Below are 57,671 nucleotides of genomic sequence, written 5' to 3' on the forward strand. Positions count from 1 at the left end.
AGAACAGCTATCTTCTCACCGGACTGGTGTACGGCTCGGTGCAGTTCGGCGGCGACCAGGCCTTGCCGCCGCCAGCGCCTTCGCCGCGACCGCTCTATCGGGTGCCCGCGCCGGCCGCGGCGGACGGTAGCGTCACCGTGGATGTCCGCCTTTCGATTCCCAGCCTGTACATCTCCGGCAACATGCGCGACGGCGATTACATTCCAGTCGGTCGCGCATTCCAGGATTACTTCCGAGGCAGCATCCCGCCGATCTTGCCGGCGAACATGAACATCGTCGGATTGTCGTTCTTCGCCGATCCGATCGGTCAGGCTTACCGCGGCGAAGCGAAGATCCTGTTCGGCACGCCCGGCGATCCGCTGCCCGAACAGGCCTGGACGCTCATGCAGGTCGGCACAGTAGGCATCTCACTCCAGCGCCTGGAAATGTGGGTCGAGGCGAATGCTGGCAATATCAGCGGCGGCATCTCGGGCGTGTTTTTTCTTAAGGGTGCCGGCGCGGAAGCCTACGACGACCCGCAGCTTCTGCTGAGCGCGCAATACCCTGTGGCGAACAAAGACGCCACGAAAGGTTGGGAGTTCGCCGCTCATTTGTATCCCGGCACCTCCATCGATCTGACCCAGATGGTCGCGCGCTTCATCAAAGGTGATCCCGGCTATACCGTGCCCGGTTACGTGCCGCACTTGTTGATCGATCGCCTCGACGCGACCTTCAAGACTGCAGACGGCGCTTACACTTTCGGCGGTACCGCCTCGATGCGCTGGACCCCGACGCTGTTCGGCACCGAACTGTCGGTCAACGCCTCCGCCAGCACCGATATCGCACGCGCGAAGACTGGCGCGCCGATCACCGGCACGCTGAGCGGCAGCTTCGCGGTGAACAAGATCGCGATCATGGCATCGATGGACATCGGCGTCGCCGAGCCGACTTACCTGTTCAAGGTGATGTTCGGCGAGCTGTGGGTGCAGGCGGTGACCTCCTGGCGCGGCGAGGAGCAGAAGCGTCATCAGGTGGTATCGGTGCAGCTGGGCGGCATCACGCTGGGCGATATTCTCGAATACCTGGTCAACCTGGCCGCGCCGACGCTGGGCTTCTCGCTCGATCCGCCGTGGGATCTGCTCAAGCGCGTGGACCTGTCGCGCTTCGTGCTTACCCTGGATCCGCAGGAGAACGTAGTCGAGTTCGTGTTCAACGCCGAGGTGGATCTTGGCGTGATGCGCGTGGACACGATCGGCGCGCGCTATCGGCGCGGCACGGGGCAGGGCAAGGTCGAGCTGATCCTCACCGGCAATTTCTTCGGCGAGGCTTACGGCAGCGACAAGCCGCTGAGCTGGGATGTGGTCAACGGCTCGCCGCCGGCGGTGCCGGGGCAGGGGCCGTCCACGGTGGATCTGCGCTTCCTGGGCTTCGGTCAGCGCGTCACCTTCGCCGGCGCCACGCCCGACACCGTCGCCGCCAGCGTGGCCAAGCTGCGCAATGCGATGAAGAAGCCGGAGCCGGGCAAGGACCCGGTCGGCACGGGCCTGGTCTATGCCGACGATAGCCAGTGGCTGATGGGCCTGGATATCGGCCTGATCAAGATGATCGACCTGGGCATCATCTTCAACGATCCGAAACTGTATGGCCTGTCCATCGCGCTCGGCGGCGAGCGTGCCGGCTCGCTCGCCGGCCTGCGCTTCGAGATCCTGTACAAGAAGATCACCAACGACATCGGCATGTACCGCATCGAGCTGCGCGTACCCGATGCGTTCCGCACCATCCAGCTCGGCGCGGTGTCGCTGACGCTGGGTATCGTGGTGATCGAGATCTACACCAACGGCAATTTCAAGATCGACCTGGGCTTTCCATACAACCGCGACTACAGCCGCTCGTTCTCGCTGCAGGCAAGCATCTTCATCGGCCGCGGCGGCTTCTACTTCGGCATCCTCAACGGCGACACCTCCAGCAACGTGCCGAAGATCACCAACGGCAACTTCTCGCCGGTGATCGAGCTGGGCGTGGGCATTGCCGCGGGCGTGGGCCGCGAGATCAGCGTGGGTGTGCTGTCCGGCGGCGCGTATGTGCAGATCGAGGTGATCTTCCAGGGCGTGCTGGCCTGGTTCAATCCCACCGCTAGCGGCGGCAGCTCGGCGAAATATTTTCGTGCGCAGGGCGTGGTGGCGATCCACGGCAAGGTCTACGGCAAGGTGGACTTCGTGGTGGTCAGCGCCAGCGTGACGCTGGAGGCGTTCGCGCAGGCCATGGTGGTGTTCGAGAGCTATCGCCCGTTGCTGCTGGACTTCTCCGTCGGCGTGCGCGCGGAGGCCTCGGTAAAGATCCTGTTCATCCGCATCCACTTCAGTTTCTCGGTGACACTGGAGCTGAGCTTCACCATCGGCTCGGCCTCGCCCACGCCGTGGATCCTGGCCAACGGCAGTGGCGGCGGTGCGCGATCTTCCATCGCGCTGACGTTGCCGCGCCACGCGCAGCGCAAGGCGCTGCTGCGGCACGGCTACCTGCTGCGCATGCGCCAGCGGCGGCTGGCACTCGGCCTTGCCGCCCGGCAGGGCGATTACGTGCTGGAGTGGAAGCCGACCCAGCTGGTGTTCGACAGCAGGCAGACCGTGCCGCTCACCATGCTGCCGTACGTCACGGTGGGGAACGTGCCGGTCGACTGGGCCGGCCAGGTGCCGGGCAATGCGGACCCGCAGTATCGCGTGGCGTTTCTGCTCTACGCCGATACCGGCATGGCGGCGGATGCGCGCACGGCCGAAGCGATGGTCGAACGCAGCGCGCACCTCAGCAGCAGCGGCACGCTGGCGGCGGATCTGCTCGTGACGGGTCTGTTGCGTTATGCGCTGTATGCGCTACCCGACGGGCCGAGCTCGCCGCAGGACAGCGTCAATGCCGCACAATTGGCCCTGCTCGCCGAGCAGGTCGCCATGCCGCAGACCGCGACCGAGGGCTTCGGCAAGACCAGCATCGCGAGCTTCTTCAGCACCAACCTGGCGCTGCTGGTCGGTGGCATGCCCTCGGGGGACGCCACAACCGAGAAGGGCGCGATGATCTTCCCGATGCCGCCGGGCCTGGCCTGGAGCTCGCCGCAGGCCGGGCCTTGCGATTTCTCGCAGTTCAACAAGATCGGCTCCAAGTACCAGAACGGTATCAGCGCGATCCTCGGCGACTATTTCCCCGTGAACGGCGGCAATGGCACGGACGCGGTGGACGATCCGGACAACTACGAGTCCTTCGCCACCTATCTGTTCGGCGACTATTGCCAGCTGCTGGTGAAGGCCGCGGTCAACGAAGCGCAGAAACAGTTGCAGAACGCCTCGGTGAAACTCACCGCCAGCATGAACCTGGCCGACGCGGCCCGCACGTTCGCCACGGCAGCCTTGCCGATCACCAAGGAAGCCGGCGACACGGTGCAGAGCGTGGCCGCGCGCATGGGGGCGACGACGGCCGAGCTGACGTTTCTCAATCCGACCATCCAGCAGACCATCGACCAGACCGCCGTCGGCGCGGCGCTGACACCGGCGCCGCTGATCGGCGTCAGTCCCGAGATGCTGGTGCAGGACAATGCCGGCACCGGCCTGGTGCAGCAGGCATGGCCGCTGGGCGATGTGTCGCGCGCCGTCGGTTCGCCCAGCGCGAGCCTGACCAGCCTGTGCTTGCTGTTCAACCTCACCGACGTCGCCACGCTGTTCGCCTATGTGCCACCGGCCGGGAGTGGCTACACGCTGGGCGCGAACCCGAACCTGCTGCAGGAAGGACGCCGCTTTTCCATGGTGGCGCAGAGCTTCACGCCGCCGGCCACCGGCGGTTTCGATGCGACGCAGACAGCGGCGCTGTTCTTCGTGCGCTATGCGGATCCGGACCTGTCGCAGTCGGACGTGCTGAACGCGCCGGACATGCCGGCGTGGTACGCGCAGGCCATCGCCATCCTCAATCCGGGCCTTTCGGCGGCCACGCCGAACAACGGCAAGACGGTGGAGATCGATCCGGGCACGACGCTCAACGTTCCCACGCAATACGGCAATCGCAGCGCCACGCGCATCTATGTCACGGTACCGGGCGACACGCTGTATCGCATCGGCTGCATGCTGGTGCTGTGCCAGGACGCGGGCACGCTGCACGCGCTGCCGCCGCTGTGGACGGCGTTCGAGCAGGCAGTGACCGTCATCGCGGGCGGCTTCGGCATACCGGCCTGGCCTTTGTCCGGCCAGACCGAAGGCATCGCGATCCAGGCGGGCGAGACGGCCGAAAGCCTGGTGCGCCGCATGGTCATCAGCGCGAGCCATAGTGCCGGCGGCTGGAGCTACGACTGGGCCGCGGCCTGCTCATGGCTGGCTCCGGCCCAGGTGCTGTCGCCGACAGCCGTCATCGTGCTGCCGGGCGCGAAGATTTCCGGCACGCAGGCCTTCACGTTCCAGAGCGTGGCCGACACCTATGGCTTGAGCCTTTCCGATGTCGCCGCGCGCCTGCAAGACCACGCGGGACTGTTGCCCGACCCGACCACGCTCATCGTCAAGCAATTGCCGGTGATGACCGTCGCGCAGATCGAAAGCGGCGTGCTCGGCAAGTCGTTCGCGGGCGTGGTCAACCAGGCCTCGCAGATGCTGATGGCCGGCCTGCGCCTGCCGGGGCTGACCACGGTCGACGGCCACGTCGTGCCCGATCCGGCCAACCCGCTGCCGCTGTACGACCTGAGCGGCCAGCAGTTCACCTTGCCGGTGAGCAGCGATCCGGGGCACCTGGGCGACGTCGCGCTGTCGTTGACGGTGACGTCCAACGTGCCGTGGGTGACCTTCGGCGATACCTTCACGGTGGAACCGGAACACGACCTGGCGTTGCTGAGTGCGCGCTACGCGAATCTGCTGGCGTACAACTCGCGTCTCGCCGCACCGGATGGCCTGCAGCCGGGCATGGTGCTGTTCGCCAACGACGACACGGGCGGCCTGGACTTCACGTTTACCAACGAGGAGATTCTCGAGCAGGCGCCGACCGCCAGCCTGAAGATCACCACCGTGCCGGCCACGCCGCCGGCACCGCAGGCCCTGCCGCTGCGCGGCACGGCGCCCAACACGTATACCTTCGAGTACGCACTGCCGTTGCAGTCGGCGCAGACCTTGCCGATCCCCACGGTCGGCGCGCCGCTGGCCGGTTACGCGACCTTGTGGCCATTCCCGCAGGGCTTGCTGCAACGCGCGGTCGCGCAGTCGACCACGCCGTACGACATCTTTGCCGGCAGCCAGCCCGGCGCGACCGCCGACCATGCGCGCGCGCTGCCGGGCACCACCTATGGCTGCCAGTTGAGCTTCCGCATCCGGCGCATGGATGACGGCTCCAGTCGCTTCCTGCTGCTGGGCGTGGATACCGATCAGCGTGCCGCGCTGCTCGCCTTGCGCGAGGAGATCCTGCACGGCTTGTCCGGCAGCGCCACCAAGGCCTGGCTCGCGGTGAGCCCGGCGCCGAACGCGTCCAACGCGCAGGGCCTCGACCTGCTCGACACGAGCACGCCGTGCTTCCTGGTCAAGACCAATCTGTCGACCGATTCGCAGCCGCAGCCCGACCTGCTGCGCAGGGCCGCGCAGGGCGATCCGGCGCCGGTCTACTACGCCGACTTCGTGACGCAGCTAGCCGACTTCCTGCTGTTGCTGTGGGAGGGCAGCGTGGTGGGTGGCACCGGTTATTACCTCGGCTTCGGCAAGGAGCTGCCGGGCAGCGCGTTCGACGGGCAGGGCGTGGCGACGCTGAGCTTGCTCGCGATCGCCGGTAGCCAGCAGGCGCTGGCGCCGTCCGGCCGCACGCTGGCGGTGTTCAACAACTGCCTGCTGGTGGCGCCGGGCCTGGATGGCTCCATCCATAGCCTGTACGCCGAATGCGCCGACAACTCGGATCTGGGCGACGTCGCACTGACGCCACCAGGCAATGCCGGCTACAAGCTCACCATCGACGTGCCGATCGGCGACGGTCCGGTCAGCGCCTTGCAGGATCGCTACAACACGCTGGCCTTCTGGTGCGCCGACACGACGTCGCCGTACACCATCCCCGCCGCGTGGACGCCGGCGCTGCCCAAGCCCAGCGACGGCATGCAGATGGAACCGTGGGAACGGCAGCGCCTGGCGCGCCGCCTGCGCGCGCAGGCCCGCACCGAGCAGAGCGCACCGCCACCGCCGGCGCCGTACTGGCACTACGAGCAAGTCGTGCCGTTCTATCGCTTCACCACGCAGAAACCGGTGCTGCCTACGCAGGGACTGCCGAACGAAGCGAACGACCCGTATCGCGGCTTCGGCGGCGCGGCCAGCTGCCCGACACCGGCGCTGACCTTCTGCATGTCGGATCTGCTGGGCAATCACAGCCAGGGTCCCACGGTCGCGGGACAGGGCGTGCTGAACCTCACCGTGGGCTATACCGATCCGCTGATCGCACTGTCGCAGTGGCCCGAGCTGGCGGCGTATTTCGAAGTGCTGGGCAGCCCCGGTGCCGCGTCGCTGGCCATGCAGCTCGGCCTGAAAGCGGCCGCTGCCTTGCCGGGCGCCTCGCAGCGTGGCGACGGCGTCGCCGCCTCGGCGTTGCAGCAGAGCGAGCAATACGCACGCATCTTTTATCAGCTCAGTCAGCCGAACATGCTGGCGTCGCTCGCTACGTCGTTGCGGCATGTCGCGGGCGAAACCGGGCAGGATATCGATGTCGGCCCGCTCTGGCGCTACGCCGGCGGCGCGCATGCCTACACGGCGACCGCCGCGCAATTGCAGGCGCTCACCGCGCCCGGCCAGACGCTGAGCCAGCTGCTGGCGGCGTATCCGGTGCGCTACGCCGAGATGGCGGTGGCCAACGAGGATGTCGCGCTGACCGATCTGTTCGCGACCGGCAGTCAGCCGGCCGTTCCGGCCCTGATGCCGTACATCGCGCAGCGCTCCCTCGCCGACCTCTATGCGCAGCGTCCGAAGGGCTGGCCCGATCCGGGTTCGGCCGCGGCACTGTTCGCGCTGCAGGCCAACGCCGGATTGCCGCTGGCGGTGGGCGTGCACTTGAAGCTGCCCGCCGTGACCAGTTTCCCGACCGGCACCGATGCGGCGACGCCGTCGCTGGCCGAGCTGGCCGCCGCGCACTTCACCGATGCGGGCCGTATCGGCGAGCTCAACAACATTGCGGCGATCCTGGCGCCGATGAATGGCAAGCAGACCGATCAGCCGAATGTGCTCAGCGCGCAGTTCGAGCAGGGTGACGGCAGCGTGCTGACCTTGCAGGTGACCGTCGTCGCGGGCGAGACCGATTCGTTCGATGGCGTGCAGAAAGCCTTCGCCAAACAGGGTGGCAACCTCAGCGTGGCGCAGATCGCGGCGGAGAACGCCGCCGTGGAAGGCTTGCTCCAGCCGAACCTGAGCTTGAACAACGACACCTATATCGCCCAGGCCGGGGATACGCCCGCCAGCAACCGCAGCGGTTTCGATGCGCTGGTGCTGGGCACCGCGAACGCGTCCACGCCCGGGATCTTCGACGACGGCGCGCTGGTGCAGTTCGGCAGCGAGACGCTGGCCTTGTCGGACGACACGCTGGGCATGATTGCGCAGCGCTACGGCTGTCCGGCCGATCACCTGCTGTCGAACAATGCGAGCCTCGCCGCGGGAACCAAGCTGGCCGTACCTGGCAGCTTCGCCTGGCCGGCGGGCAGTGCCGGCATGAGCCCCTTGCGCGTGCCGTACACGGTGCAGGCGCATGACCAGCTTGGCACGCTGTGCGCGCGCTTCGCCGCGTATGGCGGCGGCAGCGGCACCGCCACGGTGCGCGATTGCGTGAACGCCAACGCCAATGTGCCGGGCACGCTGGCGCAGAACGTCACCATCGATATCCAGGTGCCGGGCGGCAACGTCAGCATTACCACGCTGGCGGTGGAGTCCTTCATGCAGGCGCTCGCGCAGGCGGTGGCGATCAATCCCGGCACGACGCTGGATCTGCTCGCCGACGCGATTGCCAACCTGTCCGATGCGCTGCAGCCGGGCGCCTTGCTGCTGTGGCCGGTGGCGCGTCTGCCGGCGACCACGGCACCGAAGGACATCATCGGCCTGTACGGCGTGGATGGTGCGAGCTTCGCGCTGGCCAACACCGCTACGCCGGGTCTCGTCGCGCCGCAGGTCGAGCTGAGCCTGCGCAAGGCCGATGGCGGCACCGTCAAGGTGATGACCCAGCCCAACGACACGCTCAATACGGTTATCGTGCGTTTCGCGCTGCAAGACCTCGCCACCGATGCGGGCGCCATCGCGCAGGGCAATGCCGAGGCGGCGCTGTTCGCCGGGCAGGCGCTGGCGCTGCTGCCGCCCGCCGTGGTGCGTGAGCAGGTTTCGCTCGGCGCGGGCGGCCCGTATCCGGAGACGGTCTTCGCGCTCACCGCGTCGCTGAGGCTGGCGCGTCCGCAAGCGCTGATCCATCCGGACTTCGACAAGAACGGCCCGGTGGCGCAGGCCAGCTCGCCGCTCGCGCCGCTCGCACAGGCTGGCGCACAAGGTGGCGACAGCCTCAACTACGGCCCGTTCATCCGCCAACTCACCGACGCCATCCAGGATCTGCGCGTGGGCACGGCCAAGGCCGCGGGCGAGACCAGCGACCTGTGGTGCGTGAATTTCTCCGCCACCGGTATCGCCTCGGTCAGCCTGGTGCCTGGCGTGACGTTCCCGGACACGGCGGCCATGCCGCGCTTCTTCGCGCTGGCGCCGCTGTACGACCATCTCGTCACGCGGCAGGTGCAGATCAAGCAGCTCAAGGACGACGGCACGCTGGAGGCCGACGGCGTCGCGACCAACTTCATGGCCATCGACGCCGAACCGTGGGCTCAGCGTTTCCTGAGCGACATGGATCGCTTCCTCGGCGGCCCCATGGCGACCGAGCTGTATAGCGTGTCCGCCCTGCGGGACACGCTGACCGGCGCGATCGGCAACAAGGCGACGATCGCCGACGGCATCAGCCAGCAGCTGCAGCTGGTGTTCGACTATGCGGCCTACAAGACCAGCCCCGACCCGGGCTACGAGAAGGGACTGGCCGTCGCGCGCGATGCGCTGAAGCAGCAGTTGTACGTGAGCCTGCTCCATGCCTACGACACCTCCGTGGTGGCGCAATACGACACCACCTCCACCACGCCATGGTCGACGGACACCACGCCGCCCGTGTCCCTGTACGGCCAGGCCCGGCTCACCGGTACCGCCGCGCCGGTGACCTTCGCTGCCAGCAAGACCGGCTTCGATCCGGCCAAGGCCTTCGTCAGTTTCTTCGCCACGGTGGCCGATCCGGAGCGCCACAGCTGGGTGCGCGGCACGCTCGACTACGCCTATTCGCATACCGAGTTCGCCATTACATCGAGCGGCGTGCCGACGGGTTACCAGGCCTCCAACTGGCTGTCCTTCGTGCCGCTGCAGAATGCGCAGGCCAAGCCCGCGGCGTTGACGAAGACCAATCCCGGCAGCCTGCTGGCGCCGGTGCCGCTGCGCACCTATCCGCTGCTGCCGTCTATCCGCGAGCAGAGCGCCGGCGCGACCTACGATGCGCCGAGCGGCCTGAGCCAGCTGGCCCTGTGGACGTATCGCCTGACCTGCGCGCATGAGTTCGCCGCGCAGGACGGCGTCCGGATCGTCACCGAATTCAACCTGGCGCCCGCAGTGCAGCCGCGCGCCGCGCCGCCGCCGGCCGACCTGTTCAGCGCGCTGGCGCAATACATGGCCGTGGCGGACAAGTTGTGGACGCTGCTGGGGGCGCCCGCGCAACAGCCGCCATCGGCGACGTACGTCAGCGCGGCCAAGACTTTCGGCGATCTGGCGGCCACGATCGCGGGCCTGTGGAACATCCGCCTGGCGCAGAGCGAAAGCAGCCGCGCGCCGGAAGACAGCTACACGGTCGGCGCGAGCTACGCCTTCACGGCGCGCGTGACGTACTCGGAAGACGGGCGGTCCATCGAGAGCTTCTCGCTCACGCGCGAGCAGGACCTGCCAGGCCCGAGCGAAGCCTGGCCGTCGGTCGACGTGCTGCTTCCCGATGGCGCGCGCGTACCGCTGAAGATCCGGCCGCCGGTCACGCCCAGTGCGACCACGGTCTATGCGCCCGATGCCGGCATCACGATCCCAGCGCACGACCAGCAGACCTTCCGGCTCGGCTGGAACGACATCGGCATCGGCGCCTTCCAGAATGCGCGCGCCCGCATGCTGGCGGTGCGCAACGAGCACCTGCTGTACGACCCGGATCATCCGGACAACCCGAAACTGCCGACCAGCAGCGCCTTCCTGTTCAAGACGGCCGAAGTCACCGCCACCAGCATCGTCACGCCGTTGATCGAGCGCAGCCAACCGCAGCCGATCGCCGGTGCCGACCTGGCCAGCGCGCTGGGCGACGCCATCCAGACCCTGTTCCCATCGAACTGGCTGTTGCAGAACACCACCGCTTCGTGGGGCGTGTTCTATGCCTACGAGCTTGCCGGCGGCGCATCGGGCGAAAGCATGGTCAGCAAGCTGCCGGTCGCGCTCTATCCGAACCAGCCTCTGGCCGGCGCGGCCCAGGCCATGGCCGATGCGGTGCAGACCTGGACGCGCAACCATCATCCCGCCACGCGCGGCGGCGGCTGGCTGTTCGATGTGATCCTCTACTCGGGACTGGAGACGCATACGCGGCCGCTGTTCAGTGCCGAGTTGTCTTACAAGCTTGGAGGATGAGAACAGAGCGCCGGCGCGTCGTAGCCGACCATCCGGCGCAGCGCATGAAAGGCTGGTCAGCGATCCGGCCGCGTGCTGCATAATGCCGAGCGATCGATCACGGAGAGAGCGACGTCATGGCTATTCGATGGTTTTTTGCAGCGGTGCTTTTACTTGGCGCCCAGTCGGCATGGGCGGATCAGCAGGAATACGTATCGAAGGCCGATGCCGAACGGGCGCTGGCGATAGTGAAGAACGCCAAGGCCGTCCGCACCTTCTGCGCGCCTTGCAACGACAAGGTATCCGTCCTTTTGAATGCGGACGCCGCGCGGATCAGCGAAGTGCCGCCCGGCCCGGGCGGCGACAGTTCCGTGTATTGGCTGGTGTCGATCGACCACCAGTCCCTCGACCTGGCCTACACCTACGTGCCGGTCCGGAGCGGCTTCTGGTTCTGGCGCAAGGAGAAGTGGCAGAACCTCGCGCGCATGATGTCGTTGCCGGTCAGCGACGTTCCGGAGTTTCTGTCGGCGGCCCAGCTGGACACGTCCGGGTCGAAATAACGGCCGGTGTCAGGTCAGGCTGAGGTGTTGACCAGGCCGCCGCTGCTGCCGCCGCTCTCGGCCATCATCGCCGCGGCCAGCTTCGCCACCGCCTCGGCAAGCTGACCCATGGTGGTGCTCACTGCCGACTGCAGCGCGGCGACTCGCGCCGCGTTGGCCGGATCGCTTGCCTTGTCGCCCGACATGGCCTGGCGCAGCTGCTGTTGCTGCTGCGCCAACTGTTTCTGCAAGCGTTCGATCTGTTTCTGCAGGGTCTGAATGGTGGGGCTGAGCCCGCCGCTGTCGGCGGTTGCCTGGGCATTCTTGTCATCCTTCTTCGTGCCGGCGGCCTTGGCCAGCGACTCGCCGAGCGGGACGGGCGGTGCGGCGGCCGTGTCGTCCTTGTGCTCGGCGGCGCTTCGAATGGCCGTCGCCATGGCGGTAGCCATCGTGTTGAAGCTGATGATCACGCGAAATCCTTATCGAGGGGATGCGCTATCGGCATCGGCCGGCGAGCGAAGAACTTGAGTCCGCCTTCGCGGCGAGCGCACCTCCTTCTGGAAAGTCCCGCGCCACGGTGCGATTCTGGTAGCTCCGCAGTCCGCCACGGCACGCAGGAGCCGCTGCTTGAGCCGGAAGATGCATCAGGCCGTACCGCACCGCTCGCTGCTGCCGGGCGTGGAAGCGCTGTCGCTGCTGAGCGAACAGCGTTTTCCCCGTCATGCGCACGATCATTACGGGATCGGCGTGATCGCCAGCGGCGCACAGGCGTCATGGAGCACGATCGGTCCGGTGGAGTCGGTCGCCGGCGACGTGATCATGGTCAACCCCGGCGAGGTACACGACGGTACGCCCATCGGCGGCGCGCGCGGCTGGCACATGCTTTATGTGGAGCCCGACCTGGTGACGCGCGAACTGGCGGGCGATATCCAGGGCGACGCCGTCTTTCAGCCGGTGGCGCGCGATCCGCAGCTGGCAGCCGCCATCATGGGCTTGTTCGATGCGGTCCCGTGCCTGGGCGATGCGCCGGACGAACGGCTGCTCGCCTGCCTGGCGCGCATCGTGCAGCAGCATCGGCTGGGCGGCACGCGGGTACCGCGTGCATCGCCACCGGTCGCGCGGGCGCAGGAGTGGATCGAGGCCGAGCCGGAAGCCGCCACCTCGCTGTCCGCGCTGGCGGCGGCCTGCGACCTCAGCCGCTTCCAGTTGATCCGCGGTTTTCTCCGTGAGCTGGGCACGACCCCGCACGCTTATCGAATCCAGTTGCGGGTGCGGCTGGCGCGTCGCTACCTGGCGCAGGGCCGGCCGGCGGCGGAGGCGGCGCTGCTGACCGGCTTCGCCGACCAGAGCCATCTCACCCGCGCCTTCGTGCGACAGCTCGGCGTCACGCCCGCGCGCTATCAGGCGACGCTGCGCTGAAGCATGCAATTTTGTTCAAGACGGCTGCGCGAGCGGCCTGCGATGGTCACGGCTCCTTTTTTCGGCCACGATCCATTGCCTCATGAACGTCGCGTTCCTGCTCACCTCGCTGCTGGTCGTTGCCTCGCCCGGCACCGGCGCGCTCTATACGATTTCCACCGGCCTGACGCGCGGCGCGGCGGCCAGCGTGGCGGCGGCTGTCGGCTGCACCCTCGGCATCGTGCCGCACATGGCGGCGGCCATTCTTGGCTTGGCCGCGGCCTTGCGTGCCGCGCCGCTTGTCTTCGAATGCCTGAAGTACCTCGGCGCCGCCTACCTGCTTTACATGGCCTGGAGCGCGCTGCGAGACCGCGGTGCGCTGGACCCGGGTCAGCCGGTCGCCGCCCGGTCGCCGCTGAAGATCATCGTCTCGGCCATCCTGCTCAATCTGTTGAATCCGAAGCTGCCGATCTTCTTCTTGGCGTTTCTTCCGCAGTTCATTCCGGCAAGCGATCCGGCACCCGCGACGCGTCTGCTGGTGCTCGGCGCCGTCTTCATGCTGATGACGCTGGCGGTGTTCGCGGCATACGGGGTGTTCGCGTCGTTCATGCGTTCGCACGTACTGGCGTGCCCCCGGGTGACGACCTGCCTGCAACGCCTGTTCGCCGCGGGCTTCGTGGCCTTGAGCGTGAAGCTGGTGCTTTGAGTCACGCGGAGCGGGCGCCTTCTTACCGGCCCGCGCCTGCGCAAGGCGAAGCGTTCTGCCGCGGCGCATGGAATTCGACGGACAGGCCCAGGTCCTCCTGCGTCGGCGCGAGGAAGGATTCGCCGAAGAGGCCGCGATAGGTCGCCAGCTTGTGCTCGTAGCCGCGCTCGGCCCAGCGTTGTGCGCGACCGAGATCGGCGACGCCGAAACTCACGCCCAGGATGCGCGGACCGCCGGCGGCCATGGTCTGTGCGGCCAGGCCGGCGCCATCGGGCTGCAGGGTCAGCAGCGCCGTCGGGCCGACCGGCACGCAGAATCCCTTGGCGCGGGCTTCAGGCAGCTTCACCGGCACCGCATGGCCGAAACCCATCTTTTCCAGCTGGCGTCGATCGGCGTCGGCATCGGCCGAGACCAGCCAGATCGAGCTGAGCTCGCGCGCGCCATTGGGATGCTCGCGCGTCACGCGGTAGTCGTCGGCGTTGGAAGGGTCGAACTGATCCGGGGCGTAGTCGGTGGCGTAGTCGATGAAGAAGGTATTGCTCGACAGCGGCGCGCGATCGAAGGCGAACAGGCGCCAGCCCGGCTTTGCGCTGTCGGGGCCGGCGAAGAAGGGCGTGACGGCGTAGTGCGCCGCCTGCAATGAGGCGTGCAGCGCATCGAGCGACGAGGCGCGGAAACCGAAGCTGCGCGAGCCCGGGCCGCCTTTGAGTGCCTGCTGATCCTCCTTCATGCCCGGATCGAACTCGGGATCGGGGCGGGTGACGCCGAGCAGTTCGATGAAGCTGGTATCCGAGAAACGGATATAGCGATTGGCGACGCCGCCGGGATCGCGGCCGGGGCGCACCTGGAAGCCCAGCTTGACCGCCATGACCGAAGTGACCTGATCGATGTTGCGGCCCCAGAGCAAGACGTGGTCGAGGCGGGTCGGGGCAGGGGTGGCGGCATGGGCGGTGCCGATGGCGAGAAGGCAGGCCGAGAAGATCGTGGTCAGGCGCATGCGGAGGCTCGGAGGTTGGGGGCTCTTTTATGGTGGGTCCGGGCGAGGTCCGGCAAGGACAATTTCCGAGCAAAAACCGCCATGGCTTGAGCGAGGTGTTTCGCTTCGCCCGACCCCTCAAGCGCCCGCGCTGCGCCGCAACGACTGCGGCGACATCCCGAAGCTGCGCACGAAGGCGCGGCGCATGCGGCTCGAATCGCCGAAGCCTGTCGACGCGGCGATGTGATCCAGGTGCAGATGGCTGGTCTCGACCGCGAGGCGAGCCGCTTCCAGCCGCAGGCCTTCGACCACTTTTGCCGGCGTCGCGCCGATTTCCGCGGTGAAGGCGCGGGCGAAGTGGCGCGGGCTCATGGCGGCGCGCTCGGCCAGTCGTTCGACCGTCATCGGCTCGGCCAGGCGCGAGCGCATCCAGCCGATCAGCTCGCCGAAGCGGCCGGTCTTGCCGCCTTGCTCGACCAGGACGGAATACTGCGATTGCCCCACGTGCCGCCGCTGGTGCACCACCAGCTGCTGTGCGGCGCGTCGCGCGAGACCGGGCCCGAGATCGTCCTCGACCAGGGCCAGCGCCAGGTCGATTCCCGCGGAGATGCCGGCGGAAGTCCATACCTCGCCATCGCGGACGAACATCCGGTCGGCATCGAGCCGTACCTGCGGGTAGCGCTGCCGGAAGCGATCGGCAGCGGCCCAGTGCGTGGTCGCACGCCGGCCATCCAGCAAGCCGGCCTGGGCGAGCAGGAACGCGCCGGAACAGACACCCGCCACGCGGCGGCACGTGTCGCCGCCGAGCCAGCCGACGATCAGCTCCTGACCTTCCTCGACCTGGGCCAGGTTGCCGCCTGAGACGATCACCGTGTCGAAGCGCCTGGATTCGATCGGCGCTGCCGCCAGGCTCACGCCGGAGGAGCTGCGCACCACGCCGCCGCCGGGGGCGAGCACGCTGATCGTGTAGCTGCCGGGCCGGAAACGCTCCGCCATTTCGAACACGGCGACCGGACCGGCGGCGTCCAGCAACTGGAAGCCGGGGAAAACGACGATGGCGATCTGGCGAGACATGGCGGCGGCTGCATGACTGGAACCGGGGCCGCGAAAGTGGCGCAGGCGCGAGGCGGGCGTCAAGGCGGCCGGCCCGTCTCAGTCCGTGAGACGGCCGGGCATTCGAATGCGGAGGCTTTTGTCTTGGAGATCACCCATGCGCGCCCCGCTGCCCGCCATCGCGGACGAAGACGACATCCGGCTCGCGCCGTTGAGCGGCGCCGAGCTGGCCGGCCGGCTGGTCCAGCGCCATGGCGATCGCATTACCGGCCACTTCGTGGTGGAAGGCAGGGAAGGGCGTTACGTGCCGCTGCCGGACGCAATGCCCGCGCCGCTGGCCGCCGCCCTGCGCGCCCGCGGCGTGGCCGAGCTGTACGAGCATCAGGGTCGCGCGTGGTCGGCCGCCGCCCGTGGCGAGCATCTCGTGGTCGCCACGCCGACCGCTTCCGGCAAATCGCTGTGCTTCACCTTGCCGGTGGTGACCTCGGTGATGACCCAGGGCAAGAAGGCGCTCTATCTGTTTCCGACCAAGGCGCTGGCTCAGGACCAGGTGGCCGAGCTGCTCGAACTCAATGCGGCCGGCGACCTGGGCGTGCGCGCCTTCACCTTCGACGGCGACACGCCGGGCGATGCGCGTCAGGCGATCCGGCTGCATGGCGACGTGGTGGTGAGCAATCCGGACATGCTGCACCAGGCGATCCTGCCGCATCACACCAAGTGGGCGCAGTTCTTCGAGAACCTGCGCTATGTGGTGATCGACGAAGTGCACACCTATCGCGGCGTCTTCGGCTCGCACGTGGCCAACGTGTTGCGGCGGCTGCGCCGGGTGTGCGCGTTCTACGGCGTGTCGCCGCAATTCATCCTGTGCTCGGCGACCATCGGCAACCCGGCCGAGCACGCTACGGCGCTGATCGAGCAGCCTGTCACGCCGATTCTGGAGAGCGGCGCACCATGCGGTCCGAGGCATGTGCTGCTGTGGAATCCGCCGGTGGTCAACGCCGATCTCGGCCTGCGCGCGTCGGCGCGCAGCCAGACCAACCGCATCGCGCGCACGGCCATCCGCGCGGGGCTGAAGACGCTGGTGTTCGCGCAAAGTCGCCTGATGGTCGAGGTGCTGACGAAGTACCTCAAGGACGTGTTCGACCACGATCCGCGCAAGCCGCCGCGCATCCGCGCCTATCGCGGCGGTTACCTGCCCACCGAGCGCCGGCAGGCGGAGCGCGACATGCGGGCAGGGCAGGTGGACGGCATCGTCAGCACCTCGGCGCTGGAACTGGGCGTCGACATCGGCGCGCTGGACGTCACCATCCTCAACGGCTATCCGGGCTCGGTGGCGGCCACCTGGCAGCGCTTCGGCCGCGCCGGCCGACGCCTGCAGCCATCGCTCGGCGTGCTGGTCGCGTCGAGCGAGCCGCTGGACCAGTACCTCGTGCGCCATCCGGAGTATTTCCAGGACGCCTCGCCCGAGCACGCGCGCATCGCGCAGGACCAGCCGCTGATCCTGCTGGATCACATTCGCTGCGCGGCTTTCGAGCTGCCGTTCCGCGCGGGCGACGCATTCGGCGGACAGCTGGCGGAACCGTGGCTGGAAGTGCTCGCCGACGAAGGCGTGCTGCATCGCGAAGGCGAGCGTTTCGAGTGGATCGCCGACAGCTATCCGGCCAACGCGGTGTCCTTGCGCTCCGTCGCGGAAGGCAACTTCGTGGTGGTGGACCGGACCGGCGGGCGCCAGACCATCATCGCCGAGGTCGACTACAGCGCGGCGCCGCTCACGCTGTACGAAGGCGCGATCCACATGGTGCAGTCCACGCCTTATCAAGTGGAGCGGCTGGACTGGACCGGGCGCAAGGCCTTCGTGACGCGCACCGAAGTGGACTACTACACGGATGCCATCGACTACACGCGGCTCAAGGTGCTGGATGGTTTCGACGCCTCGCCATCCGGACGAGGCGAATGTCATCACGGCGAAGTGCATGTCGTGCGCCGCGTCGCCGGCTACAAGAAGATCCGCTATTACACGCACGAGAACATCGGCTACGGCAACGTCAACCTGCCGGACAGCGAACTGCACACGACCGCCGTGTGGTGGGCGCTCGCGCAGCGCACGCTCGACGACACCTTCGAGCGGCGCCAGGACGCCCTGGACGGATTTCTCGCGGCCGCAACCGCGCTGCATACCGTGGCCACCGTCGCCGTGATGGCCGAGGTGCGCGATTTGCAGAAGGCGGTGGGCAGTGGCGACGGTGCCTGGTTCGCGACGCCGGACAGTTCGGGACATGCCCGCGTCCATACCGGCTGGGGCGAAGAGCCGCAGGCGCCGAACGCGCCGTTCATTCCGACGCTGTATCTCTACGATGCCTTTCCTGGCGGGGCCGGCCTGAGCGCACCGCTGTTCGATCGTCGCGCGGAGCTGGTGGATCGCGCGCGCGCGTTGATCGCCTGCTGCGACTGCCGGCTGGGCTGTCCGGCATGCGTGGGTCCGGTGCTTGCTTCGGACGAAAGCGCGGCGCGTTCGATGAAGGAACTCGGCACCACCGTTCTCGCCTTGCTGGCCGACCTGTGACCGATCTCGCCGCCCGCCTGCGACGGCTGCGCGATCAGGCCGGCGCAGCCGCTGTCGTCGTGGCGCCCGCCGTCACCAGGCCGCGCTTGCCTGCCGAGCTTGGACGCCTGCTCGCGGTACGCCGGCCCGCGCCGGCACGACCGGCACTCGCGGCCGCGACGCCGAGCGGCCTTGGCCGGGAAGTGGCGCCAGGGTTATGGCTTGCCGAGGCCAGCTCGGCGTGGCCGCCGGCACCGGCGCCGTTCGATGCTTCGTTCGCCAAGGTGCCGGAGCGAGTCGACCCGGCGGACCTGCTGTTTCTCGATACCGAGACCACCGGGCTCGCCGGCGGCACGGGCACGCGCGCCTTCATGATCGGCGTGGCGCGCTGGCAAGACGGGCGGTTCGTGCTGAGCCAGCTGACCATCACCGCGCTGTCGGGCGAGACGGCGATGCTCGAACGGCTGCGCGCGTGGATCGCGCCCACCACGGTCATGACCACCTACAACGGCAAGAGCTACGACGCCCCCTTGCTGGCTACGCGCTTCCGGCTGGGGCAGGTCGCCAATCCGCTGATCGGCCTGCGGCATATCGACCTGCTGCATCCGGTGCGCAGGCGTTGGCGCGCGCACTGGCCCAACTGCAAGCTCGCGACCGCCGAACGCCAGCTGCTGGGCGTGGTGCGCGAAGATGATCTTCCCGGCGCGCAGGCACCGGCGGCCTGGCTGCGCTTTCTGCGCGCGGGCGATCCGACGGATCTGTATCGCGTGCTCAAGCACAACGCGCAGGACTTGCGCAGCCTGGCCGGCGTGCTGGGCCGCATGGCCGCACTGGAGACGGCCTCGGCCAGCGCCACGCTGTAGCGATCAGGCGATGGGCCCCGGCCCATGTTGCAGTTGCGCTTGTATGAGGATTTGGATCGTGACAAATTCCGGGCGGCAAGGGGGTGCCAGGTGCCCGGCGAAGCTGCCGGGGTTGTCACTGCAGAGGGGCTGTCATGGATATCTGGAAGGGGATCCTTAGTCAGTTGTCCGGCTTTTTCGGCCTGGATTCGTGGCTGGCGCTGTTCGCGTCCGGCGATTACCGGGCCCTGCTCACCGTGGACGGCTTCGCCAAGCTGCTCGCGCCGATCATTCCTCTGCTGCTGGTGTTCGAGCTGGCGCGAGGCGTGATCCTGCGTCGGGTCCGGCGCGAGGATTACCAGGTCCCGCTCTTGGTGATGGTGCTCAACCGTGTCATCGGCAGCTTCCTCACCATTGCCGTGGTCGGCTTCTGCATCGGGCTGTTCAACCGGTTCGCGCCGTTCCAAGCCGGGTTGACCTGGTACGGACTGCTATACGGCTACGTGGTGTGGGAGCTGGCGCACTTCGTCTATCACTTCCTGGCGCACAAGGTGCGCCTGCTGTGGTGCCTGCATTCGACGCACCACGCGCCGGTGGCGATGAATCTCTCCGTCAACTACGCGCATATCTTCCTCGAGGCGCCGTATGCCGATTTCGTACGCACCAGCATCTGCATGCTGCTGGGCGTGAGCCCGCCGTTGCTGGTCCTGATCATGGTCATCGACGGGTTCTGGGGGCAGCTCATCCACCTCGGTGAACACGTCTTGCCCAAGGGCAAGCTCGGCGTGCTTTACCGCGTGGTGCTGACGCCCGCGCATCATCGTGTCCACCACGCGCGCAACGTGGTCTACATGGATACCAACTTCTGCAACCTGCTGCCGATCTGGGATCGCGTGTTCGGTACCTACCAGGATCTGCGCGACGACGTGCGCATCGAATATGGCATCACCCGGCCCGTCAAACCCTTCAGCGTGCTCGACGCCTACCTGGGCGAGCTCTGGCTGCTGGCGCGGGACGTGTGGCATGCGCCGGGCCTGCATAACAAGCTGCTGTACCTGCTGATGCCGCCGGGCTGGAGCCACGACGGCGATCACCACACCGCCAAGGTGGCCAAGGCCGCGCTGCGGGCGGAGCAGGCCGGCGCCGAGGTGCCGCAGGCCATGCCGATCTCGAACCATTGACCACCATGCGGGCGGCGGCGCATGGCGCCGTCCCGCGCGATACGAGGAGGAAAGGGCGGATGACGGGTAACAGCAGAGCAGTGCGCACGGGCAGCTGGATCGCCGCGACCATGGCCGCAGGCCTCGCCTCGACGGTGCTGGCCGCGCCGGATCAGGCGACGACCTGGAGCGGCAAGGCGCCGCCGCTGGCCACGCCATGGACGGCCGAGGTGTCGCCCGATAACGCGCTGCCCGAATATCCGCGTCCGCAACTGGCGCGTGCGCGCTGGATGAGCCTCAATGGACTGTGGCAATACGCGCCCGCCGACGGACAGGCTGCGCCGTCGTTCGGTCAGGCGCTGCAAGGGCGGGTGCTGGTGCCGTATCCAGTCGAATCGGTGCTGTCCGGCGTGCAGCAGCATGCAGACGATATGGTCTACCGCCGATTGGTGGACATCCCCGCCGACTTCACCGCGCACGGCCAGCGCGTGCGCCTGAACTTCGGCGCGGTAAGTCACGAGGCCGTCGTGTACGTCAACGGCCAGCAGGTGGCGAAGCACACCGGCGGCTACACCTCCTTCAGCGCCGACATCACGCCGGCGCTGCATGCGCGAGGGCCCCAGGAAATCGTGGTCACCGTGCATGCGCCGGTGGATGCCGCCAACATCATGGTCGGCAAGCAGCGGCTGAAGCCCGAGGGGATCTTCTACACCGCCGCTTCGGGGATCTGGCAATCGGTATGGCTGGAGCCGGTGCCGGCGACCAGTCTGGCGCAACTGGTGTTCACGCCGTCGAACAGCCTGGACGCCTTCACCGTCACTTCGACGTTGCAGGGCCGCGGCGGCGCCGCCACCTTGCGCGTGATCGCCTATGCGGACGGCAAGCCGGCGGGCGAGGCTAGTGGCCCGGCCGGCCAGCCGCTGCACCTGGCCATCGCCGACCCGCATCTGTGGAGCCCCGACGATCCGTTCCTGTACACCTTCAAGGCCACGCTCACGCAGGGCGATCAGCGCGATGAGGCGACCAGCTATGCCGGCCTGCGCACCATTGCCGTGAAGCAGGTGGGCGGGCGCAATCGCATCGTGCTCAACGGCAAGCCGACGTTTCTCCTGGCCACGCTCGACCAGGGCTACTGGCCGGACGGCCTGCATACCGCGCCTACCGATACGGCGCTCAAGTTCGACATCCAGAAAACCAAGGATCTTGGCTTCAACACCATCCGCAAGCACATCAAGGTGGAGCCGGCGCGCTGGTACTACTGGACCGACCGCATCGGGCTGATGGTATGGCAGGACATGCCCGCGCTGCCGACCGATCGCAACGACAAGCTCAGCGAGGCCGACAAGACGGCGTTCCGCGCCGATGTTTCGGCCATCGTCGAGCAGCTCAGAAGCGAGACGTCGATCATCGGCTGGATCCCGTTCAACGAAGGCTGGGGCCAGTGGAGCATCCCGGCTGCCGCCGAAGTGGCTGCGCAGGTCAAGCAGCTCGATCCCTCCCGTCTGGTCGATGCGCGCAGTGGCGCCAACTGCTGCGACATGAAAGGCGATCCGCACGCCGGCGACGTCTACGACGTGCACGACTATCAGGGCCCCGGTCTGCCCAGCCCGGATGCGGAGCGCGCCGCCATCGACGGCGAGCACGGCGGCCTGACCCTTGGCGTGCCGGGCCATGTGTGGCCCAACACGGCGATCAACCCCTATGGCGCCGTGGCCGATCGCGCCGCGCTGATCGACGGCTACGTCGCCAACACGAGCGTACTGCTCGACAAGGGCATCGCCACAGGCATGTCCGGCAGCGTCTACACCCAGATCACCGATGTCGAAGGCGAGCACAACGGCCTGCTCACCTACGACCGCATGATCCAGAAGGTGGAGACGTCCAAAGTGCGAGCGATCAACGAGGCGGTGATACGGGCGGGAGCGCAGCCTTGAGATGTTCGAGCGAAGCCGGGCGGCAGATGCTAGTGTCCGCCCGGTCATTAACGATCGCATCTGGCCACCCACCGACATGGATCCAGCCAACCCCGCGTTCTGCGCCATCTATCGCTGGCGCCTCCATCCAGGCGCCGAAGAGGCCGTCGTGCAGGCCTGGTCGCGCGTAACCGGATTGCTTCGAAGCGAGCGCGGCTCGCTGGGTTCGCGCCTGCATCGGGGGCCGGACGACATCTGGTACAGCTATACGCAGTGGCCGTCCGCGGCGGCCAAAGCTGAGGGCCTCGCCCGGCCCTCGGTCGATCCCGAAGCCTGGCAACAGTTGCGCGCGGCCATTGCCGAAAGCCTGCCCGAGCTGATCCTCGAACCCGTCGCCGACTTCCTGGCGCCGTTGCCGCGGGCGGACTGACCATCGTCGCCTGATTCGAGCAACCGGTAGCAAGGCGTCACCGTGGTGCCTTCTCGCCGAATCGACTTCTGCGACGCCAAACCGCAACAGTCCGGCGAGTATCACGAGTCGTGGCGAGCCTTCACGCCGCCGGCGTTTTCCACGCCGGCGAGCGCGTGTCGAACCAGGGCAGGTTGCCGTACGAAGCCGCCACGACCCAGGCGCCGCACGCGATGGCGGCCGAGATCAGGAAGGCGGTGACGGCCAGGCGATCCAGCGGCATGGCGAACAGTTTCGGCCCCCACACCAGCAGCGTGATGATGCTGAGCATCGCCGCCTCGAGCGCCGCCGCCAGTCGCGGGAAGATGCCGAACAGCATGCCCAGGCAGGCGGCGATGCTGCCGGCGCCGGTGAGGTAGGCCCAGCTCAGCGGCGAAGGCAGCCAGCCGGGCACCAGCTCGACCGTCTGCGGGCTGTAGAAGAAATGGGAAAGACCGATCATCGGCAGGCAGAGGGCGAACAGCACGCGGGCATGGCGAATGCCTTTGGCGCCGCCGAGAAAGGAGCGTTCGCTCGCACGCCATGCATAGATCACCCAGGCGCCGGCGCAGATCACGGCGATTTCGCCAAAGCCCAGCCACGTCGCTTCCATCTGCGGCACCGCCACTACCGCGGGAAGTTTCAGCAGTAGGGCCCACAGCACCATGTAGACGAACAGGACGGTGGCGGCCAGCCTGGCGCTGGCATGAAAGAGCAGCGCGAGGCCGGTTCCCAGCTCGATCACGGCAAAGGCATAGGCGAGCCACTGCTGCCCCGGAAGGTGCTCGATGGGAATGCGCTGCCAGACCAGCGCGACGTCACCGTAGATCAGCCCGATGAGGCCGAGCGCGGCCATGACCAGTGCAAAGGCCACATACGCCAGGCTGGCGGAGTCGGCTTTCGCGGCGGTCATGGCACCCGGCTGGACGGCGTGAATCGATCGTTCCATACCTCGGTCTCCCTCGTGCTGCGCGTGGCGCAAGGCGGCGGTACTGAAGGCGGATGGCTATCGGATTCTGCACAGGCCTGGCGGCACGGAGGTTGGCAACGCGGGTATCGACGTGGCCGCCATCGATGAAGCCGATGCAGCGTAATCTACCGGCTCCGCGATGCGCCAGTGGCACTGCCGCACGGCATCGACAGGCCGCAAGGAATCGCGGCGGCCCCGCCGCCGTACAACCCATCAGAGCAAGGGAGACGACGCAACGCATGACGACGCCAATCGTAGAAAGCACGGCCATCCGTATCGGCGCGCTCGCACCGCTGACCCGCCCGGGCTGGACGGATGCCGGCCGACACTTGCTGGCGGGACTCGAGCTTGCGGTCCACGACCTCAACGCAAGCGGAGGCATCGCCGGTCGTCCCGTGGCGCTGATGGTGCGGGATACCGCGGCCGATCCGCAGCAGGCGATCGCCGCCATCGAGGACATGGCTCGCGCCGGCGTAGTCGCCGTGGCGGGGGAGTATCACAGCGTGGTGGCCCGCGCCGCCGCCGCTCATGCCGAAGCGCTCTGCCTGCCGTTTCTGTGCTCGTCGGCCGTGCTCGATGCCTTGACCGATCTGCCGGTCGACAAGGTGGCACGCCTGTCGCCGCCGCAATCGCGCGGCTGGACACTCTTCGCCGACTATCTGCTGCACGCGGGCCATCGCCGGATCGCCGTGGCGATCCATCCGAATGTTTACTGGGCCTCGGGCGTGCGCATTCTGCGTGATCGTCTGGCGCCTCAGGGTGCCATCGTCACCGAGCACGACGTGCGCGAGCTGACGCCGTCGGCGTTGTGCGACCAGCTCGTCAGTGATGGCGCGACCGCGCTGTTGCTGCTGGTCGGCGCCACCGATCTGGCGGCGTCGCTGGTCAAGTCCATCCGGGGCGACGCGCGCCTGTCCGGCCTCGAGCTCGGCGCGCCGGCCGGTCAACCGGAGTTTGCCGGGTGGATGGATGCGCTGGGCCGTGCGGGTGCGGGCATTCCGTTTTTGCGTTACCGGCACGAGCGCCTGAGCGCTGCTGGCGCGGACGTCGAACGGCGTCTCCACGATGCGCTCGCCGAAGCGCCTTCCTTCGTCGCCCTGGAGGGCTATGACACGATCAGCGTCATCGCCGATGTACTGCGCGCGCAAGGCATGGATGCCTTGCGCACGGCGCAGGCATGGTCGCGTGTCGACACCGAGGGCACGCGCGGGCGCATCCGGTTTTCCCGGATGCCGGGCGTGCCCGTCTGGCAATGGGCCGCCGCGCCGATCCAGGTGGTCGAGCGCGATGAAGCCAGCCCCGCTGATATCCGAGTGCTTCGCGCCGACGACGAACGCAAGGCGATGGGCGCGCTCGCCTGAGGCCTCGGCGCTTGCCCGTCATTCCGGCCCGCGCCGGAATGACGGTGAAACAGAGCGATCAGGAATCCCGTGTGTGCAACGTCCGCACGATCAGCCAGGCCAGCAGCGGTATCGCGATGCCATAGATGTATTGCGTGAGCGTCACTCCGATGCCGAACGGAAACCAGATGGTGGGCACGCCGATGGAGCCCAGCTCGCCGGTGTACTGCGACACCACGATGGTAAGCATCGTGACGAGCGCCAGGCCGCGCAGCGGGCCGCTGCGGATCACCCGGGCCGCGATCAACGCCAGCAACACCAGCATGCCGAGCCGGAAGACATGCGTGACGGTCGTCAGCTGCATCAGGCCGGCTACGACGCCCATCGCGGCAAGCAGCAGCGCCGCCGCATCGATGGCCCGCGAGGCGCGCGCGCTCCAGCGATTCCAGGCGAGCGTCCAGGCGGCCAGGCTCAGCGGCATCCAGAGCACTTTCGACAACCAGGCGTAGGTGGGCAGGCTCATCAGGTCGGTCCACGAGACGATCGCGTTGTCCAGGCGTTTCACCGCCGACAGCGCGAGCGCGATGCAGACCATCGCGATGAAACCCGGATGGCTGCTGCGTCGCCTGATCGCAAGCGCCAGGCCGATCACGGCGAGCATCGCCAGCGGCTCGACCACTTCGACGATGTAGCCGGCAATGGAGCGCCACCATTCGACCCGGTAGAGCGCGTGACTTTCCGGCCGCGGCGCCAGCGTCGGCGCGACATGGATGCCGCCGCTGTCGGCCGCCGCATCGTTGCCCGGCTGCATGAAGGCGCGAATGGCCAGCACGCCGCGGGTACCGGCCGCCTCGGCGGGAAGCGGAAAGATCAAGGGGCGTGTGCCGACGACCCTGGGCGATGCGCCCAATCGCCCGGACCCGCCCAGCCGCACGCCGTTCCAGTACAGCTCGTAGCCGTCTTCCACGAGCGTCGGGCCCAGCACATCCCATGCGCGGTCGCCCGCAGGCACCGTCACTACGCGCCGATACCAGGCATAGCCCTGATAGCCGGGATGACCGTGCGCCATCCAGCCGCCGACGTAGTTCGGCAGGCCGACGTCGCCGTCGCGACTGCTGGCCGGCGCGCCCAGTTGCACCGTTTCCCAGCCGCTGTCGTCGACATCCGCGCCGGCCCAGCGCGGATCGTCGCCGATGCGGAAGCGCCACTCGTCGCCCAGCAGCGGCGCGACGGCGCGCAAGGCGGCCGGATCGGGACGGCCGCCGATCGCCAGGACGGCCACCGTGCCCGCCCATCCGATCAGCGAAAGCGCGAGTATCCAGATCGCGAACACGCGACCGGGCGCCGCGGGCGCCATGCCGGACTCGCTCGAACCGTTTGCATTCGCCATCTCACCCCTCCGGATTGACCTCGATGCTCGCTACTGTCTAAATTAATTTCACCGGTAACGTCAAGTTCTCGCTGCAAGAGACCGCACTGCCGCATGTCGCCAGGGAAGCGCCACCCGCAGGCTCGCCCGATCGCCGTCATCCGTCTGGACGGCGGGAGCCTTTGCCTCAATTTCGTCAACACGATCCACGATCGCTATGCGGCGGAGGCAGAGGACTACATCGGCCAGTTCGAGCGCTATATCGAGTGGTGCCGACGTGCCGGCGCCCTCCATCCCGGCGAGTCCATTGCTCCACCCGAAAGCGCGCGCCAGCGTGCCGCATGGATGCGCGAGGCGAGGACACTGCGCGATCACCTGCATGCGCTGCTGGCATCGCGCATCGACGGCACGGCGGCTCCCGAAGAAGCTGTTCAGTGCCTCGATCGATGGCTGCATCGCGCCTGGGCGAATCAGTCGCTCGGCCCGGATGGCCGGATGCATTGGCGGGGCGAGGCCCGCGATGCGCTGCTGCCGCTGCAGCGCATCGCGCTCGATGCGTTGCAGCTGATGAGCGGCCCGGCGTCGGCGCAGCTACGCCGCTGCGCCAATACGAGTTCGTGCGGGTGGCTCTTCCTCGACACCAGCAAGAACCGGCGCCGCCGCTGGTGCGCCATGGAAACCTGCGGCACGGCGCACAAGATGGCGCGCTACCGGCGGGGACTGCCGCCCTGACGGCAGCGGCTTCTATCAAGATGCGGGCCGATGCCCGCGACGCGCGAACAGCCGCACGCCGGATGCCATGCAGAAGGCCGCCCCGGAGATCAGTCCGTAGCTCGTCGCCATGACCAGGCCCAGCGGCTCCAGGATCTTCTCCGGCTGGCCTTTGAGAGACCACGCGTAGGCATACATGGTCACCGGTCCGAGCAGGCCGCACCAAAGGCATAGCCGGGCCGCCGAAAGCGCGTGCAGCGACCGCAGCAGGAGCGCCACTGGAACCACGCACACGAAGGTGACCAGATAGGTAAACGGCACGCCGAAGACGACGACCAGAATAAGCAGCCCCACGACGACGCCTGGCTCCGACGGGACGTGTTCGTCGGTGCCGAAAATGCTGCCGATGAGCGCGGCGATCCCGAGAAGAAGCGCCAGGCCCACCGGCACGACCCATGGCGAAATGAGGGCGCCCCGCCACAGGCTCCGCTTGTGTTGCACCAGCCGGGCAGTCGTGTCATCCAAGAGCAGCACCTCATCCTTGAGCATCCAGGGGAGGAGAAGACTATAGGCCGCGGCGGCGAACGGCTACTGCTTCATGGCGTCAGCCCACAGGGGAAGAGCGCCTCCGGCAATGCTGCTGCATCAGTACGGCAGATAGACCGCGGCGTGCAGCGCCGCGCCCACGACGAACACGGCCGTCATGATCCAGCTCAGGCGCGTCCTCGCGAACAGCACGGGCTGCGCCAGCGCCCTCAACAGCCAGAACCCGCATCCCGCCAGCGCCAACCGGGCCGGCGCGGAAGCCAGGCCGATGGCCACCGCATAGACGAAGAACACGTAGCTCAGCATCAGGTTCAGCGTCTGCGTGATGCTTTGGTTGAGACGTCCGCTGCCTTCGAGGGATCGAGGCCACCCGAGCCATCGCCAGAAGGTCAGGTGAAACAGCGCAAAGCCGAGGTCGTACATGGCACTGAGCAAGGCGGGGACAGATGGCATGGAAGCGATCTCGAAGCGACGTTGTCGATGGTGCGCCAGTACCGCGCTGGGATTGCTATCGATCCTGTGCCAGCAAGCCGGCCGCCGCCTGCAGTCCCGACAGCATGGCCGTGGGTACGCCGAAACCCGGAAACGTCGTCTGGCCGGCCATATGCAAACCCGGAAGCGCCGTGCGATGCGGAAAATAGGCATTGGGATTGGCGCCCGGCGCGATGCCATAGAGCGCACCCTCGTATAGATGCCGCTCGTGCGCGAAGGCGGGCGGATCCATCGTCCTCACCGTGTCGATGCGCATGGCCGGCAAATGCGTCCGCAGCGCTGCCAGATGTCCCTCCAGCGCGCGTTCGGTCATGGCGCTCGTCCACTGTTCGGCATTTTCGATACCGGACACCGGTGCATACATTTCGATGACGGCCCTGCCGGCCGGCGCCACGTCGCCCAGTACCTGGCCGGGAGATGTCCAGGAAAGCCAGCGAGGCACGCCGGTCGCGACGCGGTGCATCTCGCCTTGCCTGTTCATGGCGGGAACATGGTTGACGATGAAGGACTTCGGCTGGCCGCCAAAGTGACCGCCGAGCTGGATGGCGACGGCGCGGTGCGACAGCGGCGCTTTGCGCGCGACCCGACGCAAGGCGCGCGGCAAGGCCGCGGCGGGCAGCAAATGGTTGACTACGCTGATGCCGGAGCACGTGGCGATGACATCGCGCGCCGGCAAGTGGGTGCCATCCGCCAGCGTCACCCCTGTCACGCCATGGCTGCCGACCTCGATCCGCTCGACCTTGCAGCCGCAACGCACGGGCACGCCTTTCTCCCGAAGCGCCTGCCATAAGGCTGACGTCACCGCACCCATACCGGTCCTCGGCAGATGAAAGCCTTCCTCCAGCAAGGCAAGCAGGCCGATGAGCTGGGAAGCCGGCAGGCGCTCGGGCGCAGTGCCTGTATAGAGAAGAATGGAGGCCACGGCCGCCTGCAGCGAAGCATCCGGAAAATAACGTGCGATCAGGCGGTCGGCGCGGCCGGCCAGCTTCGGCAGATAACGCCACAGCTGCGCCAGCGTTCGCGGCAGGGACGGCTCGAACGGCAACACGTCATCGAGCAATCGACGATAAAGGGGCTGCCAATCCTCATGCAGCTTGTGCAGGCCGTCGCGCAACAGTGCGGTGCGAGCGGACCCTTGCGCACCTTCCACCCGGGCCGTATCGAGCGCTCCCAGATGCACCACCGTGCCGTCGTCCAGATGTGTTTCGTGCGGATGGTCGACAGGCACCAGCGGCACCTGTGTGTCGAAGTCCAGCCCGAGCTGCCCGAACGTCCGGCGGAGCAGCGACGGTACAGCCACATAGACGGCGCCGTTGTTGAACGTGTAGCCGTTCACCCGGGTGGTGGAGCAGCAGCCGCCCGGTTGATCGGCTGCCTCCAGCACGACCACGTCGCGGCCGGCGCGAGCCAGCGCCAAGGCAGCCGAAAGACCGGAAAGGCCGGCACCGATGATAATGACGGGAACGGCAGTGCGGGACATCGGATAACCTCGACCAGACGTGGCGAACGCGGGATCGCATGCATCGGCAGCGGCTCGTGATCGCCGCCCATGTTATGCTTGCCCGACCAATATTGAACGATGTTCAATATTGGTCATTGTTCAATATCAGGCTGGGCATGTCCACACTCACGCAAACCCGACAACGCGGCAAAAGCGATCGCACCCGCGATCATCTTTCGACCGTCGCGCTGACACTGTTCTGGCAGTTCGGCTACGACGCCGTCACGATGGAGCAGATCGCCGCCGAAGCAGGGGTCGCCCGCGGCACGCTGTACAACCACTTCCCCGTGAAAGAGGCGGCGCTCGCGCATGCCCTGCACGGCAAGCTGGCCAATGACCTCGGGCCACTGATGCACAAGGCGATGGCACGCCGCACGCTGCAGACGCGCCTTGCCGCGATCCTGGACGCCTCGGCGCAATGGTGGGAGTCGCACCGCGACTACGCCGCGCCTTACATTCGTTATCGCTTCCAGGCCATCGGCGACGGGCAGCCCGGGCAGAGCGACTCGGATATGTTGCCGCTCTACGCGCAGCTGATCGCGCAGGCGCAAGAAGCTGGCGAGGTTCGCAGCGACATGGCCGCGCCGCTGCTGGCCAGTCACTTGCATTTCCTCTATCTGGGCGCGGTACTCCGCTGGCTGGAGGATGACGCGACGAGCCTGCGTGCCGAGTTCGTGCGGACGCTTAAATTCTTCATGGCCGGAGCCGCCGACTCGAAGTGACCGGCGCGCGGGGTATGGGCGCGAGCCAGGGTTCGCCCCAGTGGGCGAAGGCGGGTGCTGATGCTTCAATCATGATGGGCATATTCGGCCGCAGGCTTCAGAGAGCTTCGAGCGTGACGACCTCATCCGGCGAACGCAGGTGCAGGAGAAAGTCGTCAACGCAACATGAGCTGATCTCGCCATCGCACGGCCACCTCAGACACGTCAACACTCCGAAGGTCACCGACACATGGCGCTCGAATGCATCAACCCCCACGATCTGCCTACGCCACAGACCTACACCCAGGTGGTCGTCGCGACGGGCGCCCGGCTGGTATTCGTCGCCGGGCAGGAGCCTGAAGACGTCCACGGCAAACTCGTCGGCCACGGCGATCTGGCGGCGCAGGCACGCCAGGTCTTCGCCAATCTCGGCCGGGCCCTTGCCGCCGCCGGCGCCACGCCCGCGCAAGTGGCCAAGATCACGATCTATGTCGTCGATTACAGCCGTGACGAGCACCTGCCGATCATCGAGGCGGCCCGGGTGACGCTGTTCGGAGATCACAAGCCGGCCGACGTGCTGGTGGGCGTCAAGGCACTATCGCCGGGGTACCTGGTCGAGGTCGACGCCATCGCGGTCATCGATGGCTGAAACCGTCAGTGGGCGAGCTCCGCGTGCGCCGGCCGACTCGCTCACTTGTGCGGGTCGAGGCGCCGTGATTGACTCCTCGGCCCTCGAATCCGGCGGCGGAAGGCTTCGATACCTCGCCGAGGTCGGCCCAGGCGCCCGATGGGCAAGGAAGGCGCAATGAAGCTTCTCCTCACCTCCGGCGGGGTCAGCAACCCGAGCATCCGCGACGCTCTCGTGGACTTGCTGGGCAAGCCCATCGCCGAATCCACCGCCTTGTGCATACCCACGGCGATGTACGGCATGTTTCCCGGGACCGCGGTCATGACGTGGCGGCAGATCGCGGGGCAGTCGCCTACGCCCATGGTCGAGCTGGGCTGGAAGTCCGTGGGCATGCTCGAGCTGACCGCGCTGCCCAGCATCGACAAGGAGAACTGGGTTCCCCTGGTGCGGGAGACCGATGCGCTGCTGGTGTGTGGTGGCGATGTCCTGTATCTGCACCACTGGATGCGCGAATCGGGCCTGACGGATCTGTTTCCGTCGCTCAACGACACGGTCTATGTGGGATTGAGCGCCGGCAGCATGGTGATGGCTCCGCACGTCGGCGAAGAGTTCGTGGGCTGGAAGCCGGCCACTGGCGGCGACAGCGCGCTGGGCATGGTCGACTTCTCGATCTTTCCGCACCTGGACAACCCCGCCTGCCCGGAGAACACCATGGCCGACGCCGAGCAGTGGGCCGCGCGCGTGCCGGTGCCGGGCTACGCGCTCGATGACGAGACGGCGATCAAGGTGGTCGACAGTGCCGTGGAGGTTATCTCCGAGGGGCATTGGAGGCTCTTTGAGCGCTAGTGTGCGAAGACCGCGCGCTCACGCCGGGACCTCGGCGCGGTTGCGCTTGAAGGTAAGCCAGAGCGCCGACAGCAGGAAATACAGGCCGCCGAACGCGGCATAGGGTGCGAGCTCGGCAATCGTAGGCGCCACGCCGAAGGATTTGATGATGAAGAACACGCCCGCCACAGCCGATTGCGCGCCACTGATCATCATGAAAGCCTGGCCGCCGAGCTTGCGGCGCTGAATGCCGACCGCCAGTTGAAACAGCCCGGCGAGCAGCGCCCAGGCGCCGAACACCAGCACACCGCCCGCATTGCCGTGCAGAGCGAAAGCCGCCGCCATGCAGGCCGCGGTGACGATGCTGACGAGTGCGTTGAATCTCTGGCCGGGATTGACGTCGAGACCTCCGCTTCGCCGGGCATCGATCACGTTGGCGAGCGCATCCCAGGCGGGGTAGATCACCAGTAGTGCGCCGACGACGGACGTCGGGGCGCCGGCTGCAAGAAAGGCAAGGGCGACCCAGGAGAAGGCGACGGCGGAGCGGAGGAAATAGAAATGGCGCAGCGAGTTCATGGAAGGGTTCCGTATCAAAGTCGAATAAACCTACTAGTAGGTAGATTGCGCTGTCAACAACAATGGATTTGACCGAACACAAAGCCTCATGAGCCTACCTAGTGATAGAATGGCTGTTATGACTACACAGCAGAAATTGATCGATTCCGCCCGCCACCTGATCCAGACCCGGGGATACAACGGCTTCAGCTATGCCGATGTCGCCGAAGAGGTGCAGGTGCGCAAGGCGAGCATCCATCACCATTTCCCCGCCAAGTCGGACCTGGCCAAGGCGGTGGTGGAGCAATCCCGCGCCGTCATCGTGGAGCAGACGCGCCAGCTCGGCGATGGCGCTTTCGACCCCGATGCGCAGCTGCGCATGTACACGGGATATTGGGAGAAGTGCATTGCCGACGCCTCGGCGCCTTTCTGCGTGGCCGGCATCCTCGCCACCGAGTTGCCGACGCTGCCGGCGGATCTGGCGCAGGAGGTGCGCGCGCATTTCCGCGACCTGTCCAACTGGCTGGAAATAGTGATGACTCGCGGCGCTCAACTGGGTCGCTTCCAGTTGCAGGGATCGGCTCGCCAGGAGGCCGAGGCTTTCATGGCCATGGTGTACGGCGCCATGTTGGCAGCGCGGGCCTATGGCGATGCGAAAGTCTTCAGCGACATCGTTGCCGGCGCACTGAAGCGGCTGGCGCCGACCAACCCGAACTAGGTCCACCGGCGTCCTGAGTTGCGCCCGGCAGGCGTGGCGAAAGCGCTTTGAAACGCGCAAATCCCCTCGCCGAGGCCGGCGTACTTCTCCCGCGGCCGCGGCATCGTCGTGCATCGAGGCGGCCACGACGGCGCGTTCTATCAGCTGCGCAACGAGCTGGCGGCGAAGAAGGCGGTGTATGCCTTTCTGCGCACGGGCGAAATGAAAGATCTGCCGACCGACGTGACGCTGCCGGCGCCGAGCTTCAAGCGGCCGATTTTTCCGCCGCCCGCTCGAATCGACTAGCGCCGCGTCTGGACATCGATGACGAGGGCGCCGACGGACGCCGACGCCGCGTCGGCCTCAGCCGCGTCGAGCGGCCTCGATCTGGGCGATGTCGATCTTGGTCATCGTCATCATGGCGTCGAACGCGCGCTTGGCCGCGGCGGGATCGGGGTCGGTGATCGCAGCCATCAGGGCGCGCGGGGTGATCTGCCACGAGAGGCCCCACTTGTCCTTGCACCAGCCGCAGGCGCTCGGGCTGCCGCCGTTGCCGATGATCGCGTTCCACAGGCGATCGGTTTCGGCCTGGTCGTCCGTCGCGACCTGGAACGAGAACGCCTCGTTGTGCTTGAACGCAGGACCACCATTCAGACCCAGGCAGGGGATGCCCATGACCGTGAACTCGACCGTCAGGACATTGCCCTGCTTGCCGTCCGGGTAGTCGCCCGGCGCATGGTGGACGGCGTTGACCGCGCTGTCCGGGAACGTCTTGGCGTAGAAGGTGGCGGCCTCCAGGGCCGTGCCGTCGTACCAGAGGCAAATGGTGTTCTTGCTGTTCATGCGAGGTCTCCTGGTTCGGCTTGGTTTGAGGCGGAGTAGGGCATCTCCATCCCTGCGACGAACGGGGAAGCGACGAATCGACATCGCCCCATCAGCCAGCTACGTCACTTCAGTGCTCGCGGATCGACCACGACATGCCTGATCCGCTGCCGTTTCCATGTATAGACGATGTGAACCAGGCCATCATCGGTCTGGATGACGGCCGGATAAGAGAACTCGGCACCCGGCGTGTTCTCCAGATCGAGAACCTTGTGCCAATGCTCGCCATCGCCAGATAGGGCTACCGATAGCTGCCAACGGCCAGCCGACCACTGCTTGCCTTGCCGTGTGGGGTTGTAGACGACGAGCGAACGGCCATCGGCGAGAACCACCGCGTCGATCCCCGAGTTGGGGTTGGGCAGATCCAGCAAGCGCATCGGCGACCAGGTGCGGCCGCCGTCGCGGGACCAGGTACTGAAGATCCTGTCCTGCTTGCTGCGCCCGACGGCCTGCAGGCGTCCGTCGCGATGCGCCAGCAGCGACGGCTGGATCGCCTCGATAGGCTGCGCCCCCATCGGAGGCACGATGCGGGTCCAACTGATGCCGCCATCCGTGGAGCGCTCGAAGTGCACGACCCAGTGATCGCTCTCCGTGCTGGATGGGCTGACGATGGTGCCATCGGCCAACTGCACCGGCTTGTTCTTGATGGGCCCGAGCACGCCATCCGGAAGCCGGCGCGGCGCCGACCAATGCGCGCCGTCGTCACTGGAGGTTTTCAGCATGCCCCACCAATGCCGAGGATCGGGGCCCACCTTATAGAAAAGCATCATGTTGCCCCCTGTCGTACGGAACAACACGGGATTCCAAGACGGGAGACGCGTGCCGTCCGGCTGCATGCCATTGGCAACCTCGACAGGCGTGGACCATCGCCCATCTCGTTTCCTCGATACCCAAATGCCCACACTTGGGTCTCGCTCCTCCTTGCCACCGAACCATCCCGCAACCAACCCGGACGGCGTCTGCACCAGCGTCGCCGCGTGGCTTTGCGGTGTGGTCTGGATGGCGCCGACGAATTCGCTCGCGCGGATGGCCGTAGGTGAGGGGGCTGAAGCTGCCGGCGCCAATGATGCGAACGACATGACTGCCACGCCGCTCAAGGCTAGACCAACCGGTAAAACCCGCTTGCCTTCCATCGACAGCTCGACTCGTGATGTACGCGAAAATCCAGTCTCGCATGTCTCTTGGCCCAGATGAACATGCGGGCATGTCGGCGACTCTCATCGAGTGCACGGGGCACGATTGACTGGACTTTTTCAGCCGTGGGTCAAAGACACCCGGCCACCACAACGCCAACCCCGTGCCACATCCGTCGTTCGTGATCGTCGATACGATACCCAGCCGCTGAGGCGGCAACCGGGAACACTTTGCGCACCGCCGAAGTCCGGGCGACGGAACGGCTGCAGCGAGCATCACGCCCGCCATCACCAGACATGAATTCGATAATTGCTATGCAGCCCCTGGCTACGCCGTTGAACGCAAAGGCCAGTAGGCGTATGTGGCCAGGGCCTTGCGCCCATCGCGTCCCGACAGCCCGTTCCCGTTTTTTCTGGAAGCCGGCCATGCCCTGCGCTTCCTCGCCTGATTCGACGAGCTCGAAGTGGATAAATAGGTAGTGCACGAGCACCAGGGCAGCCATCTGAGCGCCGGAGAACGAAGCGCCATCATGGCAGGCAAGGCGCGTGGCGAGCATGCGTGGCTTACGGTGAAATAGCGTCGATGCGTACTTCCTGCGGCAGCAGGCCCGGTGCCTCCACGCGTACGGTGGCGACGCCGGCTTGCACGGCCCTGACCACCGCAACCAGCCGCCCGTGGAAGCTGCGTCGCCGGCCGGATTGAAAACTGGAGGCATCGTGCGGATCGCCGTTGCCGACACCCGCCAGCCGCGCGGCGCCATCGACATGAACGCTCATCGGCAGGTCATGCGCCTGCGCATAGATCGGCACGCCATCGGCATCGACGAGTTCCGCGGTGACGTAAGCCAGATCCTCCCCGTTGGCGCGGAAGCGGGCGCGATCGACCGATAGCCGCAGCGCCGCCGGGGCCGCCTCGGTGCGCAATTCCCAGCGCGCGGCCGGCTGGCCGTCGCGATAGCCGACCGCAACCAGGCGGCCGGGTGCGTAGGGCACCTGATAGGTCGCCTTGTACTGCGTCTCCACACCGACCGGCCGGCGCCCGAGGCTTTTGCCGTTGAGCAGGAGTTCCACCTCGGGATACTCGGCGTAGACGACCACGTCGAGCGGCCGGCCTTCCTGTCCCGGCCAGGTCCAGCTCGGATGGACGTCGTCCAGCGACCAATCCAGATGCGGCGGCGTGATCGGGAAGAGATGGCGATCCGGCAAATCCTCCGTGCCAGGCGGCTGCTTGACGAAAGCGGAGATCGGGTCGATGCCGGTTTTCCACAGCACTTCCCGGTAATAAGCCGCCGGACGCTTGCGCCCGGTGGCGTCGATCTCGCCGCAGTAGGCGAGGTGCCACGGATACGGGCCGAGCTTCTGCCAGTCCTGGCTGTAACCCATCCAGCCGATGCCGGTTTCGCCGATGTAGTCCACGGCCGTCCAGACGAAGTCGCCGAGCACCCACGGCATGGTTTCGACGCTGCGCCAATAGACGAAGGCGTCTTTCGGCGTGGACTCGGAAGTGAACATCACCCGTTCGGGAAAGCGCCGATGATCCTCGGCGAACTGATTCGCGTGATAGTTGTAGCCGGCTACGTCGAGCACGGCGAACTGGCCGTCGGCTTCCGGCCCGCCGAAACTGACCGCCTGGGTGATCGGGCGGGTGGTGTCGAGCCGGCGGACGTGAGCGGTCATCTGGCGCGCGGTCTCGATGCCGGGCGCGGTGCCTTGCTCGGGAATTTCGTTGCCGATGCTCCAGAACAGCACGCTGGGATGATTGCGTCCGCTCAGCACGAGACTGTCCAGGTCGGCGCGCCAGTCCTGCGCGAAGAAGCGGGCGTAATCCTGCGACTTCTTGCTGCGACTCCACGCGTCGAACGCCTCGTCGACGACCAGCATGCCCAGCTCATCCGCGGCATCGAGCGTCGCCTGGCTGGCGGGGTTGTGCGCGCTGCGGATGGCGTTGTAGCCGGCGCCCTTCATCAGTGCGACCTTGCGCGCATCCGCAGCGGGCAGGCCGGCCGCGCCAAGCATGTAGTTGTCGTGATGAATGTTGCCGCCGCGCAGCACGAACGACTGACCATTGATGCGCAGTCCGTGGACCGCATCGACGGCGATCGTACGGATGCCGAACCGCGTACGGCGGACATCCGACTTGCCATCGGCGGTGCGGACGGTCTGCTCGAGCACGTAAAGGTTGGGCGAATCGGGCGACCAGAGCGCCGGCTCGCTCAATTCGAACGAGGCCTCTTCGGTCGCCTGCGCCCCCGGCGCGAGCGTCGCCTTGCGTTCGCTCTGCCGCACCGTGTTTCCGGTCGGCGACAGGATGCGCGAGATCACCTCCACGCTCTGCGCCTTTGGCGAGGCATTGGCGACGGCCATGCGCGCGACCACCTTTCCTGTCTCGCGGGTAGCCACCGGCGTGGTGACCTGGATGCTGTCCGGTTCGATATGCACGGGCGGCAGCAGCTCCAGCGCGACCGGCCGGATCAGGCCGGAACCGGCATACCAGCGCGACGACGGATCGGCGTGGTCGACCCGGATCGCCAGCACGTTGTCGCCCGCATGCACCTTGCCGGTCAGATCGACCGTGAACGCGCTATAGCCGTAATGGTGCTTCTCCACATGCTCGCCGTTGATCCACAGGTCGGCATCCATGTAGATCGCCTCGAAACGGATTCGCACGATCTGTGCCGCCTGCTGCGCATCGAGCACGAGATGACGCCGGTACCAGCCGACGCCGCCGGGCAGATAACCGGAATCCTGCCCGCTGACGGCATCGCGATCGAAGGGCGGGGAGCCATCGGGCTTGTCCTCGATCGACCAGTCGTGCGGCACCGACACCTGCCGCCATGCACCATCGTCGTACGCGGCTACGTCGGCACCCTTGGCATCGCCGCGCCGGAATCGCCAGTCCTGCGACAGGCTGCGCTGCTCGGCGGCAGCTTGCGGCAGGAAAGTGGCGGCGGCGACGGCCACGCAGAAGGCCCATCCATGCTTGGCGGTCATCATCGGCTCGTTGGCGGCAGCGGGAGTCAGTGCCGCGGAAGAGCGGCACCAACCACGTTGGCGCAGATCACCCGGAGAGTCATTGATGAAATACGGCGAATTTCTTTACGAAATTCGCCGTTGCGGCGCGGCAGTCTCAGGCGATCGCCGGCGACGATGCTCGCTCAATGAGAGGCGGCAGCCTTCTCGATCAGCCGCGCCACCACGTCCGGATGCGACAGCATCACGACATGCGAGGCGCCCTTGACCACCACCGTCTCCTTGGCTGCCGCGCGCTTGGCCATGAAGGCCATGGCCTGCGGCGGGATGTTCTTGTCCGCATCGCCGTAGACCCACCAGGACGGCAGGTTCTTCCACGCAGCGACGCCGGCCTTTTCATTGAGCGCCGCCTGCAGCAGCGGACGCTGCGTGATCGCCATCAGGGCGGCGTCGGCAGCGGGTACGTCGGCGGCGAACTGGGCGTGGAACTTGTCCTGCAGGATGTACAGATCCTTGCCGCCATCAGCGAGATCGGCTGGCGGCGCCAAGGCCTCGCCGAGCGTGCTGCCCGGGAACTTGCCGGTCAGCTCACCCAGCGTCTCGCCCGGCTCGGGCGCAAACGCGCTGACATAGACCAGTGCCTTCACGTTGGCGTGCCCATTGGCCGCTTCGGTGATGACGTCGCCGCCGTACGAATGCCCGACCAGCACCACCGGCTCCTTGAGATCGGCGACCAGGCTGCCGATGTACGCGCCGTCGCTCTTGGCGCCGCGCAGCGGGTTGGCCGCGGCGATCACGAAGTAGCCGTCCTTGCGCAGGATCCTGGCCACGCCATTCCAGCTGGAAGTGTCGGCGAACGCGCCGTGTACCAGCACGATGGCCGGCTTGTTCGAGGGCTTGGGCATCACGGGCGCGGCCGGCTGCGCGGACGTATTCATGGCCAGCATCGTGCCGATGCCGAGCGCGAGAGAGGCAAGAGCTTTTCTCATTTCAGATCTCCTTGGGTTGGGGCAGGGAAGCTTTTCGGGACGGACATCGCGCAAGCCGCGCGCGGCGTCACGTCGTGCGGCGGCTCATGTCATGGCTGCGCTGGCGTCGCGCGGACAGGCTGCCGCGCCGCCGTCAGCAGGGTCCCTGCAATCAAGAGCATGGCGGTGCGTTTCATGGCTGATCCTGCGTCGCTGTGAGTGGGGGCAATGCCGTGCGTGGACGGCGGTCGTCCGCTGGACACGCACATGCGATCACGATCGATCCTTGCGCCCGCCGGGTGCATCGGGATCGTTGAGGACGACGCTTTTCCGGCCGAACAAGCGGGCATCGACGGAATAGGCGCCCGGCCCGAGCAGGGCGAGCGCGATGGCGGCCGGAATGGCGACGCCCGCGCACGGCCACGCCGCACCATCGCCGTGGATCAATGCGTACGTACCGGCCATGGCGCAGCATGCCGCCAGCGCGGGCGTCGCCAGGCCGATGATCAGCAGGAAGCAGAACACCTCCAGAGACCAGGCCACCAGCGGGAACCGCGCGCGCGCCGACTGGGTGGCCAGGCAGAGCGCAAACGCCGCCGCGAGCCGCAGGCAGGCCAGGCCGACACCCGGCAGGCCGGCCGGAAACATCGAGAAAAGTCGCTGCATGCGCTCAGCGTAGGTGCCGCCTTCTGCGCGCGGCATCCCCATGCGGGGCGCGAAGCACTCACTCTTTAGGGGCATGACAGCTGGACGCCACCACAAAATCGTCCATGCCGGGAGTTGCAATTGGCCAGTCTTGGGCGAAGATCGCGCCCCGGGATGTGACTTGAGGGGAAGAGGGCAGTGGCACGCGGCGCAGAGAAGATTCGATGCCGGCATCGCCACCGTCTTGCCTGGCTGCGCGGCATGGTGGTGCTCGCGCTATGGGCGATGCTCGGCATCGCCGGCGTCACGCGCGCGGTCGACGCGAGCCGTCTGATGTCCCAGTACGGGCACACCGGCTGGCGATTGCAGGACGGCGACCTTCCCGCACCCGCCTTCCCGTTGGCGCAGACCTCCGATGGCTACCTTTGGATCGGCACGCAGGCCGGTGTGGTCCGCTACGACGGCGCGCGCTTCGTGCCGCTGGACAGCCTGACCGCAAGCCGGCTGAAGAGCGCCTTCGTCCTGGCGTTGTTCGGCGCGAAGGATGGCAGCCTGTGGATCGGCACGCGGGACGGCCTGAGTCGATGGAAGGACGGCAAGCTCACCGACTACGCCGGCATAAGCGGCGCAGTGGTTTCGTTCGCGCAGGACGACAACGACAAGGTCTGGCTGCTCACCCGCAACAAGGAAGCCAAGCCGCTATGCGAGATCACGGACACGGGCGTGATCTGCCACGGCAAACCGGACGGGCTCGACGCGGCAGGCATCTGCTGTGACCGCATGGTCACCGACGGCAAGGGCACGTTCTGGATGGGGTCCGACACCGCGCTGATCCAATGGCGCGAGCACACGGCATCCCGCTCATTTCCCGTCGAGGCCAAGATCAAGTCAGGGGCGCCGGGCATCCTGGTGCTTGCGCGCGAGCCTGCGGGCGAGATCTGGGTCGGCCTGCCCCTGGCGGGCCCGGGCCTGGGACTGCAACGCCTGGTCGCAGCGCAGTGGGAAGCGTTCCAGATGCCTGCGCTGGCGGGAAGCTCTCTCGCCGTGCAAGCCATCGCGAGGGACCGCGAGGGCGCGCTGTGGATAGGCACCATCGATCATGGCATCTACCGCTGGGCATCGGGCCGGGTGGATCACTTCGACACCAAGGATGGCCTCACCGGCGACAGCATCTATGCCTTCTTCGAAGACCGGGAAGGGAACATGTGGGTGAGCACGTCCGCCGGGCTCGACCGGTTCCGCGACTTCAAGGCGTGGAGCTACACCACGCGCGAAGGGCTGAGCGTGGATGAAGTCGACGCCGTGCTTGCCACGCACGACGGCAAGATCTGGGCGGGCACGGCCAGCAGCCTCGACGTGCTCGAACATGGGCAGTTCCACTCGCTGCGTGCGGGCAAGGAGCTGCCGGGCACGCAGGTGACGAGTCTGTTCGAAGACCGTGCGCAACGCGTCTGGGTCGGCGTCGACGAAGGCTTGTGGATTTATGCGGATGGGAAATTCACGGTCGTTCCCGACCGCGATGGAAAGCCGCTGAAAGGCATGATCTTCGCCTTGGCGCAAGATCGAGAAGGCGACATATGGGCCGTGGTGCGAGGGCAACCCTCGAGGGTCGTCCGCATTCGCCAGGACCGAACGGTCGAATCGATGGAGTCGCCCGCCTTTTCATCGGCGCGATCGTTGGCATCGGACGCCGGCGGCGGCATCTGGGTTGGCTTGAGGAGCGGCGACATCGTGCAGGCCGGTGCGCCGGCACGATCGATCTCCACCGGCGTGAATTCGCCCGTGCTCGATATCGCGGTGACCCGGGACGGGCTCGTGCTCGGCGCGACGGACAAGGGCCTGATCGCCTTCAAGGACGGCGCCCTGCGCGTCCTTTCCGCCAAGGACGGCCTGCCTTGCGACGCCATCCATGGACTGGCCGATGGCGAAGACGGTTCGTTCTGGCTGGCCACCTCCTGCGGCCTGGCCCAGATCGGGCTCGCGGACATCGAGGACGCGCTCCGCCAGCCGACGCATGCAGTGAGCGCGAAGGTGATCGACATACACGATGGCGTGCGCGGCGGATTCGCGCCGTTCCAGAAGAAACTAACGCGCGCTCCGGACGGCTCGCTCTGGCTTGCCAACGGTGTCGTCCTGCAGTCCTTCGATCCCCGCGCCGGCATGAAGGCGGGCGACGCGCTGCCCATCCACATCGAAAGCCTTACGGCGGATCGGCGCCGCTACCCGCTGGCCGACGGCCTGGCGTTGCCGGCGCTTACTCGCGACGTGCAGATCGATTACACGGCGATCGGGCTGGCCGTGCCGCAGCACCTCCGTTTCCGTTATCGCCTCGATGGGCGCGAGCAAGACTGGATCGAGGCAGGCCAGCGTCGTCAGGCCTTCTATACCGATCTGCCGCCGGGAACGTATCGCTTCCGCGTGGCGGCCAGCCTGGATGGGCGCCGCTGGGAAGAGGCGGCCCCCCTGGACTTCAGCGTCAAGCCGGCGTTCTACCAGACCGGCCTGTTCATGCTGCTGGCCGTCGCCTTGGCGGCCCTTGCGCTATGGATGCTGTTCGCCTGGCGCCTGGCGTACGCCAAGACGCAGATGCGGAGCCTGCTCGAAGAGCGGCACACCGAGCGAGAGCGCATCGCGCGCGAACTGCACGACACGTTCTTGCAGGCCGTGCACGGCCTGATGCTGCGGCTCCAGTCGGCGATGGAGCGCCTGCCGCCCACGGAGCCGGCGCGTGTACTGATGGAACGAGCGCTCGATCAGGCGGATGAAGTGATCATCGAAGGCCGCGACCGCGTGACGAAACTGCGAGCGCTCGCCCGCGACGTGTTCGACCTGGAGGACGCCATCCGCCAGACGGGCGAGGACCTGGCGCACGACACCGACACGGCGTTCCGACTGACGGTGGAGGGCACGCCTCGCTCGATCGACCCGGCGGCGGGCGAAGAAATACTGCGCTTGGCGCAGGAGGCCATCGCCAATGCGTTCACCCATGCGCGCGCCAGCCACATCGACATCAGCATGAGCTACGGCCGCAAGTACCTGACCCTCGGCGTGGTCGACGACGGGCAAGGCTTCGACGTGGACATGCTGGCGGCGCACCGTCCCGCCGGCCACTGGGGGCTGCAAGGCATGCACGAACGCGCGGCGAACCTTGGCGCGCGGCTCACGCTGTCCAGTCGCCCCGGCATGGGGACGGCGCTGGAGCTGCTGGTGCCGGCCGCCAGGGCGTTTCGCCATTCTTACGGGCCATGGCGCCGATGGCGCGGGCTCTTGAGCATGATGTTCGCCGGCCGCAGAATGCGTCCGCTCGACCACGACGAAACGTGAAGTGCCGATGCCTTCAAGCGACGCCAGCGTGATTACCGTGCTCGTGGTCGACGACCATCCGCTGCTGCGCGACGGCGTGGCCTTCGGGCTGTCCGGCGAGACGGACATGCGCATCGTGGCGAATGCCCATGACGGCCGCTCGGCCATCGGGGCCTTTCGCGAGCATCGCCCCGACGTCACCCTGATGGACCTGCAGCTGCCCGACATGAGCGGCATCGATGCGATGTGCGCCATCCGTTCGGAGTTCCCGGCCGCATGCATCCTCGTCCTGACGACCTACCGGGGCGATGCGCAGGTAGCGAATGCACTCAAGCACGGCGCCAGCGGATTCCTGCTCAAGGCCTCCTTGCGCAAGGAGCTGCGCGATGCCATCCGGGCGGCAAAGGCCGGGCGGCGTGTCATGTCCCCCGACGCGGCGTCGGACCTTGCCCAGTACATGAGCGGCGACACGCTTTCCGAGCGCGAGCTTCAGGTGCTCAATCGTGTGGCCCGGGGCCTGGGAAACAAGCAGGTGGCCGCCGAACTCGGCATCAGCGAAGCCACCGTCAAGTCGCATATGAAGAGCATTCTCTCCAAGCTGGACGTCAACGACCGCACGCACGCCGTGGTGACGGCGGTGAAGCGCGGCATCATCCAGCTGTAGCGGCCGTGCCGGCCACGGCACTATCGGCAAACGGAAATGACGTCCCGAAAGGCGAAGCCCGGGCCTTGCCCGGGCTTCTTCGTAGCGGCCGAAGTCGTCAAGCCGGGGTCACTTCGGCGCGTGGCCAGGCACGCTGTCGGCATGCGCGAGATCCCGATCCATCGCCGCCCCATCGAAGGGGATCACGATGACCTTGCTGCCATGGCCGTTATTGCCAGTCTCGGCATCCTTGGGAACGTCGATCACCGCCAAGGTCATGGCCGTGACGTGACCGTTCTCGATCAGCACGCCGGGGCGCTCGAGCTTGTTCCAATGGTTCACCACGCCGTTGCTGTAACGGATGAAATCGGCGCCGGGCTCATAGGCCAGCCCCTGGAATCGCCAATCCGTGATGCCGTTGCGCGAGATGAGATGGAAGGCGCGGCGATCCCGCCAGTTGTTCACCAGCAGGTGATACCAGCCGCCGCTGAACCAGATGACCGGGTCTTCCAGGTCGCTCAGGTTGTCCTGCGGCAAGCCCGGCAAGTCGCGGTAGATGCTGTCGCCCTGGACTTCGTACGGGCCGAGGATGCCGTTCTTGCTGATCAGGATCTGCCCGGACCGCTGCACGATCTCGAAGCGCCCGTCAGGCCGCTCCATCAGGCTGACATTCGAACCATGCCAGGGCTTCGGGTTCTCGCCATGGAGCGGTTGCGTATCGGCAGGATGGCCGAGCGAATGAAATTTTCGCTGGTCCACCGCGATCTCGCCAAGATGCTTCCAGGGGCCATCGATCGATGGCGACACAAAGACGTCGCCATGGCGTGTCTCGCTCACCACGACGGCGTAGTCGCCGCTCTTCATTTTCAGCGCCGTGACATTGTGGCCTTTGCCGGCCTCGTCGTCCGGCCAGCACAAGCCCTGATCGCGGTAAGGCCCCAGTGCGCTGTCGCTGATGGCCGAGACGGCCTTCGATTCGCCCCAGCCGCCATGCCCCTTCGCCTGATCCCAGCGGCTGGCGAATAGCCGGTACTTCCCATCGGGGCCGCGGAGGATTTGCCCGTCCCAGTAATTCCATTGACGCATGGTCGTATCTTCAAGGCCATTGCGCGTGTCACGCGGACCGACTGTCGCCACGCCCCAGCCGTCTTTGGAAAGTTCGCCGGAGACGGGAATGGGGCGGAAATAGTCGATGAAAGGCTTGGGGCCGATGCCATCCGCGTGCGCGGCTTGAAAGAAGCCCGGTATCGAGAGGCAGGTACCCAGCACGAGAGGCATAAGCGCAGACCATATCGATTTCGGCCGGGCTGGGTTGCTTGCTCCGTGGCAGGTGCGACAGCTCTCGGTTGCGGTCATAAGCGACGTTGGTTCCTGATGCGGGAGGCTGGGCCTGGCTTCGTCACAGCAACGGCCTGGAACGGAATGTCTCAAGCGACTTGCAGGTGGCGACAGGGGTGGGTCGGCGAGCAGAGCGCGGCGCCGGCTACGTTGAGCCAGATGACGCCACGAGTCATTTGCGAAGTACGGCGAAGGCATTTACGAAATCCACCGCCGCATCGCAGCGTCGAGCCTCCCACGCCCTTGCCGGCCGGCGAATGGGGGCGGGAGATGCCCTCTCGCTCGCGATGTCGTCTCGGCTGACCTCAGGCTGCGGCCGCGATGTCGGTGATGAAGCCGCGATAGGAATGCAGCGGGCGACCCAGCATCCGGGTCAGTCGTTCGGCATCGCCCGCTTCCGGGATCATGCCGTCACTAACGTAACGCTCGGCCATCAGGCGCATCTCATAGGCCATCCACTTCGGCAGGAAGCTGGCGATGTTCTGCTCGAATCCCGTCGGATCGTCGCCGCCGTACACCACGGGGCGTCCCAGCACTTCCGACCAGATCGCCGCCACGTCCGCGCCCGTCAGCGTGTCGGGACCGACCAGGTTGATCGTTTCGAGCGGGAGCGTGGCGGGGGACTGATCGCGGCGGAGCAGTTCGATCGCGGCGACTTCGGCGATATCGCGCGCATCGACCATCGCGACGCCCTTGCCACCGATCGGCATCGGGTACACGCCTTGGTTGAGCACCACGTCCTTGATCATGTGCTCGTTATCGATGAAGTAGGTCGGACGCAGGATGGTGGCGCTGAAGCCCATGTGCTGGAGCATTCGCTCGGCACCGGCTTTCACCGCGAAGTGCGGCACATTGACGAAGCGATCAGCGTGAATCACCGACAGATAGACGACACGCTCGATGCCCGCTTCGCGAGCGAGATTGAGGGTAAGGATCGCCTGGGTGAATTCATCGCCGGTGACGGCATTGAGCAGGAACAGGGTACGGACGCCATCGAAGGCGGCGCGCATGGCGTCGATGTCGAGCAGGTCACCCTGAACCGCCTCCACGCCGGCGGGAAAGCGGGCTTTGGCGGGGTCGCGGCTCAGCACGCGCACTGCGGCGCCGCGCTGGACGAGCTGGTCGACGATATGGCGGCCGACGCGGCCGGTGGCACCAGTAACGAGAATAGTCATGGCAATACTCCGGGTTGGGTGAGAACACGCCGCTCATGCTATTGATCCAATTCTTCGTGGATAGCCATTAAGCTTGGACGCTTCGTCCCGCTGGCGAGACACCTATGGATCTTCTCGCGCTCGCTGACTTCAACCTGGTGGCCCGCCATGGCGGCTTCGGCAAGGCGGCCCGCGAAGCCGGCCGTCCGAAGGCGACCCTGTCGCGGCGCGTGGCCGAACTGGAGGCCAGCCTCGACCTGCGCCTGTTCGAGCGCGGCGCGCGATCCCTCAAGCTCACGGAAGAAGGGCGCGCCCTGTTCGAACGAAGCGGGCTGCTGCTGACCGAACTCGAAGAGACGGCAAGGGCGATCGCTTCCGGCGGCCGCACCGCCCGCGGTCGCTTGCGCATTAGCGCGCCACTGCTGTTCTCGCAGACCGCGATGGGAAAGCTCGCCGCGGGTTTCACGCTGCGCTACCCGGAAGTGCGGCTGGAGATCACGGCGGAGGACCGCGCCGTGGACATGATCGAAGAGGCCTGCGACCTGGTGATCCGGGTCAACCCGGAACCCGATGCGACCCTGGTCGGACGCATCTTTCTGCGCGACCGGCTGGTCGTGGTGGCGAGCCCGGACCTGCCGCTCCCCGACGGCTCCGAACCTGTTCCGGTCGTGACTCGCGGCCCCATCCGGGAAGCCGAGACCTGGACGATGAGGGCGCCTTCGGGAAAGTCGACCATGACAGCCAGACCCGTGCTCAGCCTGTCATCGCTGGTCATGGTCCGCGACGCGGTGCGCGGGGGCGCGGGTGCCGCGCGCCTCCCGCTGTCGCTGGTCAGCCCGGATCTCGCCACAGGAACACTGGTGCGCTGGGGCGACGCGGACGGGCCCGAGATCGCACTCTGGGCGCTCTATCCGACACGTCGCCTGCTGAGCGCCCGTGTCTCCGCATTTCTGGACTATCTCAGGGAGGCCTTTCCGCAAGGAACGCCCGACGAACTCGCCGCGTATGTCGGGCCTTGACGCCAGCGGCCGCTGAGAACGATCCCGCGATCGAGCAGCAACCAGCACGTGCTTGAATTTCATGCCGGCCGGCACCACAGCCCGGCCTCGAACCCTATGGATTGCCATTTTTCAGGAGAACCGACATGCCCCTTATTCCCGCGCTTTCGGTCGCCGAAGCCACCGCCAGGGATCGACTGATCGACTACGCCACATGGATGCCGCAGGCGCGCTGGGAACAGCTCGATCATGCGCTGGATGAGCTCCATGGCCAGGCCACCGACCTCAAGGGGCAGCAGGCGTATCTGACCGCTTTCAACGATTTCGGGTCGTACGGCGTGGCGCTGGGGCCGGCGGCGCTGGAGCAGTTGCAGGCTTGGCGCGCGGCGCGCCCCGGCAGTCCGTTCCCGCTGCTTCTGGAAGCCAGCTACTGGTCCGCGTGGTTCCAGACATATCGCAGCACATCGACCTCCGACAAGATCACCGGCGACATGTGGGCCTGCGCTCACACGGCGCAGGACGCGCTGTTGTGCGTTCTGCTCGAGGGCCTTTCCAGGGCGCGCGCCGAAACGCTGTGGCCGGCTTTCACCGGCGTGATCTACAGCGTGGCCGCCGTGGGCGAGCCGTCATGGTGGGATGCGTGGCTCACGGGCGGGCAGCGTCCGACCTCGCTTGCCGCGCACGACATCGGCGACCCGGACGAGACAGCCGCCATGCTGGCGCGCTCCGGCGGCCAGCACGTGCCCGGCGACCGGTTCTGCCGGCGCCTGCCCGCCGAGCTGCCGTCACTGCTGAAGAGCGAATGCCTCGCCTGGCGTCAGAGCCAGCAAGGCCCTTTGAGCCAATACTGGCTGCGCGTTGCGTTCATGCTGCACCCGCATGCGCTGGAGGTGGCCGTCGGTTATGTGCACCTGCGCATGCCGCGCTGGGGCGGCAGCATCGAGGAAATGCTGGCCTTTGCCGATTCGCCGCTGTGCGCGCATTTCGACGAGGCGGAGCGCGACGTTCTGCGTTTCTTTGCCTGGTTCGATGAGCTCGAGGTCGACGAATACCTTCTGCACGAGCACGCCGGGCTCGCCCAGAACCAGCTGCGGATCGGCAAGAAGCTGCTCGAACGCGCGCTTCCCGACAACTTGCGCGGCCGCGTGCACAAATACATGGCGCATCTGTGGGTGGTCATCGGCCGTGCCGACAAGGCTTGCCACCACTACGCCGCCTCCGCTCCCCACAACCGCTTCGAGGGAGGTCAGATCAACGAAGCGAACGAGGTCTGGGCGCAAAGCGACAGGGAAGGGGACTGGCTGGGCCGGATGGCGGCGTTCAATCGACTCGCCAATGCGCAGGGAGCGGCGCTGTACGGCTTCCTGTGCGCGCATGGCCTGGCCGGCGTGGAACGGCGCCCCGAGGTCGCCGAAGAGTGGTATCGGTACGCGAGCGGCCGCACCGGCGACGTTACGGATGTCGCTGCCTCGCCCTTCAATAGCCTGTCGCCTTTCATCGAGCTGTACGGCAAGGAGGCCATGGTGCCGATGTGGACCCTGGCGGCGCAGCTCGGAGATGCGTCGAGCCAGTTCAAGATCGGCAACTACTACGACAATCTCGGCGATCGGCAGACCGCATTGCGTTACTTCCGCATGGCCGCGGACAACCGGCACGAAAGCGCCGCGATGAATGTGGCGGCGCTGCTGATTCGGCCCATCATCAACGATGACTGGGAAGGCGCCGAAGCGGACGAAGCCGCGCGGGAGGCGGTGGTGTTCGCCCATCGCTCGTTGCAGCTGGCGGAGCAAGAGGCCAAGACACAGTTCGATGGCGCATCCGGCGAGTATTCCCGGGAATTCCTTGGCACCATCCGGCATTTCTGCTGCGCGTTCCTGACGCACGGCGCGCTTCCGATACATGTCCGGCGCGAGATGCTGCCGACCGTCACCAGCCTGGGGCAGGGCGGCTATTTCAAGGCCATGAGGGCGTTGGCCCAATGGCATGGCGATCGGGAATCCGGGCACTTCGATTTCCGCGAGGCCGTTCGCTGGATCGAGGCGGCGCGGCGCATCGATCCGGAGGACGAGCAGGTGGCCGAGCTATTGCAGGACATCCAGGGGACCGGCCTTTTCGCGCGGATGCGTTACGGCCGCATGCGCGACGCGGTGAAGCGCGAGGGTCTGCCGGGGGAATGACCGGCGAGCCACCGCCCGCCGGTCCGGCGCAAGGCAGGGCGGCCAGCGCCATGCGCAGGCCCTCCGCGCTTTGCTAAATCTCACAGGAGGCATAGCGAATTTGCCCAGCCGGCCGCGCAGGGCGGCGGGTCCGCCGAGCTTGTGTGTTAGAAACCGCAGCATTCGACCGCGCGCCACGCGCTGCGGATGTCCATTCCATGCTGCGGGACTATCGTGCGGACCTGTCACCTTGCCTTGCTCGGCCTGTCCTTCTTTCTTGCCTCGGCGTCCAGCCCGGCGCGCGCGGCACCCATCGCCACGCTCGATCGGCGTGGCGCCTGGGTCAGCGTCGAGGCCTACGGCCCCAACGTCGTTCACATCACCATTGCCGCCGACAAGGCGCAGGCGCTGAAAGCGCCCGGCTACGGCATTCTCGCCGATCACGCGGATGCTTCGGGATTCCATCAAACCCATGATCAGAACGGCGACACGTTCGCCTCCTCCGCGCTGACCCTGCATGTCGACGCCGCGCCGCCGCCGCACACGCCGGGCACCATGGAGCGTTACTTCGCGCCCGACCTGGCGCCGGTCCGCCTGCAGGTGAAGAACGCCAAGGGCGCCACTGTCGTCACCATGATCGGTTGGGAAATGGCACCGCACGAAGTGGCGGGCGAGGCGACCTATCAGGTGGGCGCGACGTTCGCGGCACCGGCGGACGAACACTATTACGGCATGGGCCAGAACCAGGAAAGTCTTGGCCCGCTCGATCTGCGCGGCCGTGTCATCGATTGCAAGCACTGGTATGACGCGCCCACGGGCGAAACCGTCTGCGTGCCTTTCATGGTGTCATCGAAGGGTTACGGCATCATCTGGGACAACCCCTCGGATACGCGCTTTGTCGCCGGCATCCGCGGCCGCACCAGTTTCCAGTCGAACGTGGGCGAGCGCGTCAGCTTCTTCGTCGTCACGGGCGACACGCCCGAGGACATCTACTCCGCCTACGCGCGGGTCACGGGCAAGACGCCGATGCCGCCGAAGGCAGCCTTTGGCCTGATCCAGTCCAAGGCGCGCTACGCCAGCCAGGCCGAGATACTTCGCGTGGCGCAGACCTACCGCGAAAAGAACTATCCGCTCGACGTGATGGTGCTCGACTGGTTCTACTGGACGCGCATGGGCCAGCTGGACATCAATCCGGCGGAGTTCCCCGATCCCGATGCCATGAACAAGCAGCTTCATGAGGCGGGAATGAGGTCGATCGTCTCGATCTGGCCGCGCTTCGAGCGCTCCGGGCGCTACTTCGGCGAACTCGAAGCCAAGGGCTACTTCCTGAAGGACAAGCAGGGCAAGACGGTCGACGGCCTGGCGTTCCGCTCGGATCGCGCCGGCGCGCTGATCGACTCCACCAATCCGGCGGCACGCCAGTGGTTCTGGGAGCACGCGCGCGACAACATCCTCTCGCATGGCTTCGACTATCCGTGGCTCGACGAGACCGAACCGGATCTCGTGCCGGATGGTTACTTCTTCTCGATCGGTTCGGGCGACCGCTACCACAATGTGTTCCCGCTGGTGCACGTCGAGGGCGTGGCACAGGGCATGCGCGCCTGGAAGCCGGACGAGCGCGTGCTGATTCTTTCCCGTGCCGCTTATCTGGGCTCGCAGCGCACCGGTGCACTGTTCTGGTCGTCGGATATCGATCCGACCTGGGAGGCGCTGCAGCGCCAGATTCCCGCCGGCCTCAACATGACCGCCTCCGGCATTGCCTATTGGGGTAACGATATTGGCGGCTGGCAGTCCCTGCCGCAGACCACCAGCGCGACCAGGGCGCCGTTGCTCGACCCCTCCGATGCGCGCGACACGGTCGGTCAGAACAACGACTATCCGGAGCTATTCACGCGCTGGTTCGAGTACGGCACCTTCCTGCCGACCCTGCGTCTTCACGGTGACCGCAAGCACGCGGAGATCTGGGCATTCGGCCGCCAGGCCGAGGCGATCCTGGCGAAGTACGACAAACTTCGTTATCGCCTGATTCCCTATATCTACAGCCTGGCCAGGAAAACCCACGACACCGGCGCGCCCTTCATGCGCCCGCTGTGGATGGATTTCCCGGGCGATGCCCAGGTCTCCAACCTGGGTACGGAATATATGTTCGGGCCCGCCTTCCTGGTGGCGCCGGTCACCGAGCAGGGTCAGACGGAGAAAGATGTCTACCTGCCCGCTGGCAGCGACTGGTACAACTTCTGGACCAACGAAAAATTGAGCGGCGGGCAGTGGATCAAGGTCGCCGCGCCGATCGACCAGATCCCGGTATTCGTCCGCGCCGGCTCCATCGTGCCGATGGGTTCGGACATTCCGTCAACCGCCACGAAACAGCCGATCGCCGAGATCCGTGTCTATCCAGGCAAGGATGCCGACTTCGCGCTCTACGACGACGATGGCACTACGTACGGCTACGAGAAGGGCAAGAGCACCACGACCCAGCTGCACTGGCATCAGGCATCGGGTGCCTTGCGCGCCACCGGTGGCGATGCCGCGTTCAACAAGGCGGTGACGGCGCTGACCAAGGTCGTGGGCAAGTAGGGCCTGACGGTAGATGAGGCGAGAGCAAGGCCTCCGGGACACGGCCTTGCCGCGCGAACTACGCACGCCCTGCCAAGCCGCCGCGCATGAAGTCGGTCGAATAGGGAGGTTCGCGATCAGCGCTGCATTGTCAGGCCAGCACCATCGAGATGGAGATCCTGAGAGGAGCAGCCATCGCGGCCGGCATCTTTCGCCCTGTAGAGCGCCGAATCCGCGGCAGCGAACAAGCTGGTCGGATGCCTCTCTGCAACGCATGCGCAGGTTCCGATGCCTACGCTGATGGTGGCGCGGCCGGAGTTTGTCGCAGGATGCGCGATGGCAAGCTTCCGGACCGACTCGCACAATCGTTCCGCGACGATTTGCGCGGCCTCGGCATCCGTGTCCGGAAGAATGGCGGCGAACTCGTCGCCGCCATAGCGTCCCAGCACGTCAGTGCTGCGTGGGAGTGCGGCGCGTAATGCGCCGGCTATTCGTGCCAGGCAGTCATCGCCGGCCTGATGCCCCGCGATGTCGTTGAGCTGCTTGAAGAAGTCGATATCGATCAGCAGCAGCGACAGCGGCAGACCCTGGCGAGCGCTGTGCTGCCACTGCTGTTCCAGCGCAAGATCGAAGGCACGCCTGTTCGGCACGTGGGTCAGCGCGTCGGTGTAGGACAGCTCCTTCAGCTGTTCCTGGGCGCGTTCGAGCCCGGCCTGCGCTTGCTCGAAGTTGCGCAGATAGATGACGGACCGGATGGTGAACGTGGCGAAGGCGACGACAATGGCGATCATGCCCAACACATGCTCGCGGGGCTGCACCGCAAGACCGAGTGACAGCAGCACCAATGACGACACGACCGGACTTCCGATGTTGATGATGTCCGCGAACAGGTCGTTGCTTCGCGCCGTTCGCGCCTCCGGCTCCTCGGCAGGTAGCCGGTATAGCAGCCACACCTGCAGCAGGAATTGGGGATAGCAGAGCAGAGCATTCGTCCAGACCTGGTCGGGATAGTGAAGGGTGACCTCGTTGTTGACGGTCATCGCCACGGTCGTCATGGCCAGGATGATGGCGAAGAGCCGGTAGAAGCGCCGCTCATCCAGGTTGACCGCGGCGTGGTAATGCAGCAGCAGGCACAGCGCGATGCTGGCACCGGTCGCTCCAAGCAGGCGGACGACGAAGGTGGGGCTGGCGGCGTCATCCGGAATGGGGGCAAACGGCACGGCGCGGAGGATCAGGGCATAGAGCGCGCAGGTAATGAGAAGCGCCTGGATGGCGTCCATCCACAAAAAGCTGCGGAAATAGCGCCGCCCGGCCGGAAGCGACACGAGGAGAAAAAGCGGAATGAGTGCGGCGAGCGCGACCAGATACCACGCGGTGGTCACGTAAAGCGGCGGGATATGGCGAAGGAGAAAAACGGAGGCGCTTTGCAGCAAGTCGGCAAGGATATTCATCGCGGCAAAGGCGCCGGCCAATGCCCAGTGCGCTCTCAAATGAACCGAGCGCCGCAGCCTCGCCATGACAAATGGAAACCAGAGAAACTGGTCGATGACGGACGATGCCGCCCAGAAAGTGACCGCAAGAGGGGCGTTGTTCTTCGCGAGAAAAAGAAGCGCTGCCTGTATGCAGGCAAGAATGACCAGCCCGGATATCACAGTCGCGGGCGGAATCCCGAACGGATGGTCCTGGTCTTGCGACATGTCTCCCTGCCTTGGCGCCCCCTCTGCGATCCATATCCCGGGCCGCACTGTTTCATCATAGGAGCCGTGGCGGAAGCCGTAAACGATCGCGTGGAGCGCCTCTCTCGCCCCAAGCGGCCCGCGCCGGATTCTGACAGGCCCTGTTCCATGGCGAACAGGGCGACGCTTGGCCCATGTCATGCAACCGGGAGCGCTGGGCGAGCGCATTGCCTCACTGGCGATCCGGGCCCGGCCTTTCGCGCCGCAACCGGTCGGATCGATCAGGCGCACCACGCCCGGCTGATCGGTGCCGATAGCGTTGGATCTCCTGGAAGGGCGGCTTCAGACAATGGACCGCACCACGCCCCCATCCACGCGAACGGCCGCGCCAGTGGTGGCCGAGGCCTGATCCGAGGCCAGGTAGACACTCAGGTTGGCGACTTCGTCCACCGTTGCGAGGCGCTGAATCAAGGAGCTGGGGCGATGGGTGGCAATGAAGTCACGCTCGACCTCCGCTTGCGAAATGCCTTTCTCGGCGGCGATTTTCGCGAAGAAATCGCCGACGCCCTCGGATCGCGTAGGGCCCGGCAAGATGGCGTTGACGGTGACGCCGGTCCCGGCAAGCGACTCGGCGAGGCCACGGGACACGGCGAGCTGCGCGGTCTTGCTCGTGCCGTAATGAACCATTTCCGCGGGAATCTGCACGCCCGATTCGCTCGAGAGGAATTGAATGCGACCCCAGCCACGCTTGGCCATGCCTGGCGCGTAATGCCGGGCAAGGCGAATGCCGCTCAGCACGTTCACCTCAAAGAATCGAAGCCAATCCTCATCGGGAATATCGAAGAAGGCTTTCGGCTCGAAAATGCCGAGATTGTTGATCAGGATGTCCGCTTCCGGGACGGCGTCGATCAGTTCCCGTGCGCCCTTGGCCGTCCCCAGGTCGCCCGCGATACCCGACAACCTGGCGCCGGGGATGTCCTTGGCAATGGTGGCGATCGCATCGTCCACCCGCTGCCGAGTGCGCCCCGTGACGATCACGCGAGCACCGGCCGCGACGAGGCCTTTCGCGATGGAGAGTCCGATACCGGCGGTCGACCCGGTGACGATGGCGGTCCTGTTGCTCAGGTCGATCTGCATGGCGATTCACTCTTGAGGTGTTCAATTGGGTCATTCGAAGGCGCTCGGCATCGCGAGCGCCTTCGCGCTGTCTGTAGATCAATGTTTGGCGTCTGGCCCCGGTGTCGCGCCGGCGACGGGCTTCCCGTCTGCGAAGCTGCGTACCGCGGCGACCGTGACATCCGGCGCTTCTTCCATGAGCCAATGACCGGCGTCAGGCACGACGAGTTCGGTGACATGGGTCGCCGCATTGCGCATCACGGCCGCCTCGTTCGCGCCAAAAGACTTCGCTCCACCGATGGCCAGCACGGGCATCGTGAGCTTTTGGCTTAGCGCTGTCTTGTTGTCTTCCGCGTCCTGGCGTATCGAGCGGAACTGGGCAAATGCCGAATGCATGGCGCCGGGCCTGGCGTAGAGCTCGGCGTAATGCTGGCGGGTGCCTTCATCGATTTTCGCCGGATCGCCTGCAAAGTCGTTCCAGAACCTGTCCAGATAGATGCGCTCACGGCCAGCCACGAGACGCTCCATATCGGCCCCTCCAAGATCGAAGTGCCAGAGCAATGGCGAGCGCACGATCTGATCCCACGGCGGGACGCCGGGTACCGGAGCATCCATGACCACCAGCCGATCGGTTTTGTCGGGATAACGCCTGGCGTAGGCGTAAGCGACCATGGTGCCGATGTCATGGCCCACGACTACCGCATGATCGATGCCAAGCTGCGTGAGCACTCCTCGCACATCCGCGGCCTGGTTCCATTTCTCATAGCCGCCATCGGGGTGCGACGAGAGTCCTAGGCCACGAAGATCGGGCACGACGACCGTATGGTCGCGCGCGAGATTGGCGGCCAACGGCTGCCACATGTCGCCGGTGTCGCCAAAGCCGTGAAGAAGCACGACGGCCGGGCCCTTGCCGCCGACGCGGACATGGATCGTCGTGCCGTTTGCCTGCATTTCCTGCGTGCGAAACGTCGACGGGAAGGGCTTGACCGCCGCAACGACGGGAAGGCTCAGGGCCAATGCCAGGCATGCTGCGAGGAGGGAACGAGCCATGATTTTCGTTTCCGGAGCGTTGATGGGACGTGCTTCTCAGTGCGTCGCCGTCGGATCATCCGCGGGGTTTTCGTAGACCGTGTCCGTCGGCCCCATGCCCGTGATCAGCACGGTAACCGCCTCGTCACCGGTTTGCGCGAAGTGTGCGCCATTCGCCGGCTCGGTGTAGACCGACCCCGCGGGCAGGGTATTCAGTTTGCTGGCGTCGAACTTCGTTCCATAGCCGAAATGCCATGTGCCCGACAGCACGGTCCCGACACGGTCGCCCGCATGATGATGTGCGGGAATGGACGCATGCGGCGCCACGCGAAGCAGCTGACTGTAAGGCCCGGCTTTGGACGGATTGCCGAGGATGGTGACAACTTGCACCTTGGCGTTGCCGGAGCCACCCGCACCACCCGTGGGAGATATGGCAGCGAGCTGGCTCGGCGTCTTCGCATAATGGTCCGAGAACAGGGGCGCGCCGGTCTGCTGCGCATGTGCGGCCACGGCGAAGGCGGCCAGGAAGAGAACTAACGGCTTGCTCATGTCGACTCGATCTCCATTAGATGCCTGGCGTCGTGCATCGCGTACGAGGCGGTTCGCGGCTATAGAAGAGGCGTTCTTTTGTTGGCGCGTCCGAGTGGCATGGCATCCATGGCCGCGACCAGTCACCGCGACCCATGCATTTCTAGGGCTTGTCCGCCCGGGCTGCCACCCTCTTTCGGAGGAGGCGGCTCTCCTCCTTTTGCCGTGAAGAAGCCCTGGCCTGATCAATCGATCGCCAGGCTCTTCTGACGGGCACTCGGCGACTTGGCATCCAGCCCTGCGGTTGACGAGGGCTGGATGAGGTCACGAGGACGGGGCTGCGCGGCAGCATCCCGCCTGGTACGCCCGGAGCAATGCAGGAGTTGCGCGGCTCGCCGCTTGTAAATCGCCCATGCGCGGCATACAGTGAACCATATGGTTCACTATCAAGCCCGCCTCGACGCCACCTTCGCCGCGCTGGCCGATGTCACCCGGCGCGGCGTCCTGGAGCAGCTCGGGGCTTCAGACGCCTCCATTACCGATCTGGCTCAAAGATTTCACATGACCCTCACGGGCATGAAGAAGCACGTCAGCATTCTGGAGCAGGCTGGGCTCGTGGCCACGGAGAAAGTCGGGCGCGTACGGACGTGCAAGCTCGGGCAGCGCCGGCTGGAAGAAGAGGCCGCCTGGATCGAACAGCACCGCCAGCTCTGGAGCGCGCGTTTCGACGCGCTGGACCAGCTTGTCGAGCACTTGAAACGTAAGGAGAAGGCAGATGCCAAACGCAAAAGCAGGTAGTCCCGCCGCCACGAATCGCACCGTCGTGGAACGCAGGTCCGACCGCGAATTCGCTGTGACGCGCACGTTCGATGCCCCGGTGCACATCGTCTTCGAAGCGTGGAGCAAACCCGAACTGTTCAAGCTGTGGTGGGTGCCGGCGTCGGCAGGCCTGTCGCTGCTCTCGTGCGATATGGATGTCCGAACCGGGGGGACGTATCGCCTCGTGTTCCGCCATCCGGCCTCCGATCAACCGATCGCCTTCTTCGGTACGTACAAAGAAGTGGCGCCGCACAAGCGCATCGTATGGACGAATGAAGAGAGCGATCAGGGGGCCGTCACTAGCGTGACGTTCGAGGAACATGCAGGCAAGACGCTGGTCACTCTGCACGAGATCTACCCCACGAAAGAAGCGCTCGAGGAAGCCCTCGCCGGCTCGGCGGAAGGTCTGCCCGAACAGTTCGCGCAGCTGGATGCTTTGCTCGCCGGCAGATCGTGACTCACCACGATCGCCGACGCGGGGAAGGGCAGTAGATCACTGGGTCAACACCGCGCCAGCCGGCGCAATGCCACGCGAGGACGATATGCTAAGACGCGATTTCCTGAAGACCGCCATGGCAACCGCCGTGCTGACGGCGGCCTTCCCCGGTCAAGCCAAGGAGAAACCCGCTGTGTCGAATCAGCATTTCGCGGACGTCAACGGTCAGCACCTCTTTTACAGCGTGCATGGCACGGGCAAGCCGCTCATCCTTCTTCACGGCGGCATCAACCCGGATAGCTTCGGGAGCAACCTGCCCGAACTGGCCAGGCACCGGCAGGTGTTCGCCGTCCATCTCCAGGCTCACGGGCGCACGCCGGACACGGACAGGCCGCTGCGCAGCGAAACGATGAGCGACGATATCGCCGCTCTGATCGGTCATCTCAAGCTCGGCAAGGCCGACGTCATGGGCTATTCGCTGGGCTCCACCGTCGCGCTGCAGGCCGCCATCCGCCATCCGGGCGTGGTCGACCGGCTCGTGCTCGTGTCCGCGACGATGAAGCAGGACGGTTTTTATCCGGAGGTCGTCACGGCCTTCAAGCAGCTGGAAAGCAACGCTGTCACGCTCGGGCCCGGTGTCAAGGCGTCGCCGCTGGGGCAGGCCTATCCTGATGTCGACTGGACCAGGCTCTTCCAGAAAGTCGGCGACATGACCAAACGCCCCTACGACTGGAGCGGCGACGTCGCCAAGTTG

At 66.4% G+C, this 57,671-nt stretch carries 45 protein-coding genes (2 of these 45 cut by a window edge); 24 read left to right on the plus strand and 21 right to left on the minus strand.

The genetic code is table 11. The features are described 5' to 3' along the window. Together ACNR9O_RS08415 and ACNR9O_RS08420 are read left to right on the plus strand one after the other, a co-directional pair. Window positions 1–10,676: the 3' portion of a hypothetical protein gene (locus tag ACNR9O_RS08415; protein ID WP_473681601.1), read on the plus strand. 1,192 nt of this gene lie to the left of the window's left edge; 10,676 of the gene's 11,868 nt are visible here — the last part of the coding sequence; the start codon falls outside the window, past its left edge; the stop codon is at window positions 10,674–10,676. Between the two features lie 116 nt (window positions 10,677–10,792). Next, window positions 10,793–11,215 (plus strand): hypothetical protein, encoded by a 423-nt coding sequence (locus ACNR9O_RS08420; RefSeq protein WP_473681599.1) that lies wholly within the window; start codon window positions 10,793–10,795, stop codon window positions 11,213–11,215. Window positions 11,216–11,229: 14 nt separating this feature from the next. Here ACNR9O_RS08420 and ACNR9O_RS08425 read toward each other — a convergent pair whose 3' ends face one another. Then, window positions 11,230–11,664, minus strand: coding sequence for a hypothetical protein (locus tag ACNR9O_RS08425; protein ID WP_473681597.1), 435 nt, complete (start codon window positions 11,662–11,664; stop codon window positions 11,230–11,232). Window positions 11,665–11,821: 157 nt separating this feature from the next. Here ACNR9O_RS08425 and ACNR9O_RS08430 point away from each other — a divergent pair, with 157 nt between their 5' ends. Together ACNR9O_RS08430 and ACNR9O_RS08435 are read left to right on the plus strand one after the other, a co-directional pair. Further along, on the plus strand, window positions 11,822–12,613 hold the full coding sequence (locus tag ACNR9O_RS08430) for an AraC family transcriptional regulator (protein ID WP_473681595.1): 792 nt from the start codon (window positions 11,822–11,824) through the stop codon (window positions 12,611–12,613). 82 nt (window positions 12,614–12,695) lie between these two features. Further along, window positions 12,696–13,298: a LysE family translocator gene (locus ACNR9O_RS08435; protein WP_473681593.1), complete on the plus strand. Its 603-nt coding sequence runs from the start codon at window positions 12,696–12,698 to the stop codon at window positions 13,296–13,298. Window positions 13,299–13,320: 22 nt separating this feature from the next. Here the strand turns inward: ACNR9O_RS08435 and ACNR9O_RS08440 are convergent, their stop codons facing one another. Together ACNR9O_RS08440 and ACNR9O_RS08445 are read right to left on the minus strand one after the other, a co-directional pair. Then, complete coding sequence (locus ACNR9O_RS08440) at window positions 13,321–14,295, minus strand: VOC family protein (RefSeq protein ID WP_473681591.1); 975 nt, start codon at window positions 14,293–14,295, stop codon at window positions 13,321–13,323. A 117-nt stretch (window positions 14,296–14,412) separates the two neighbouring features. Further along, on the minus strand, window positions 14,413–15,348 hold the full coding sequence (locus ACNR9O_RS08445; RefSeq protein ID WP_473681589.1) for a GlxA family transcriptional regulator: 936 nt from the start codon (window positions 15,346–15,348) through the stop codon (window positions 14,413–14,415). Between the two features lie 136 nt (window positions 15,349–15,484). On the opposite strand from ACNR9O_RS08445, the gene ACNR9O_RS08450 reads away from it, so the two are divergent. The 5 genes from ACNR9O_RS08450 (at window position 15,485) to ACNR9O_RS08470 (ending at window position 22,214) form a co-directional block, all read left to right on the plus strand. Beyond that, a complete protein-coding gene (locus ACNR9O_RS08450) occupies window positions 15,485–17,890 on the plus strand; it encodes a DEAD/DEAH box helicase (protein ID WP_473681587.1) in 2,406 nt (801 codons plus the stop codon). Next, the gene (locus tag ACNR9O_RS08455) at window positions 17,887–18,732 is read left to right on the plus strand and encodes a ribonuclease H-like domain-containing protein (protein WP_473681585.1); all 846 of its coding nucleotides are present in this window, start codon (window positions 17,887–17,889) and stop codon (window positions 18,730–18,732) included. The genes ACNR9O_RS08450 and ACNR9O_RS08455 overlap by 4 nt, the downstream gene beginning before the upstream one ends. Window positions 18,733–18,866: 134 nt before the next feature. Further along, window positions 18,867–19,892 (plus strand): sterol desaturase family protein, encoded by a 1,026-nt coding sequence (locus ACNR9O_RS08460; protein ID WP_473681583.1) that lies wholly within the window; start codon window positions 18,867–18,869, stop codon window positions 19,890–19,892. A gap of 59 nt (window positions 19,893–19,951) precedes the next feature. Beyond that, a complete protein-coding gene (locus ACNR9O_RS08465) occupies window positions 19,952–21,805 on the plus strand; it encodes a glycoside hydrolase family 2 protein (RefSeq protein WP_473681581.1) in 1,854 nt (617 codons plus the stop codon). Between the two features lie 76 nt (window positions 21,806–21,881). Continuing rightward, a complete protein-coding gene (locus tag ACNR9O_RS08470) occupies window positions 21,882–22,214 on the plus strand; it encodes an antibiotic biosynthesis monooxygenase family protein (RefSeq protein ID WP_473681579.1) in 333 nt (110 codons plus the stop codon). A 121-nt stretch (window positions 22,215–22,335) separates the two neighbouring features. Here ACNR9O_RS08470 and ACNR9O_RS08475 read toward each other — a convergent pair whose 3' ends face one another. Beyond that, a complete protein-coding gene (locus ACNR9O_RS08475) occupies window positions 22,336–23,181 on the minus strand; it encodes a DoxX family membrane protein (protein WP_473681577.1) in 846 nt (281 codons plus the stop codon). A gap of 260 nt (window positions 23,182–23,441) precedes the next feature. On the opposite strand from ACNR9O_RS08475, the gene ACNR9O_RS08480 reads away from it, so the two are divergent. After that, complete coding sequence (locus tag ACNR9O_RS08480; RefSeq protein WP_473681575.1) at window positions 23,442–24,563, plus strand: ABC transporter substrate-binding protein; 1,122 nt, start codon at window positions 23,442–23,444, stop codon at window positions 24,561–24,563. 58 nt (window positions 24,564–24,621) lie between these two features. On the opposite strand, the gene ACNR9O_RS08485 is transcribed toward ACNR9O_RS08480, so the two are convergent. Then, window positions 24,622–25,932, minus strand: a complete 1,311-nt coding sequence (locus tag ACNR9O_RS08485) for a hypothetical protein (protein WP_473681573.1) — start codon at window positions 25,930–25,932, stop codon at window positions 24,622–24,624. Window positions 25,933–26,025: 93 nt separating this feature from the next. Here ACNR9O_RS08485 and ACNR9O_RS08490 point away from each other — a divergent pair, with 93 nt between their 5' ends. Further along, window positions 26,026–26,643: a CGNR zinc finger domain-containing protein gene (locus tag ACNR9O_RS08490; RefSeq protein WP_473681571.1), complete on the plus strand. Its 618-nt coding sequence runs from the start codon at window positions 26,026–26,028 to the stop codon at window positions 26,641–26,643. A 15-nt stretch (window positions 26,644–26,658) separates the two neighbouring features. On the opposite strand, the gene ACNR9O_RS08495 is transcribed toward ACNR9O_RS08490, so the two are convergent. From ACNR9O_RS08495 to ACNR9O_RS08505, 3 genes are all read right to left on the minus strand, one after another. After that, window positions 26,659–27,147, minus strand: coding sequence for a hypothetical protein (locus ACNR9O_RS08495; protein ID WP_473681569.1), 489 nt, complete (start codon window positions 27,145–27,147; stop codon window positions 26,659–26,661). A 120-nt stretch (window positions 27,148–27,267) separates the two neighbouring features. Continuing rightward, complete coding sequence (locus ACNR9O_RS08500; protein ID WP_473681567.1) at window positions 27,268–27,621, minus strand: hypothetical protein; 354 nt, start codon at window positions 27,619–27,621, stop codon at window positions 27,268–27,270. Window positions 27,622–27,676: 55 nt separating this feature from the next. Continuing rightward, window positions 27,677–29,140: a phytoene desaturase family protein gene (locus tag ACNR9O_RS08505; protein WP_473681565.1), complete on the minus strand. Its 1,464-nt coding sequence runs from the start codon at window positions 29,138–29,140 to the stop codon at window positions 27,677–27,679. Between the two features lie 38 nt (window positions 29,141–29,178). Between ACNR9O_RS08505 and ACNR9O_RS08510 the strand changes: the two genes are divergently transcribed. From ACNR9O_RS08510 to ACNR9O_RS08520, 3 genes are all read left to right on the plus strand, one after another. Further along, window positions 29,179–29,883 (plus strand): TetR/AcrR family transcriptional regulator, encoded by a 705-nt coding sequence (locus ACNR9O_RS08510; protein ID WP_473681563.1) that lies wholly within the window; start codon window positions 29,179–29,181, stop codon window positions 29,881–29,883. A 229-nt stretch (window positions 29,884–30,112) separates the two neighbouring features. Continuing rightward, window positions 30,113–30,511: a RidA family protein gene (locus tag ACNR9O_RS08515; protein WP_473681561.1), complete on the plus strand. Its 399-nt coding sequence runs from the start codon at window positions 30,113–30,115 to the stop codon at window positions 30,509–30,511. A gap of 156 nt (window positions 30,512–30,667) precedes the next feature. Continuing rightward, window positions 30,668–31,336, plus strand: a complete 669-nt coding sequence (locus ACNR9O_RS08520) for a Type 1 glutamine amidotransferase-like domain-containing protein (protein WP_473681559.1) — start codon at window positions 30,668–30,670, stop codon at window positions 31,334–31,336. An 18-nt stretch (window positions 31,337–31,354) separates the two neighbouring features. On the opposite strand, the gene ACNR9O_RS08525 is transcribed toward ACNR9O_RS08520, so the two are convergent. Then, a complete protein-coding gene (locus ACNR9O_RS08525) occupies window positions 31,355–31,891 on the minus strand; it encodes a hypothetical protein (protein WP_473681557.1) in 537 nt (178 codons plus the stop codon). A 118-nt stretch (window positions 31,892–32,009) separates the two neighbouring features. On the opposite strand from ACNR9O_RS08525, the gene ACNR9O_RS08530 reads away from it, so the two are divergent. Continuing rightward, window positions 32,010–32,588, plus strand: coding sequence for a TetR/AcrR family transcriptional regulator (locus tag ACNR9O_RS08530; protein WP_473681555.1), 579 nt, complete (start codon window positions 32,010–32,012; stop codon window positions 32,586–32,588). Between the two features lie 108 nt (window positions 32,589–32,696). Then, the gene (locus ACNR9O_RS08535) at window positions 32,697–32,873 is read left to right on the plus strand and encodes a hypothetical protein (protein WP_473681553.1); all 177 of its coding nucleotides are present in this window, start codon (window positions 32,697–32,699) and stop codon (window positions 32,871–32,873) included. Window positions 32,874–32,930: 57 nt separating this feature from the next. Here ACNR9O_RS08535 and ACNR9O_RS08540 read toward each other — a convergent pair whose 3' ends face one another. From ACNR9O_RS08540 to ACNR9O_RS08565, 6 genes are all read right to left on the minus strand, one after another. Next, a complete protein-coding gene (locus ACNR9O_RS08540) occupies window positions 32,931–33,410 on the minus strand; it encodes a VOC family protein (RefSeq protein ID WP_473681551.1) in 480 nt (159 codons plus the stop codon). A 104-nt stretch (window positions 33,411–33,514) separates the two neighbouring features. Beyond that, the gene (locus tag ACNR9O_RS08545; protein WP_473681549.1) at window positions 33,515–34,582 is read right to left on the minus strand and encodes a sialidase family protein; all 1,068 of its coding nucleotides are present in this window, start codon (window positions 34,580–34,582) and stop codon (window positions 33,515–33,517) included. A 131-nt stretch (window positions 34,583–34,713) separates the two neighbouring features. Beyond that, window positions 34,714–35,139 carry a hypothetical protein gene (locus ACNR9O_RS08550; RefSeq protein ID WP_473681547.1) on the minus strand — a complete coding sequence of 142 codons (426 nt, stop codon included), beginning with the start codon at window positions 35,137–35,139 and terminating at the stop codon, window positions 34,714–34,716. Window positions 35,140–35,146: 7 nt separating this feature from the next. After that, entirely contained in the window at window positions 35,147–37,573 is a 2,427-nt protein-coding gene (locus tag ACNR9O_RS08555; protein ID WP_473681545.1) for a glycoside hydrolase family 2 TIM barrel-domain containing protein, read from the minus strand. A 164-nt stretch (window positions 37,574–37,737) separates the two neighbouring features. Then, window positions 37,738–38,541, minus strand: a complete 804-nt coding sequence (locus ACNR9O_RS08560) for an alpha/beta fold hydrolase (RefSeq protein WP_473681543.1) — start codon at window positions 38,539–38,541, stop codon at window positions 37,738–37,740. 252 nt (window positions 38,542–38,793) lie between these two features. Next, complete coding sequence (locus ACNR9O_RS08565) at window positions 38,794–39,186, minus strand: hypothetical protein (RefSeq protein WP_473681541.1); 393 nt, start codon at window positions 39,184–39,186, stop codon at window positions 38,794–38,796. Window positions 39,187–39,363: 177 nt separating this feature from the next. Here ACNR9O_RS08565 and ACNR9O_RS08570 point away from each other — a divergent pair, with 177 nt between their 5' ends. Beyond that, window positions 39,364–42,489 carry a sensor histidine kinase gene (locus tag ACNR9O_RS08570; RefSeq protein WP_473681539.1) on the plus strand — a complete coding sequence of 1,042 codons (3,126 nt, stop codon included), beginning with the start codon at window positions 39,364–39,366 and terminating at the stop codon, window positions 42,487–42,489. A 7-nt stretch (window positions 42,490–42,496) separates the two neighbouring features. Beyond that, a complete protein-coding gene (locus ACNR9O_RS08575; RefSeq protein ID WP_473700723.1) occupies window positions 42,497–43,132 on the plus strand; it encodes a response regulator in 636 nt (211 codons plus the stop codon). Between the two features lie 108 nt (window positions 43,133–43,240). Here ACNR9O_RS08575 and ACNR9O_RS08580 read toward each other — a convergent pair whose 3' ends face one another. Then, entirely contained in the window at window positions 43,241–44,389 is a 1,149-nt protein-coding gene (locus tag ACNR9O_RS08580) for a glycoside hydrolase family protein (protein ID WP_473681535.1), read from the minus strand. A gap of 365 nt (window positions 44,390–44,754) precedes the next feature. Beyond that, window positions 44,755–45,624: an SDR family oxidoreductase gene (locus ACNR9O_RS08585; RefSeq protein WP_473681533.1), complete on the minus strand. Its 870-nt coding sequence runs from the start codon at window positions 45,622–45,624 to the stop codon at window positions 44,755–44,757. A 104-nt stretch (window positions 45,625–45,728) separates the two neighbouring features. Between ACNR9O_RS08585 and ACNR9O_RS08590 the strand changes: the two genes are divergently transcribed. From ACNR9O_RS08590 to ACNR9O_RS08600, 3 genes are all read left to right on the plus strand, one after another. Then, a complete protein-coding gene (locus ACNR9O_RS08590) occupies window positions 45,729–46,622 on the plus strand; it encodes a LysR family transcriptional regulator (protein WP_473681531.1) in 894 nt (297 codons plus the stop codon). Window positions 46,623–46,747: 125 nt separating this feature from the next. Beyond that, the gene (locus tag ACNR9O_RS08595) at window positions 46,748–48,778 is read left to right on the plus strand and encodes a DUF4034 domain-containing protein (RefSeq protein WP_473681529.1); all 2,031 of its coding nucleotides are present in this window, start codon (window positions 46,748–46,750) and stop codon (window positions 48,776–48,778) included. A 213-nt stretch (window positions 48,779–48,991) separates the two neighbouring features. Next, a complete protein-coding gene (locus tag ACNR9O_RS08600) occupies window positions 48,992–51,334 on the plus strand; it encodes a glycoside hydrolase family 31 protein (protein WP_473681527.1) in 2,343 nt (780 codons plus the stop codon). 116 nt (window positions 51,335–51,450) lie between these two features. Here the strand turns inward: ACNR9O_RS08600 and ACNR9O_RS08605 are convergent, their stop codons facing one another. The 4 genes from ACNR9O_RS08605 to ACNR9O_RS08620 form a co-directional block, all read right to left on the minus strand. Further along, complete coding sequence (locus tag ACNR9O_RS08605; RefSeq protein WP_473681525.1) at window positions 51,451–53,010, minus strand: GGDEF domain-containing protein; 1,560 nt, start codon at window positions 53,008–53,010, stop codon at window positions 51,451–51,453. Between the two features lie 321 nt (window positions 53,011–53,331). Then, window positions 53,332–54,126 carry an SDR family NAD(P)-dependent oxidoreductase gene (locus tag ACNR9O_RS08610; RefSeq protein ID WP_473681523.1) on the minus strand — a complete coding sequence of 265 codons (795 nt, stop codon included), beginning with the start codon at window positions 54,124–54,126 and terminating at the stop codon, window positions 53,332–53,334. Between the two features lie 78 nt (window positions 54,127–54,204). Then, window positions 54,205–55,155 carry an alpha/beta fold hydrolase gene (locus ACNR9O_RS08615; protein WP_473681521.1) on the minus strand — a complete coding sequence of 317 codons (951 nt, stop codon included), beginning with the start codon at window positions 55,153–55,155 and terminating at the stop codon, window positions 54,205–54,207. 36 nt (window positions 55,156–55,191) lie between these two features. Next, window positions 55,192–55,683, minus strand: a complete 492-nt coding sequence (locus ACNR9O_RS08620) for a cupin domain-containing protein (protein WP_473681519.1) — start codon at window positions 55,681–55,683, stop codon at window positions 55,192–55,194. 414 nt (window positions 55,684–56,097) lie between these two features. Between ACNR9O_RS08620 and ACNR9O_RS08625 the strand changes: the two genes are divergently transcribed. The 3 genes from ACNR9O_RS08625 to ACNR9O_RS08635 form a co-directional block, all read left to right on the plus strand. Next, entirely contained in the window at window positions 56,098–56,460 is a 363-nt protein-coding gene (locus ACNR9O_RS08625) for an ArsR/SmtB family transcription factor (protein ID WP_473681517.1), read from the plus strand. Further along, window positions 56,438–56,938 (plus strand): SRPBCC family protein, encoded by a 501-nt coding sequence (locus ACNR9O_RS08630; RefSeq protein ID WP_473681515.1) that lies wholly within the window; start codon window positions 56,438–56,440, stop codon window positions 56,936–56,938. Before ACNR9O_RS08625 ends, ACNR9O_RS08630 begins: the two co-directional genes overlap by 23 nt. A gap of 115 nt (window positions 56,939–57,053) precedes the next feature. Then, window positions 57,054–57,671: the 5' portion of an alpha/beta fold hydrolase gene (locus ACNR9O_RS08635; protein WP_473681513.1), read on the plus strand. The gene runs 237 nt beyond the window's last position; 618 of the gene's 855 nt are visible here — the first part of the coding sequence; it begins with the start codon at window positions 57,054–57,056; its stop codon lies beyond the right edge, outside the window.

The sequence above is a fragment of the Dyella sp. CR10 genome, from assembly GCF_055814425.1.

Excerpts from the sequence above, each read along its gene's own strand:
- ACNR9O_RS08420 (WP_473681599.1), top strand. The coding sequence starts at position 10,793 with ATGGCTATTCGATGGTTTTTTGCAGCGGTGCTTTTACTTGGCGCCCAG.
- ACNR9O_RS08435 (WP_473681593.1), top strand. The coding sequence starts at position 12,696 with ATGAACGTCGCGTTCCTGCTCACCTCGCTGCTGGTCGTTGCCTCGCCC.
- ACNR9O_RS08440 (WP_473681591.1), bottom strand. The coding sequence starts at position 14,295 with ATGCGCCTGACCACGATCTTCTCGGCCTGCCTTCTCGCCATCGGCACC.
- ACNR9O_RS08445 (WP_473681589.1), bottom strand. The coding sequence starts at position 15,348 with ATGTCTCGCCAGATCGCCATCGTCGTTTTCCCCGGCTTCCAGTTGCTG.
- ACNR9O_RS08450 (WP_473681587.1), top strand. The coding sequence starts at position 15,485 with ATGCGCGCCCCGCTGCCCGCCATCGCGGACGAAGACGACATCCGGCTC.
- ACNR9O_RS08460 (WP_473681583.1), top strand. The coding sequence starts at position 18,867 with ATGGATATCTGGAAGGGGATCCTTAGTCAGTTGTCCGGCTTTTTCGGC.
- ACNR9O_RS08465 (WP_473681581.1), top strand. The coding sequence starts at position 19,952 with ATGACGGGTAACAGCAGAGCAGTGCGCACGGGCAGCTGGATCGCCGCG.
- ACNR9O_RS08470 (WP_473681579.1), top strand. The coding sequence starts at position 21,882 with ATGGATCCAGCCAACCCCGCGTTCTGCGCCATCTATCGCTGGCGCCTC.
- ACNR9O_RS08475 (WP_473681577.1), bottom strand. The coding sequence starts at position 23,181 with ATGGAACGATCGATTCACGCCGTCCAGCCGGGTGCCATGACCGCCGCG.
- ACNR9O_RS08480 (WP_473681575.1), top strand. The coding sequence starts at position 23,442 with ATGACGACGCCAATCGTAGAAAGCACGGCCATCCGTATCGGCGCGCTC.
- ACNR9O_RS08485 (WP_473681573.1), bottom strand. The coding sequence starts at position 25,932 with ATGGCGAATGCAAACGGTTCGAGCGAGTCCGGCATGGCGCCCGCGGCG.
- ACNR9O_RS08490 (WP_473681571.1), top strand. The coding sequence starts at position 26,026 with ATGTCGCCAGGGAAGCGCCACCCGCAGGCTCGCCCGATCGCCGTCATC.
- ACNR9O_RS08500 (WP_473681567.1), bottom strand. The coding sequence starts at position 27,621 with ATGCCATCTGTCCCCGCCTTGCTCAGTGCCATGTACGACCTCGGCTTT.
- ACNR9O_RS08505 (WP_473681565.1), bottom strand. The coding sequence starts at position 29,140 with ATGTCCCGCACTGCCGTTCCCGTCATTATCATCGGTGCCGGCCTTTCC.
- ACNR9O_RS08510 (WP_473681563.1), top strand. The coding sequence starts at position 29,179 with ATGCATCGGCAGCGGCTCGTGATCGCCGCCCATGTTATGCTTGCCCGA.
- ACNR9O_RS08515 (WP_473681561.1), top strand. The coding sequence starts at position 30,113 with ATGGCGCTCGAATGCATCAACCCCCACGATCTGCCTACGCCACAGACC.
- ACNR9O_RS08520 (WP_473681559.1), top strand. The coding sequence starts at position 30,668 with ATGAAGCTTCTCCTCACCTCCGGCGGGGTCAGCAACCCGAGCATCCGC.
- ACNR9O_RS08525 (WP_473681557.1), bottom strand. The coding sequence starts at position 31,891 with ATGAACTCGCTGCGCCATTTCTATTTCCTCCGCTCCGCCGTCGCCTTC.
- ACNR9O_RS08530 (WP_473681555.1), top strand. The coding sequence starts at position 32,010 with ATGACTACACAGCAGAAATTGATCGATTCCGCCCGCCACCTGATCCAG.
- ACNR9O_RS08540 (WP_473681551.1), bottom strand. The coding sequence starts at position 33,410 with ATGAACAGCAAGAACACCATTTGCCTCTGGTACGACGGCACGGCCCTG.
- ACNR9O_RS08545 (WP_473681549.1), bottom strand. The coding sequence starts at position 34,582 with ATGGAAGGCAAGCGGGTTTTACCGGTTGGTCTAGCCTTGAGCGGCGTG.
- ACNR9O_RS08550 (WP_473681547.1), bottom strand. The coding sequence starts at position 35,139 with ATGCTCGCCACGCGCCTTGCCTGCCATGATGGCGCTTCGTTCTCCGGC.
- ACNR9O_RS08555 (WP_473681545.1), bottom strand. The coding sequence starts at position 37,573 with ATGACCGCCAAGCATGGATGGGCCTTCTGCGTGGCCGTCGCCGCCGCC.
- ACNR9O_RS08560 (WP_473681543.1), bottom strand. The coding sequence starts at position 38,541 with ATGAGAAAAGCTCTTGCCTCTCTCGCGCTCGGCATCGGCACGATGCTG.
- ACNR9O_RS08565 (WP_473681541.1), bottom strand. The coding sequence starts at position 39,186 with ATGCAGCGACTTTTCTCGATGTTTCCGGCCGGCCTGCCGGGTGTCGGC.
- ACNR9O_RS08575 (WP_473700723.1), top strand. The coding sequence starts at position 42,497 with ATGCCTTCAAGCGACGCCAGCGTGATTACCGTGCTCGTGGTCGACGAC.
- ACNR9O_RS08580 (WP_473681535.1), bottom strand. The coding sequence starts at position 44,389 with ATGCCTCTCGTGCTGGGTACCTGCCTCTCGATACCGGGCTTCTTTCAA.
- ACNR9O_RS08585 (WP_473681533.1), bottom strand. The coding sequence starts at position 45,624 with ATGACTATTCTCGTTACTGGTGCCACCGGCCGCGTCGGCCGCCATATC.
- ACNR9O_RS08590 (WP_473681531.1), top strand. The coding sequence starts at position 45,729 with ATGGATCTTCTCGCGCTCGCTGACTTCAACCTGGTGGCCCGCCATGGC.
- ACNR9O_RS08595 (WP_473681529.1), top strand. The coding sequence starts at position 46,748 with ATGCCCCTTATTCCCGCGCTTTCGGTCGCCGAAGCCACCGCCAGGGAT.
- ACNR9O_RS08605 (WP_473681525.1), bottom strand. The coding sequence starts at position 53,010 with ATGTCGCAAGACCAGGACCATCCGTTCGGGATTCCGCCCGCGACTGTG.
- ACNR9O_RS08610 (WP_473681523.1), bottom strand. The coding sequence starts at position 54,126 with ATGCAGATCGACCTGAGCAACAGGACCGCCATCGTCACCGGGTCGACC.
- ACNR9O_RS08615 (WP_473681521.1), bottom strand. The coding sequence starts at position 55,155 with ATGGCTCGTTCCCTCCTCGCAGCATGCCTGGCATTGGCCCTGAGCCTT.
- ACNR9O_RS08620 (WP_473681519.1), bottom strand. The coding sequence starts at position 55,683 with ATGAGCAAGCCGTTAGTTCTCTTCCTGGCCGCCTTCGCCGTGGCCGCA.
- ACNR9O_RS08625 (WP_473681517.1), top strand. The coding sequence starts at position 56,098 with ATGGTTCACTATCAAGCCCGCCTCGACGCCACCTTCGCCGCGCTGGCC.
- ACNR9O_RS08630 (WP_473681515.1), top strand. The coding sequence starts at position 56,438 with ATGCCAAACGCAAAAGCAGGTAGTCCCGCCGCCACGAATCGCACCGTC.